Consider the following 57,671-nt stretch of genomic DNA (forward strand, 5'->3'; position numbering starts at 1 on the left):
GGTCACTTCCGCCAGCTTCAGCCCCGCGGGCAGGCGCTGCTGCAACTTGGCGGTGGCTTCGTCCAGCGCCTTGCCCAGATGGATCACGTCGCCACCCGGCTGCATGGTGATGCCCACGCCCAGCACCTGCTGCGACATGAAGCGCATCTGCTGGCCGGGCGGGTCGTCGTAGCCGCGGCGGATGGTGGCGATATCGCCGAGGCGGAAGGTCTGCCCGCCGGCGCGCAGCAAGGTGTTCTCCAGCGCGGCCATGTCGTTGAACTGGCCGCTGGGGCGCACATACACGCGGTCGTCCGCCGTGCTCATCACGCCGGCCGAAGCCACCGCGTTCTGCGCATTGATCGCCTCGGCAATCTGCTGCGGGCTGATGCCGAGCTTGGACAGGCGCGCGTTCGGCATCTCGATGGTGATGCGCTGGTTCTGGTCGCCGAGGAAATCGACCTTGCCCACGCCCGGCACGCGCAGCAGTTCGGCGCGCAGCTGGTCCGCGTAATCGTGCAATTGCGCCGGCGTAAAGCCGTCGCCTTCCAGCGCGTAGATGTTGGTGTAGACGTCGCCGAATTCGTCGTTGAAGAACGGCCCCTGCACGCCCGGCGGCAGTTGCGCGCGGATATCGCCCACCTTCTTGCGCACCTGGTACCAGGTGTCGGGCACGCTGGAAGCCGGTGCGGAATCCTTGATGTTGAAGAAGATCAGCGATTCGCCCGGACGCGAATAACTGCGCAGGAAATCGATCGACGGCGTTTCCTGCAGCTTGCGCGAGATGCGGTCGGTAACCTGGTCCTGCACCTGCTTGGCGTCGGCGCCGGGCCAGAAGCTCTGGATCACCATCACCTTGAAGGTGAACGGCGGGTCCTCCGACTGCGACAGCCGGCTGTACGAGAGCATGCCGAAGACTGTGATCATCACCATCAAGAAGATCACGAAGGACTGATGGCGCAGCGCCCACGCGGAGAGATTGAAGCGGCCTTCTTCGTGGCCGCTTTCCTGGCTGGACGGCTGCGTCATAGCGGGCTGTCCTCGGCATGCGGCGGCGCCATCGGGGCCACCTTCTCGCCCGCGCTCACCGCATGCACGCCCTGCATCACCACGCGCTCGCCGGCTTCCAGGCCGCTGCCGACCAGCACGTCGCGCTCGCCGTAGCGCAGCACGGTGACCGGGCGCAGTTCGAGCGTGGCATCCGCGGCGCGCACCACCCAGACCGCGGGGCGCTCGCCTTCGTGGAACAGCGCGGTGGCGGGCAGGCGCACGGCTTTGGCCGTGGGCGCATCGCCCGCGAGCGCAACGTCGGCGGTCATCCCAAGCCGCACGTGCGGATCCGGTGCATCCAGGCCGAGCTTCACGCGATAGGTGCGCGTCTGCGGATCGGCCGCCGGCGCCACCTCGCGCACGTGCGCAGCCAGCGGCTGGCCCTGCACCGACAGCAGGCTCACCTTGGCCGGCTGCCCCGGCTGGATCTTGGCGACGCGGTCTTCCGGTACGTCCACGTACACATCGCGCTCGCCGGACCACGCAAACCCGAACACCGCCTGCCCCGCCGCCAGCACCTGGCCCACTTCGGCGTGCTCGCTGGTAATGGCGCCGTCGCGGTCGGCGATCAGCGCGTTGTAGCGGCTCTGGTTGCGTGCCAGTTCGTACTGCTGCTTGGCCTGCGTCTGCGCGGCCAGCGCGGAGGCGTAGGCATCGCGCGTCTGGTCCAGCTGCAGCTGGCTGATCAGGTTTTCCTTGGCCTGCGCCTCGTCGCGGTCGCGCTGCTGGGTGGCGAAGCTCAGGCGGTGTTCGGCCGCGTCCAGCGCGGCGCGGGCGGCGGCTTCGTTCTTGCCGGCGTCGGCATCGTCGAGGCGGGCCAGCACCTCGCCCTTCTTCACCGTGTCGCCCAGGCGCGCTTCGCGGGAGATCAGCTGGCCGGGTACGCGGAAGGCCAGCGGCATTTCGTAGCGGGCGTGGATTTCGCCGGGGAAGCGCAGGGTCTGCGCGCCGTCGGCGGCAGGCGCCGGCAGCGCGATCACCGGCCGCGCGGCCTCGGCGTCCGGGGCCTTGTGGCCGCAGCCGGCCAGCAGGGCCAGCGCCGCGGCGGCAGCCAGCCACGCCGCGGGGCGGCGGGCGCCCGCTGTGGATAGGGGGTAGGTCACGAGCCAACTCCTGGTAAGGCGGGGACGGGGGTGCCGGCGCCGGGCCATGCCGCTGCCGGCGCCTTGATACGTCGCCGCACTCTAATACAGTGTTGTATTTGAATTCAAGAAAGCATCCAAATGGTGACTTTCGGCCTACGTGCTAGGATCGCCCCATGGCACGTAAACGACTGACCCGCGAAGAAAGCCGCGACCAGACCAACCAGCGTCTGCTCGAAGCGGCCGCCCATGTGATCGCCAGGAAAGGCTTCGCCGCCGCCAGCGTCGAGGACATCGCCGCGCACGCCGGCTATACCCGCGGCGCGTTCTATTCCAACTTCAAGAGCAAGGCCGAGCTGTTCATCGCCCTGCTCAGCCAGGACCACCAGTGCGTGCAGCAGGATCTGCAGAAGATCCTCGACGCCCCGCTGTCCATCGCGGACATGCAGGCGCAGATCTCGCAGTACTACCTGCAGGTCTACCGCGACGAAAAGAATTTCATCCTGTGGGCCGAAGCCCGCGTGCTGGCCCTGCGCGACGCCAAGTTCCGCGCGCGCCTCAATGCCTATTGCCTGGAAAAGCGCGACGATATCGCTTCGATCATCGAGCAGTTCTACAAGATGATGGGCACGGAGCCACCCGCTCCGCCGAAGGACCTTGCGTTCGGCACCATGGCCTTGATCGACGGCATGCGCTTCTTCAACGAGACGATCCCGAAGGAGCTGACGGACGAGGCGGCGATGCATGTGCTTGGGGTGATGTTTAATTCGACGTTCTTTAAGTAATCGCCGTGACGGCGATGCCTGCCGTAGTGGTGATGGGCGTGGCCGGTTGCGGCAAGTCCACGGTTGGCATTGCGCTGTGCGAACGTGTTGGCGCGCGCATGATCGAGGGCGACGCGTTTCATCCGGAAAGCAATATTCGCAAGATGAGTGCGGGTGTTCCGCTGGACGATGCGGACCGCGCGGGGTGGTTGGCGCGGCTTGGCGAGGAGTTGGCCAAGGCGGTGGCCGGTGGCGAAACCGTGGTGCTGGCCTGCTCGGCGTTGAAGCGGCGCTATCGGGATATGCTGCGTGCGGCGGTGCCTGAGCTGGGCTTTGTGTATCTGGAGTTGACGCCGGATGAGGCCAGGGAGCGGGTGGCGCATCGTCGTGGGCATTTCATGCCGGCGACGTTGATCGAGAGTCAGTTTCGGGATCTGGAATCACCGCACAACGAGCAGCATGTGTTGTCGGTGCGCGCGACTGCTCCTTTGGAAGCGATCGTCGAAGATATCGCCGCCTGGTGGTGCTGACGACTCCATAGAAAGAACCCCTTCTCCCCTCCGGGGAGCACGCGGGGAGCGCACAGGGATGTGCGCGGTTTTGAGGAGCGAGGAAGGTGGCGGCAGCCGGATGAGGGGCCGCTCTAGCCACGGCCTTGCTACGAAGTGAGGAAAAAGCTCTTAGGCTTTTTTGAGCCTCGGCTCACCGCTCCGCCCGGCCCCTCACCCCAGCCCTCTCCCCGGAGGGGAGAGGGAGCAAAGGCGGCCGGGTCGCGAGAATTCTTGATGCGGTCTTGATATCCGCCGCCAAAATCCACCGCCGTCTTTAGACGGCCATTCCTAGCATCCGCAGCAGTTTCCACTCGGTGCGCAAGCCCGCTCGCGCACCGCTTCCTGCGGATGATCACGATGAACCACGTTTCTTCTCTCGCGCTGGCCGTGCTGCTAGTCGGTGCCGTCACGCAAACCCATGCGCAAGACGCCAGCGCATGGCAGGCCACCTTCAACGCCGGCGCGCAATCCGATTATGTTTTCCGCGGCATCAGCCAGACCAACGAGCGCCCCTCCGGCTTCGCCGGCGCCGACGTCACCTACGACAAGCAGTGGTATCTGGGCGCGTGGACGTCGAACGTCGACTTCTCGCCTTCCGGCGACACCCGCACCAGCCAGGAGATCGATCTCTACGGCGGCTGGCGCCCTACCGTTGCGGGCATCAACTTCGACCTCGGCTACATCTACTACGGCTACCGCCACCAGCCCCGCGGCCTGCGCGAGTCGTACGCGGAAACCTATCTGCGCGCTTCGCGCGTCTTCGGCCCGCTCACGCTAGGCGTCGCCGCCTACCACTCGCCCAACTTCCCAGGCATCTCCAGGCGCGCCACCTACGGCGAGGCCAACATCAGCTACGCCATCGACGCCACCTGGAGCGCCTCCGCCGCCTGGGGCCGCCAATCCATCGCCCACGCCACTGTCCACGAAGACGGCAGCGCCAGCCGCTTCGCCTACAACACCTGGAACCTCGGCCTGACCTGGGCCATCAACGACCACACTTCGCTCGATCTGCGCTACTGGGATACCAGCGCGCATGGCTCCGGCGATATCTACGGTTCACGCGTGGTGGCGGGCATCAAGGCGACGTTCTAGCGGTGACATGGCGGGCACGGTGTCTTCGCGCCGGATGCCCGCCAGCCGATAACCCACCTGCAACTCGGTAATCAGATGGCAAGGACGTGCGGGATCGTGTTCCAGCTTCTGGCGCAGATTGTTCATGTAGACGCGGACGTAGTGGGGCCGGTCGGCATAGCCCGGCCCCCATACGGCCAGCAGCAGCTGGCGATAGGTGAGCACCTTGCCCTGGCCGCGGATCAGCGCGGCGAGCAGACGGAATTCGATGGGCGTGAGGTGGACTGGTGTGCCGTGGCGTTGCACTTCGTAAGTGGCGAGATCAACTGCCACTTCGCCGAAGTGGATAGTCGACAGCTCCGCGCCATGCTGCGCAACGAGGCTCGCCCGGCGCAGATGGGCACGCACGCGTGCAATCAACTCCGCCACGCCGAATGGCTTCGACAGATAATCGTCGGCGCCGGCTTCCAGCGCCGCCACCTTCTCCTGCTCATGCTCACGCGCCGACAGCACCAGCACCGGTGCGCTGGACCAGCCGCGCAGGTCGAGAATGAAGTCCTTGCCGTCGCCATCAGGCAGGCCCAGGTCGAGAACGACGACTTGCGGTTGCCGAGTGGCAGCGGCGATCCGGGCATCCCACACATTGCCCGCTTCGAACACCGCCATCCCTTCGCGCTCCAAGGCCATGCGCACGAAGCGGCGAATATCCGGCTCGTCTTCCACCAGCAGGATGCGTGGCCGGTTCATCAGTCGCGTTCCCGTTCGATAGAGGGCGGGCACCGCAAAGGCAGGCGTATCTCGAAGCGGGCGCCGGCGGGAAGCCCCGGGACAGCATGCATCGCACCACCGTGGGCTTCCACGATGCGCCTGCATAGCGCCAGACCCAGCCCCGAGCCACCGATGGATGACTCGCGCACGCCACGCGTGAATGGCTGGAACAGCGCTTCAGGCGCCATGTCACGCGGCAGGCCGGGGCCGTCATCCTGCACATGCAGACACAAATCCCTACCCACCACGCGAGCGCCAATCTCGATCGTCGCGTCATGCGGCGTGTACTTGGCCGCGTTATCCAGCAGGTTGATCAGCACGCGCTCGAACAGGCAGGCATCGAGCTCCACCAACGGCAACATCGGTTGCATATCGACACGAACCTTTCGCTCGCCAAGCCCCACCACCGCCGCCAACGCACACTCGACCACCTCGCCGACCGCCTGCCACTCCAGCTGCAGCCGCACGCCGTGCTCCTGCATCCGCGCCATATCCAGCAGATTGCCCACCTGCCGATGCAGCGCATCCGCCTGCTGGCGGATGGAACGTGCCACTTCGGCTTGCCTTCGATCCGCCGATTCCAGCGTCTCGGCCAGGCCACGTATCGCGGTGAGCGGCGTCTTCAGATCATGCGAAACCGCAGCGAGCAAGGCATGCCGCAACCGCTCCCCCTCCACCCGCAACCGCGCTTCGCGCGCGAGCTCCGCACTGCGGCCGGTGACGAACGCCACCGCCACGGTGAGCGCGAAGGTGAACAGGTATTGCGCATCCGATACATGGAAGGAATAAACCGGCGGCACGAAGAAGAAATCGAAACTGAGCACGCCCACCAGCGCCGCCGCGGCACCGGCCAGCTTGCCCCAGTGCAATGCCACCAGCACGACGGTGAACAGGAACAGCGCGACCACGTTGGAGAGGTCGAACACTCGCAGCAGCAGGCCAGCCGCCGCGGTGGCGAGTGCGCAGGCGACCACGGCGGAAAGCAGGCCGCGCAACGATGAGCGGGGCGTCCGCGCGAGGATGGAATGCATGCCGCCATTGTGGCGGCGGCGCGCATAAAGAAGCGGTATGCGCTAAACCGAAGCGCGTATAGAAGGCATAAAGAAAGCCCTCCCTACTCGTCATCCCGGCGCAGGCCGGGATCCAGTAGCGAGGCGGCGCATCCAGGCGAATGCGTCCAACGTTTTTGCCCCTGAAGTTTTTCGCGACAATCTGGCCATGCCGCCACTGGATCCCGGCCTACGCCGGGATGACGATGGGGCGGTGTCGGCGCGACACAGCTTGCCGCGTCGCCCCCTCACCGCCCCTTCTGCAAAACCAACTCCTCCTCATGCCCCGCCCACAGCGGCCCACCGGCACGATCGAGTATCCCCACCGCCAACGCCAAGAATTCCTCGAAATCCCCAACCGCCGCCTTCGCATAAGCCTGCGCAACCTTCGCCGACATCTCCTGGACGATCGCCTCCCCATACCGCACCGCCCACTTCCCCCGATGCCGCCACGTCCGGCTCGACAAAAACAGCAACTGCAGCAATGACGGATACGCCCCGGTCGCCACCATCAAGGCCTCCGCCGGCACCAGCCCGCCGGAGAGATCCAGCAACTGCGTAGTGACGAAGTGGCGCAGCGTATCGATCAGCCTCGGATCGGCCGCCCGCGGCCCCGCTGCAAACGCCGCGGTAAAGCGGTGCTTGATCGTTTCCGCTTGCCCGTGCGAATCCACCAGCACCTCGCCATGCGCGATCGGCAACAGCACCGTCGCATTCCCGTGCCGGCGCGAGAAATGGATAATCGGGTCGATCCCGTCCACACCGAAGATATGCGCCTCGATCGGCACGCCGTCGAACATCAGGCAGCGGCTGCGCAGCGCCGTGCTTTCGGGGAGCACTACGACCAGGTCGAGGTCCGAGTGTGGGCGAAAGTTATCGCTGAAGGCGGAGCCGAATCCGTAGGCGGCGATGGCGTCGGGGTGGTGGTGCTGGATGAATTGGCGAGAGAGGGCCAGGGCTTCGGTGCGGGAAAGCTGCCCTTTTGCTACGGACTCGGATGCGGCGGGATAGGCAGCCTGGAGTAGACGGGAGCTTGTCGGCATGGGGTTTCTTGGATCAAAGGCTGGCGTAGTAAGCACGCATCGTGCAGTAACTTCAAAAGCCCCGCTACTGAACTCTTCTCCCCTCCGGGGAGAAGATGCCGGCAGGCAGATGAGGGGCGGGTGCTTGCGGTGGCGCTTCTACAAGGCGAGGAAAAGCTTTGGCGCCTGTAACGACCCTCCGCGCACCGCTCCGCCCGGCCCCTCACCCCAACCCTCTCCCCGGCGGGGAGAGGGAGTTGAGAGGGTGTCGCCAGCGGGTTTATGAGGCATCCGGATCGGCGTCGGTTGTCGCGCAAGCGGCATCGCGCTCCACCTCCAACCACTGCATCCGCAAATGCGCCTGCGCCGCACACCTTGCGCCCATATCGATAAACACCCCGATCCCCTCCAGCATCACGGGCAAGCGCTTCGTATCGATATCGCGGTCCTCTTGCACCAAATCCGCCAGAACCCGAATCGAGTGATAGGCGTACTGCAACCACTCCGTCGCATCGTTCAACAAAGCATCCGGCCCCGCTTCCGGGTCGGAATAATAAACAGCGTTACGCACGATCCACGGTTCGCCAAACATATCCATAAGCAACTCCTTGCTAAGCACCGCGCCCCGCCGCGTAAAACGGCGCGCCGCCAGACAGCACGACGCGCCGCCGACCTTACGGGCTCGGGGTTTACCGGCGGCCCCTGGAGGGGGCGCCGGGCGGCTTGATTGAGGAAGTGGGTTGCGGCGTCAGAGGTTTTCGCCGTCGCGCAAGGCGACGTGCCGGGTAAGACGGCTCGGATTCTTTCCTACGAAAACTCTTAAACCGCGGTTCTTCAACCGCGTCCGCGCAGTCGTCGGACGGCCCGGATGGCCGGTGGGTGTGTCGCCCTGGGGATCGGCGAGCGTGCGAATCCCGTATGATCTGGCACAGCCATGATCAACTCCTGGTTAGTTGGTGATGGTCAGCGGGTCGTAGGAGTTGCACCTCCTGCGACCCGCGCTTCTCACAGCAATTGCTGCCATGGCTGCTCGCGACGCGCCTTGAAAACACACCGCGAGCAGCGCCTGCGAAACTATCAAATCGATTTTGGGTTGTCTGTAGGGGCACCCATGCGTTGTGCCCAATTGGCACCATTTACAGACATATCCGATGGCATTGCAGGGTTGACGTGAAGCAGGAACGCATGTCCTGCACCGCCTTGAACGACCTCACAGATGAAGAGCCACAAGGAAGCCAGCGATACCGCCAGCAGCAATGGCGACGTATCTCGTGGCGCCAGCAAAGAGATAGACGCCGTCCAGGCTCATGGGGATAGCTATCAAGCCGAGCGGGGCGACCAGGCCCATATAAATCGCCGTCAGTTACATCGTCTCGATCTGTTCGTCAGGCTTCGTAGCAACGGTCACAATCCCCTTGATGCGCGCAGCTTTTGGAAAAGCGGTGGCGCCATCCCAACTACCTTCGGCCCCTTAGGGAAAGCGTCAATGCGGAGCACGCGCGGAGTGATGCGCCAGCCAGTCGCGCGCCGCCGATTCGCCTTCCGCCACCTGCGCGGGCGTGGCGTGCTGGTGAGCCGTTTCGAGGTGATCGGAGCATTGCTGGTCGCCGCCGGCCAGGCAGATCGAAAACCACTGAAGAGCCTTGGCATAGTCGGCGGGAACCTCGACATTCTGCTCATAGATCAACCCAAGGCTGTACTGCGCCGGCGCCAGCCCCGCTTCTGCCGCCTTCTCGAACAGCGGAATCGCCGCCCGGCGATTTGGCAGCACACTCTGTCCCTTGACGTACATCAAGCCCAGGTTGAACGACGCCACCGGCTGCCCCTGCCGCGCCGCCTGCTGGAACCAGTCGAAAGCGGCCTTCTCGTCGGCAGGCACGCCCAGTCCCTGCTGGTACAAATAGCCGAGGCTCGTCTGCGCATTCGGATTACCCGCAGCCGCGGACTTCCGGTACCAGGAAAGAGCCTCCTGATAATCCTGCGCGACCACGATGCCGTGCTCATAGAACCGCCCGACCGCATGCTGTGCGGCAGCCATGTTCTGCCTGGCCGCCTTCATGTAGAGCTCGAACGCCTGCTTCGGGTCTTTCGAAACATGCCACCCGCTTTCGTAAAGCAGCCCGAGCTTGTATTGCCCTACCGGATTGCCGGCATCAGCGGATTTGCGGAACCAATCGACCGCGGCGGTAGGATCCTTGTCGACCCCATAACCGGTCTCGTAAATGGCTCCAACCAGATACTGGGCAAGCGTGTCGCCATGCGACGCGCGCTCGATCAGCGCAGCGCGCTGATCCGGCTGCTGCTTGGACAGGACGAACAGCTTGCCGTCCTCCAGCGCGGGCAGCTTGGCGGCATCGATATGGTCCAGGCGTTGCTTTGCCTCATCGTCACCCGCGACCGCCGCCAGCAGCAGGCGATTGGCTTCAAAGCGATCCGCCTGATCACCACCGCCGGCCTGCGCGCTGCTGCCGGCGGCAGCAGGCGCATTGGCATGAAAGTCCACCGGCACCCGCGCCCAGCCGGCCACCGGCACGCCGTCCTTCGCAGCGGGTATGAAGCGCCAATGCTTCGCCACGCTCACCGCGCTGGCATCGAGGTCGGCATAGCCACTGCTGAGTTCCACTGCGACATCGCCGGTACTGCCATCGGCCCGAACCAGAACCATCAGCAGCACTTTCCCGAAGTGCCCGGCCTGGGCGGCACCCGGCGGGAAACGCGGCGGAAACTGCGCGTTGTAAGTGAGGTCCTGCGCCACGGCATGCGTTGGCGGCAGGCCGTTCTGCGCATTGGTCAGTACCGGCGCGCAAAGCGCGAGCCATAGAACAACCGCCCTCAATGCCGGGCCGCTCCGATGCATGGTTTCCCCTTGAGAATCCACAGACATCCCATCTGTTCGACATGATTCGCGGGAAGTGCGGCGGCGATGCACTGCCTTCGTACTCCCGATCCCTGGTCATGCCGGACCTTGCGTCCGGCTGTCGATTTTCTATCGAGGGGTATCGGGGCTGTCAAGGAAGGGCGTGGGTTCGCAAGCTATTGCGGGGTTGGATGCAGCGACATGGCATGTGCTCGGTGCAGCGGTAATCATCTAGCTCTGAGGCATTAGATCCCGGCCCTTTCGAAAGAACCAGCCCCACAGAAACATCTGGACAAGAAGCGACACAGCAGATGTGACGAGCCAGAAGTTTGCAAGAAAAGCGAAGAAGAAAAATAGGCCGGTCAGGAAGTATAAAAAGTATTCTACGCCTCGCGCCTTATCGCTTACAAAGGACGCATATCGCTGCCTTGCGTACAATGACATTGCAAAAGACGGGACAAGAAAAAACACTGCGACAGCAACTCCCACGCCGCCGCAAGAATCCCGTTCGGCAGCGCAGAGTCCCAAGTCATCAATCCATGACATAAAGCCGTGCCCGGCAGCCAAGAATGCCAGGACGCTCGCCAATGTATAGAGAGACATCGCCAGATGCATAGCGGTCCAACATGCCGCCCGCAAGCTTCGATCAGACACATTGCCGTGCACGCCGAAACGAGAGTTCCACAGAAAGAACCAGCCTGCCCCGGCGACTACACGATCAAAGAAGCGGATCACACGAATGCCCCAAGTTATTGACCACCATTTCTATACGTCCACCATCCGATAAGAAACGGGCGGTAGAACAACCGGCCTTACTGGCATTGTCCTCCGTATCCCCTCATCGCTTTAGCGCGATGCTCCTTGTCGAATAATCTTGCGGGTTAGCTCTTACTGACTCAGCCAAGTCATCCAGGAACTCACCGTCGGCTTGCGCTCTCTGAGCATCCTCGACAGAAAGGGGAATGTTCAATTCATACATCCCAGCCCGCCCACAAAGAACTGACAGGATGAACGCATCATGCTCATCTCGATAGCAGGTGTACGAAAACCTCTTCTGTGCCACCACTGTTAGAACCATATCCCCAAAAAAAGGGCCGGAGGTAGTTAAACGAAAAGACGGCTCTTTAACTACCTCCGGCCCTTTATCGGACCTTATCGAATGCCCCCTTAAAGATGCCTCCTCCATAATCCCTTCTAGCTGCGACTTATCTTCTGGATGTAAGAGCACATACTTGTCGCAAGCCTCATGAAGAAATTTTGACAGATCCTCCTCTGTTAGCAATTTCTCGCTATCCATCAACCCAACCTTCACTCCACTGAAGTGGTACTCAGGACTCGGATCGGAATCGTCAGGGAAAAAACAGTAATCCTCATTAACACCACAACCCTTCCTTTCCAAAATCAACGGAAGAGCCCAAAGGAAACGACCTTGGAAATAAATTGAGTTGAAGAACTCTTTAACGATCCAATCTGGATCCGTCCTTGAGTCGACTTTTTCAAAGATGTCGCCGCCCATACCGCTCACCGTGGATGAAAATTAGTTATGAGTCCCCAAAAATGGCCGGAGGTAGTTAAATGAGCAGACGGCTCTTTAACTACCTCCAGCCCTTTATCGGCCTGTCGTCGGTGGCGTAGCTCATCAACCTCTCCGTGCGTGACATCGGTAGCAGATCATCGCGCTACCGATGTCACGTGCTCGTCGTGGGCCGCCGATTCAGCCGACATAGCCAGATTCGACCGAGGCCAGGAACCCAACAGGTCCTCGGTGCGGCCTTCGGCGACCAGCTCTAGTGCAGTCTTGCCGCCAAACGTCGCGATCGGCTCCTGCAGCCAGGCAACAGCTCGATCGTGGTCGCGCGATATCCCCTCGATTACAGCGAGAACATCAATCAGCTGATGCCTTAGAGACATCAATATCCAGTAGCCTTAGTAGTCGGACCTCCGCTCTCCAACCTGTCCAAATTTGTCGATTCGCGCCACTCGTAAGCCCGATGGGAGAAGCCTCTCTCGGACTAGCTTTTCAATGAGCTCATCGCCCAAGTCCATGCCATTTCCCCGGGCACTTATTCGGACCCAGAACGGCCGGTCCGAATGATCCTGGTCATCGGAAAGCATGACCTTAACCTCAACCTGATCGGTTTCGCCAAGAAAATAGCGCTCTTCCACATAATGGCTACCAAAACGCTCTTCATAAGACGCAACACCAAGCAGCGGAAATATCTTCGCTGCCAGCGTAGCCATCGTCTCTTCCGGCACCGAGGCCATTAACAGATTCACATGCTTCATTGCGGCTTAACCAAAATAGCAGGAGTTGACGGAAGCGCGCCCGGTTTCCAGGCGGCGGGGGATACTGGCCTACCAAGTATCTCACTCCATTTTTGACTCCATGCGTCAAGATTGGGATAGGCATCGATCATGCGATCAGGGTGTATGAAGTTCGGCTGGTTCTTGAATGCAGACACCACATCCGAACTTTCGACAAAAAGATCAATGTCGCTTGATGGACCAAATGGCTGTCCAAACGTCGGGCTTCGCGGATTGCTGCCAAAGCCGGTGACTGAGCTTCCTCGCACACCAACAGTCGCATCGTTAAATCCATTCTCAGCCATCGCATCTATAAGCTCTTGCGAAGCAGCGTGGAATTGGGTCTCAGATTCAAACCCAAGCGGAACGCTCCTAGTGGCCCCATTGATCGGCACGCCAGTAAGTCCCGTGTTTGGAACTGGAGGTGTACTGTTTGGAACAGCTTCCGGTGCCTCAGGCATCTCGCCTGGGGCTTCTGGGCCCGGGAGAGTATCGACGCTGCCAGCCGAACCACGCAAGTTATCGAGCAAGCCTCCTACCGACTTGCCCACATCTCCGGCCAGGCTACCAACATCACGTCCTAGGATTGGCGCAATGGAAACCGCTCCCTTGGCGAGATAGCCGATACCAGCGCCAGCCACTTTGCCTCCTACTATTCCGACAACCCCCTGCTCGACGCTGTCGGGCATAAAGGTCTGATAGAAGGAGTATTTAATGCCCCCCCAAACAAAAGCGGCCTGATTGCCGTCATGAAGATCTTGGGCTCCTTCGTCCGCCAGTTCGTTGCGAACGATTTCATTGAATCCATGAATTTGATCGTCCGCCTGGCTGAGCCAGGATGGATTGCCCTGTGAAAATACGTTCGACGGGTTGAGATTGACCACCGTTGCGGGCGATTCGTCTTGTGACGCAAACGTTTCTGCCGACTGATAGGCAGGCAATGTGTAGTCGAGCGGATGCAAAGAGTAAACGGGACCACCTTGATAGTCCGCTGGCCCAACACCGAGTAAATCTCCCTGATAGCCGCCGTAAGGAATTGCGCTCATAGCGGTACTACCGACGCTGTTATTGCCTGGCGCTATGAAATTGCTCAGCTCCGAGCCACCAGACTGGCTAGATGACTCCAAAGCCGCTGCGGCCCACACATCCTGCTGACTCTGCAGATTGATATGGCTAACGTCAGGATCTGACCACGAATTCATGGCCCCAACGGTCATAGCGCTTGCCAATGTACTCCCAAGCTGCGTCGCCTCTGCCTGCGCCTGCTGCGCCTCCTGCACCGCCTGCTGATACTGCCCCTGATACTGCGCATACTCCGCATTAGCCTGCGCCTGCGCATCGTTCGCCTGCGTCACCTGCTCATTCGACACCGCAATCTGCTGCACCGACGCCGCTATCTGCTGCTCCGAATCCGCAATCTGCTGGTCATCCAGCGCAATCTGCTGCTCATACGGCGAGGGATCGTCCGACGTGGTGTCACCGCTGTTATCGGCAGCGTCATTGCTGCCGGTTTCATCGGTGCTACCCGTATCGCCCGAACCCCAATCATCGGCGCCCCAATCGTTGCCGTAAGAACCATAGTCATACGACGACCCGGTGTCGTAATTGCCGCCGAAGTAATTGCCGAAACCGCCCCAGCCATCGTCGGAGCTGCCCCAGCCATCATCGCCGCCCGAGCTGTCGTCGAAGTTCAGGTCGCCGCTGATATCGATGCCGTCGTCGGCAGGAATCGGCGGGATATACGAGGAGTTGAACGGGTTGGTGACGGTATTGCCACCCCCGCCGGATCCGAACAGCCCGGCAATCGCATTGCCAGGATTCGCCGCATCCGCTGCAGCCTGGTCCGCCTGCTGCTCGGCCTCCTTCTGCCTCGCATCGTCCTCCGCCTGCTGCGCAGCCTGCTTCGCCGCCAACGCCACCTGCACCGCGGCTTGCGCCGACGCCGCCTGCGCCGCCGCCATCTGCGCCGCCGCGGCCGCCTTCGCCGCGGCCTGCTGCGCCGCCAGCGCCGCCGCCTGCTGCGCGGCCCACTGCTGCGCGGCCTGCTCGATCTGCGCCACCGTCTTGGCCAAGGCCGACTGCTGGCTCAGCTGCGCCTCGATCGACAAAGCCACCGCCTGCCCGGCCGTATCGAACGCCGCCGCGCCGCCGCCCAGCAAGGTGCCCTGCGAGTACGGCTGGAAGTTGTCGTAGGCATTGGTGCTGGTGGTGACCTGCGGAATGCGCAGCACCATGCCCAGCGGCAGGGTGCTGTCGATCGACAGGCCATTGGCTTCGGCCAGGATGTAGTCGTAGTTGCTGTTGCCGTACACCGCCATGGCGATGGAGCGCAGCGTGTCACCCGCACGCACGGTGTAGTTCTGCGCACCCTGTGTGCTGTTGCTGTAGCCGCCGGTGGTGCTGAGCACGTTGATGGCGCCGGCCGTATCCACGCTGCCCAGCTGCTGTTCGTTCACCGACTCGTAAGTGGTGGTGACGGTGCCGCTGCTGGTGGTGGTGCTCTGCTGCGCCATCTGGCCGCCGGCGGTGTAGGCCATCACCTGGGTCTGGCTGGTGCCGTTGACGGTGCCGGTGGTTTTGCTCAGTTCGCCCAGGTCGTTATAGGTGTTCACCGTGGGCTGGTTGACGGTGCCGCCGCCGCTGATCAGCGTGGGCGTGGTGCTGGCGAGCAGCAGGCCGTTCTGCTTAATGTAGGCGTTCTGGTAGCCGATGGTGCCGCTCACCGGGCTGCCGTTGACCACCGTGGAGACGCTGCCGGTGGTGACGCGGTAGCCGAGCGCATTGCCGTCGGCGTCGTAGCCATAGCCGGCGCCGGCCGCCGCGTAGTTCTTCTCGGTGGCCAGGTACAGCGAGCCTGCCGTGGCGCCGCTGGGTGCGCTCGGCGCGGTGGTGTCCTGGTAGCTCGTGGCGACGTTGTTGCCGTACTGGTTGATCAGCGCCTGCGCGCCTTCCTCGGCGTATTCGCTCTGGTCGACCAGTTCGCCGTCGGCGTTGTAGCTGTAGAAGGTGTCGGTGGCGACCCAGCCGGCGTCGTTGAAGGTGACCACGTTGCCGTTGAGCGTGCCTGCGCCCTGGTGGCCCGGCAGGTTCCAGGTGACGTCGCTGCTGAGGCGGCCGTCCAGGTCGTAGCTGCGCGTTTCGTAGGTGGCGAAGGTGGAGCTGCCCGGCGCCTCGTTCTGGATCATGGTCAGCTGATTCAGCGCGTCGTAGCTGTTGCGCTGGGTGGTGTACTGGCCGGCGCTCTGCTCCGTCGTATAGGTCACCACGTTGCCCGCCGCGTCGTAGGCGTTGGACGCGGAGTTGGTGGCCGTGGTCATCAGGATCTGGCCGTTCTGCAGCGCGCCGTTCGCCACCACCACGCGGTTGTCGGCGTCGTAGGTGTACCAGTCGGCGACGACGTTGGGCGTGGTGGCCTGGGTGGCTTGCGCGGTCTGGACCGACATCATTTCCGGCGCCGGGCTGGATGCGCCCGCGCTCATGGTCTGCGCGGACAAGGTGCCGATGCCGGTCAGGATCTGGATGCGCAGAGGCACGCTCACAGACAGACTGTCTGCAGGGTCCCAAGCCACGACGCTGCACGAGTAGGCCTGCTTCAACGCGCTTGCCGGCACATTGGCGGTGATCACGCCGGAAGGGCTCATTTCAACGCCGGGCGGTTTGTTGCCCTGGAGGTTGTAAGAAAGCGGACGCCCCATAGGATTGCTGAAAGCGCCGGCGGGTACGGTCCAGGTTTCCGAATCACCCGCGTTGAAGGTGATGCCGGTGGGCATGCCTCCGTTGTATACCGGCGCCGAAGCCGCGACCACGGTGATGGTAAACGTCGTCGACGCCACCGTATTCGCCGTCGACGTGGCGGTATACGTCACCGTCCACGTCCCTGCCGTCGTCGGCGTACCGCTGAAGATGCGCGACGAAGGATCGAAGCTGATCCCCGGCGGCAGATTGCTCGCGCTGTAGCTGATGGCATAGCCGTTGGCGTCAGTGGCGGTCGGCGCCTGGTACGAATTCATCACCACGCTGGCCGTGCCACTGAGATTGCTCACGCCACCGGTGAACACCGGCGTCACCGCCGGCACCGTGATGGTGAACGTCTGCGACGCCGTGGTCCCCGCGCTCGACGTCGCCGTATACGTCACCGTATACGTGCCCGCCGTGGTCAGCGAACCGCTGAAGGTACGCGTGGACGCATTGAAGCTGATCCCCGACGGCAGACCGCTGGCGCTGTAGCTCACCGTATAGCCATTGGCATCCGTCGCCGTCGGTGCCTGGTAGCTGAGCGAGCCGCCAGGCTGCACCGTCTGGTTGGTCATGCCACCGGTGAACGCCGGCGCCACCGCCGGCACGGTGATGTTGAAGCTGGTGCTGACGCTGGTGCCGGAAGTCGACGTCGCCTTGTAGGTGATGGCATACGTGGCCGCCGCGATGGAACTGATAGTGCCGCTGATCGTCCGCGTCGAAGCATTGAAGGTCAGGCCCGCCGGCAAACCCGTGGCGGTATAGGTGACGGCTTCGCCGTTGTTATCCGTGGCCGCTGGCGCCGTATAGCTCATCCCCGCGCCCGGCTGCACCGTCTGGTTGCTGACGGCACCGCTGAACACCGGCGCCACCGCCTGCACCGCCACTGCAACCGTCGTGCTGACCGTATGCCCCAGCGCATCCGTCGCCACCACCGTGATGGTGCTGCTGCCCACCGCGGTCGGCACCGGCGGCGTACCGGTAAAGGTCTGCGACGTCGCGTTGAAGCTCAGCCAGCTCGGCATGCCGCTCACGGCATAGCTCAGGCCCATGCCCAGCGCATCGTTGAAATTGCCGCCGATGGCGTAGTTCAGCGCCGTACCGGGCGGCACGCTCTGCGCCGTGAGCGCCGTCGTCAGCGTCGGCCCGCCGGTGGTGAGCGGAATCGGCGTCGCCGCCGCGCCATTGGGGCCCGCAGCATTCGCCGTGAACACCGCGCGGCGATTGCCCGCGGCGTCGTAGACATACACGCTGCGCATGGTCGCCACCGTGCCGGCGGCGTTCTCGACGGTCACTTCCTGCACGCGGTTGTGGCTGTCGTAGCCGATAAGCGTCTGATTGCCGACCGCCGTGCCGCCGCCATCCTGCGTGGCGACCGTGGCACGCGCCACGTTGCCGTTGGCGTCGTAGCTGTAGGTGTAGTTGGAGGTTGCACCGTTGACCACTTCATTGAGGCTGGCCACCTGGCCGTCCGCCTCGTAGGTAAAGGTCAGCGTGGAGGTGGTGCTGCCGGCCGGCCCCGTCGGCGACCAGTTGCTGGTCTCGGTCGCGAGCAAGCCGGTGGTGGCGTTGTAGGTGTAGTTGTAGGTGGCGCCGCTTTCGTCGACGTGGCTCTGCACGCGGCCGAAGGCGTCGTAGACCCAGCTCTGGCTGTTGCCGTTGGCATCCACCTGGTGGATCAGATAGCCGTTGACGTCGTAGCCGTAGGTCTTGGACTGGCTGTTGGCATGCTGCAGGGCCGTCTGGCTGCTCAGCACGCGCTTCTGGCCGTCGTAGGTGTAGTAGCTGCTGTTGCCCAGCGCGTCGGTGACCTGGATGCGGTCGCCGTTGGCATCGAGCACCAGCGTCTGCTGGGTAACCATGCTGCGCGCGGTGCCCGCACCGTTGAGCTGGAAGTAGCCCTGCCCCGTCACCTGGTTGAGATTGTCGTAGCTGGTGAAGGTGATCTGCGCCACCGTGCCGGTGGCGGTCTGCGCCGGCGGCGTCTGCTGAGCCACGGCGCGGCCCAGTGCGTCGTAGGCGGTGTAGGTGCGGTTGCCCACGCCATCCTGCGCCATGGTCAGGTGGCCGGCGCTGTCGTAGGTCTTCCACAGCCACACGCCGTTCTCGTCCTTGCTGCCCATCAGCTCGCCGTTGGCGTTGTAGGCGCTGACGGTGGTGGAGCTGGCGTTGGCGTAGTTGCCCTGCGCGGACACCACCAGGGTGCTGGCCTCGGTGGTCTGGAACAGGCGGTCCTGGTCGTCGTAAGTGTAGGTAGTGGTATTGCCGTTGGCATCGGTGCTGCTGATGACATTGCCCCAGCGGTCGTAGCCATAGCTGCTGTGCGCGGTATTGGCGCCGCTGGTGGCATTGGTGGCCGGCAACAGGCGAGTGACGACGCGGCCGCTCAGGTCCAGCGTGCTGGTGGTGGCCTGGCCCGATGCGCTATCGGAAATCAGGTGACCGGCCAGGTCGTAGCTCATGGTGTGGACGACGCCGGTCTTGCTGTCCGTGGACGTCAGCAGCTGGCCGGCGGCGTTGTAGGTGTAGCTCAGCTCGTAGCCGTTGTTGTCGCCCTTGGCCGAGATCTCGCCGAAGGCATTGCGCTGCTGCTGCGTGTAGCTGTCGTAGGTTGCCGTGCCGCTGCGCTGCACGGTGGTGCTGAGCAGCTGGTCGTTGCCGTCGTAGGTGTTGGTGGTGGTGACGGTGGTGGAACCGGTCAGCGTGTAGCTGTCGGTGCGCAGGTTGCCATTGGCATCGTAGGTCTTGCTGTGGCGCGTGCCGTCGGCATCGGTGGACGAGGTCATCCGGCCCGCCGCGTCGAAGACGGCCAGGCTCTGCTGCGACAGTCCGCCGGCGGCCACGGTGGTGCTCAGCGCATGGCCCTGCGCGTCGTACACGTAGCTGGTGACGGGGCTGACCGAGGTATACAGCGAGGCGGTGGTGAGATCCCAGCCGGGGTTGCTCTGCAGCAGCGCCGCCCAGTTGCTGACCAGCGCCTGGCGCGCCGGATCGGTCACCGTCGCCACGCGGCCCAGCGCGTCGTAGGTGGTGGTGGTGACAATGCCGTTGACCGACTTGCTCAGCACGCGGCCTTCGCCGTCGTAGGTATAGCTGGTGACGCTGGCGCTGATCGCGTCGGTCGGGTTGCCGCTGCTGAGCGCACCCTGGGTCGCACCGTTGCTGGTGACATAGCCCACGTCGCCGGTCAGCGTCTGACTCAGCACGCGGCCGATCGCATCGTAGGCGTAGGTGGTGACGCGGTTGTCGCCGGTGGTCTGGTTGCCCGCCGGCGGCAGCGCCGGCATGGTCGACGTGCTTAGGCCGCTCGCACTGATCGCCTGCGCATAGTCCGTACGCGTGGCGACTTCGCCGAACGCGTCGTAGGCGGTGGTGGTGACATAGCCCTGCGGGCTCGTATAGCTGCCGGTGGGCGTCACCACCATCACCACACGGTGCAGTGCGTCGTAATAGGTGTTGGTGGTCGCCCATACCGCTGGCGAGCTGGTGCCGCCCACCGTCAAGGCCGGCTGCAGCAGCACCGCGCTGGTGACCAGGTTGCCGTAGGCGTCGTAGGTATAGACGGTGGTTGGCGCGGCAGTGGCGCTCTGCCCCGCCAGCGGCCCCATGCCCAGCGTCATCGAAATGGCGGCTTGCGCTACCTGGGTCTTCTGGTTCCACTGGTCGTAGGTGGTGCTGGTGATGCGGTCGCCGCTGGAAGTGCTTGAGTTGAATTGATCCGGCGTGACCGGCTGCCCGGCCGTCCAGCTGCCGCCCAGCCCGGCGAAGGGCGCGGCGTGCTGCGCGGCGCTGACCGCATTGCCGTAAGCGTCGTAGCTCCACGAGGTGATGCCGCCCGCGCCATCGATGGCGCCGATCAGGCGGCCGTCGTTGTCGTAGACGCGGTAGTCGTAGTTGCCGTTCGCGTCCTTGCTCACCACCTGATCGCCGAAGGCATCGTAGGTGGCGGTGCTGACGCCGCTCATCGCGTCCGTGGTCTGCACCCTGTGCCCCGCGGCATCGTAGGCGTAATGCACGGTGCTGACCGCGGTGATCGCGGTCGGTGCGGTGCCATAGCCTTGGGTAACGCTGGTCGCTTCGCCGAACGTGTCGTAAGCGGTGGTGGTGTAGAGATACTGGTTCGCGGCGCTCTGCAGGGCGCCGCCGGTGTTGTAACTGCCCACGGTCACCGCGGGGCTGCCGGTCTGCACCAGGCGGCCTGTGGTGTCGTAGCTGTAGGTCCACGCCGCGCCGTCGCGGTTGGTGGCGCCGGTCTTCAGCCCGCGGCCGTCGTAACTGTAGGTGGCATTGACGCCCAGCGCATCACCGGTGCTGAGCACGTTGCCGCGCGTGTCGTAGGTGGTGGTGCTGACGCGGGCACCGGTGGCGCCGCCCGCGGCTGCCACGGCGGCGGCAATGGTTGCCGCGGTGATGCTCGCCGGCACCGTGATCGCATGCGCGTACTGCTGCACCGAAACCGTGCGGCCAAAGGCGTCGTAACCGTTCTGGGTGACGTCGCCGAGCGCGTCGACGTGATAGATCTCGCGGCTGTCCGCGTCGTAGACCGAACTGGTGATCTGCATGCCCGCAGCCGGCGTGCCCGCCACCGCGCTGGCCACACTCGCCGTGTTCAACTGCGCGCTGAGCGGCTGGCTGGTGCTCAACGCCAACGTGTTGGCATAAGCGATCCGCGCAACTATGTTGCCGTTGGCGTCGTAGCGCTGCTCGGTGACGGCGCCCACCGTGCCGCCCTGGTTCTGGCGCACGGTGAAGCGCTGGCGGCCGGCGCTGTCGTAGAGATAGAGCGTGGCCTGGGCGTTGGCATCGGTATTGCCCGCGGCGCTTACCGCGCTGGCCACCTGCGCGAGCGTTCCCGGCACGCCCGCCACCGCATTCGCATAGCCCAGCACTTCGGTGACGCGGCCGGCCGCGTCGTAGCGGGTTTCCTTGACGTTGCCCATCGCGTCGATGGCGTAGCGCTGCTCGCCGGCCGCGTCGTACACCGCGTAGCTGTGGCGATCGTAGTTGCTGGCGGTAAGCAGGCCATGGATCTGCGTATCGGTCGGCGCATTGCCCAGGCCGGCGAGCTGTGCTGGCGTCAGCGCGTTGATATAGGCCGTGGTCGCGGTCACGCGGCCATTGGCGTCGTAGCTGGTCTGCGTCACTGCGCCCGTGGCGCCGACGGCGTACAGCTGCCGCCCGAGCCCGTCATATGCCGCATAGCTGCTGCGATCGGCGGCACTGGTGGTCACCACCGCCGCGACCTGCGCCGCCGTCGGCGCACTGCCGAGCGCGGCCAGCTGCGCAGCGGTCAAGGCTGTTGCGTAAGCGATGCTGCGCGTGACATTGCCGTTGGCATCGAACACGCGCTGGGTAACGCCGCCCGTGCCGTCGATCTGGTAGACCGCCTCGCCATTGGCATCGTAGGCGCTCCAGCTCTGCAGGTCGCTGCTGCCGGCCGTGATGTATGAAGCAACGGCAGTCGAGGTCGCCGTGGGGCTGATGCTGCCGGTCGACAGCGGCGCGGCATAGCGGCGCACCTGGCTGACTTGGCCGTCCGCGTTGTAGCTGTACTGCGTAGCGTTGAGCGTGGTGCCGGACAGCGCGTAGGCCACCTGGCCGTCGGCGTTGTAGACGCTCTGCTGATAGCTGTCGCTGGCGGTATTGGTGACATCGGCCGCCACGGCGGCCAGGGTCGGCGCCGCACCTAGCGCGCTGAGCTGGTTCGCCGTCAGCAGCGTGGCGTAGCCGCGCGTGGTGGTGAGGCGGCCGTCGGCGTCGTACCACATGCGAGTGACGGCGCCGGTGGGATCGATGGTGAAGACCTTCTCGCCCGCCTCGTCGTAGACGTAGCGCGTCACGTTGCCGACGGCGTCGGTGGCGCTGAGCAGATGGTTATCGCCGTCGTAGGTGTAGCGCGTGCTCAGGGCGAGGTTCGACGGATCGTCGATCTTCTGCGTCAGGCGGCCGAGGTTGTCGTAGACGTATTGCGTGGCAGCGGCGGCGGACGTGCCCGCGCCGTGCGTCACCGTCAGCACGTTGCCGGCGCCGTCGTAGCTGTAGGTGGTGGTGATGTTGAGCTTGCCGCTGCCGGCGTCCTGCACCTGGGTGAGGGTGTTGCCGTCGGCGTCGTAGCTGTAAGTGGTGACCGTGCCCAGCGGGTCGGTGACGCTGAGGCGGCGGCCTTCGCCGTCATAGGCATAGGTGGTGACCGCGCTGCCCGGGTCGACGGTCTGCGTCAGCACCCGCCCGGCGGCATCGTAGGTGTAGCTCACATCCTTGTAGGAGAAATTGCTGCCGACGGCGTAGGCGGTCTGGCTCAGGTTGCCGTCGAGGTCGTAGTGGTTGGTGCGGACATTGCCCAGCGCGTCCGTGGTGGTGAGCAGGCGGCCGTCGGCGTCGTAGGTCGAGGTGGTGACGTTGCCGGCGCCATCGGTCACGGTGAGCGTGTCGCCGAACGGATCCTTGGTCACCACGGTGTGGATGCCGCCCGGGGTGATGATGGTGGTGGTCAGCCCGGTCGGGTCGTACTGGTAGGTGGTGGTGTTGCCCACCCCATCCACCGCGGTGAGCACGCGGCCGATGGCGTCGTACGTAGTCTGCGTGGTGCGCACCTGGCCCTGCACCGTCTGGCTGCTGCCGACCTGGCGGCCCAGCGGGTCGTAGCTGTAGGTGACCACGTTGTTGTTGGCGTCGGTGCGGCTGGTGACGCGGCCGAAGGCATCGTAGGTGGCCGAGCTGGCCTGGGTCGCGGCGCCGCCCACGCCATCGGTTTCCTGTACGCGCTCGCCGCGCGCATCGTAGACGTACTGCGTGACCGTGCTGTTGGAACCGCTGAGCGCGCTGCCGGCGCCGCTCAGCTGGCGGGTGACCTGGCTGACGTCGCCGAACGCGTCGTAAGCGGTGGCGGTGTGGTAGCCGTCGCCGCTGGTGACTATCACCACGTTGCCATCGGCGTCGTAAGTGGTGCTCACCTGCTGGTTGGGATCGGCCGCGCTGGCGGGCAGCGCCGCGACCGCCGCCGCCACGTCCGCCGTGCTGGCGGCATTGGCATTGAGTGTGGTGCCGCTGCTGCTGCCGCTGGTGACCAGGCTCAGCAGACTTGCGTAGGCCGTGCTCGCGGTGACCTGGCCGAAGGCGTTGTAGGTGTAAGCCGTGACGCTGGCCAGCGCATTGAGCGTGCTGCCGCTGGATTGCCCCTGCACGGTGTAGGCGAGGCGCTCGTCGCTACCGTAGTAGTACCAGGTGATATTGCCAGCGGCGTCCCTGGACTGGGTCTTCTGGCCCAGCGTGTTGTAGGTGTAGCCGGCGAAGGCATTGACCGGATCCGTGGTGCTGACCAGGTCGCCGTAGCCGTCGTACACGGTGATGGTCGAACGCTCCGCCGTCAGCGCCGCGCCCGAGGTGGTCAGCTTGATCCGCGCCTGGCGGCCGGCGCTGTCGTAGGAGTACTGCGTGTAGGTGGTTTCCGCGCCGTTGATGGCATCGACTTCCGCCAGGCGGCCGTCGGCATCGTAGAAGCGCTGCACCTGCTGCAGGGCGGAACCCGCGGACTGGCCCGCCGCGGCGGCAGCGGCGACCAGGTCGCTATAGCCCGGATGGGCGGGCAGCACGGCAATCTGCGCCGCAGTCAGCGGCTGCGCATAGCGCATGTCGCTTTCCATGCGCACGGCGGTGGGATAGGACGCCGTGGTCAGCTCCTGATAGCTGCGCACCGTCAGATAGCCGGCCGGGTCGATGCTGCCGACCAGCTGGTTCTCGCGGTCGTAGTAATTGCGGGTGATCTGGTCCGTACTGCTGCTCGTCACCACGGCCTGCAGCGAAGCTAGCGTTGGCGCCGTACCCAGGCCGCTGCGCTGGCTCGGCGTGAGCGCGGTGGCGTATGCGGTGACCAGCACCGCATTGCCGCTGTTGTCGTAGCTGGTGATGGTGACGTAGCCCGCTGCGTCGATGCTGGCAACTGTGCGGCCGTCGGCGTCGTAGACGGTCTGCGCGAGACGGTCGGCACTGTTGCTGGCCAGTACGGCGTTCAAGGCCGACAGCGTCGGCGGCGTGCCAAGACCCGCGCGCTGCGTGGCGGTGAGCGGCGTGGCATAGGCCAGGCTGCTCAGCGCGCGGCCGGCACCGTCGTAGCTGACGGTGACCACGTTGCCCAGGCCGTCGATGCTCGCCACCGCGCGGCCGGCGCTGTCGTACACGCTGTCGGCGATGCGGTCGTCCGCGCTGCCGCTCGGCACCGGCAAGGCCGCGGGCAGGCTTGCCGTCAATGCGCCGCCGCTGATCCAGCCGCTGGTGCTGACCGGCGTGGCGTAGTCGGTGGTGCGTACGACACGGCCATCGGCGTCGTAGGCGTAAGCCGTCACCGCGCCCGTGGCATCCACCGTGCCGGTGACGCGGCCATCCGCGTCATAGAAGGTGAAGCTGCCGTTGCCGGCCGGGTCGATGGTGGCGACGGACTGCCCCGCCGCGTTGTACAGGTAACTGGTGACGCGGCTGGGCTGCCCCGTCACCGCCTGCGTGCGGCTGACCAGCTGGCCCGCGCTGTTGCGCACTTCGGTAGTGACCAGGCCATTCGCCTGGTGGATGGCCAGCGTGTTCTGGCTGTCGCTGTAGGTGTAGCTGGTGACGTAGCCCAGAGCATCGGTGCTACCGATCAGCCGGCCCATGCCGTCGTAGGCGTAGCTGGTGGTGGCCAGGGACGAGCGATCGGTACCGCTGCGACGGATCGTCTGCAGCAGGCGGCCGCTGGCGTCGTAGGTGTAGCTGGTCTGCACCGCGTCGTAGGCGATATTGCCGCCCTGCATGGCGCCGGTGCCATCCGCGGCCAGCGTGCCCCAGACCGTGCTGGAGGCCAGCTGGCCGCGCACGTCGTAGCTGTAGTCGGTGCGCGTGGCCTGCGCCAGCGTGTTCTGCACCGGGCTGCTCGCCACCCAGGCCTGCAGGTTCGCCAGGCTGGGCGGGTTGGCGGGCGTGGCGGCGCTGGTGTCGTAGGAAGCGCCGAGGTACGTCCGCGTCGTGCTCAGCTCGCTGAGGCCGGCGGCCGACACGGTGTAGTCGTGTTCCGTCACGGCGCCCAGCGGATCGACGGTGAAGTTGAGACGGTCGCCGGCGTCGTAGACGTAATAGGTGGTCTGCGCGCCCGAAGGCGCCACGTAGCCGCCCTGCCCCGGCGTGCCTTGCGCGGCGACGGCGTAGACGGTCTTGCTGGTGACCTGGTTGTCGGCGTTGTAGGTGTAGCTCACCGCGTGGCCGGTGGCATCGGTGACGCTCAGCAGGTTGCCGTTCGCGTCGTAGCTGTACCGCGTGGCCGCGCCGTTCGCATCCACCGACTGCAGCAGATTGCCGCTGGCGTCGTAGCTGTAATGCGTGGCGGGACTGGCGCCGTTGACGCTGGGCGCGGTCACCTGCGTGAGCTGGCCGGCGGCGTTGTAGCCGTAAGTCCACGCCTGGCCGAGCGCATTGCTCACCGTGGTGGTGTCGCCGTTCAAGTCGTAGCTGAAGTTGACCGTCTGCGCGGCCGCGCCGGTACCGGTGGTCGCGCTGGCGACGCGGTACACGCCCTGGCTGTCCTGCGCATAGGTGTAGCTGGCCACCGTGCCGTCGCTCTGCGTCACCGACGCCACGCGGTCGCTGCTGCCGTCGTAGCCGTAGGTGGTGGTGTAGCTGGCGGAGCTGGAGCTGTTGGTGTCGGAGGCGAGCGTGGTGGTGACGGTGCCGAGGCGGCCCTGCGCGTCGTAGGTGTAGCTCACCTCCTGGCGCGTCACGGCCGCAGTCTGGCCGGGCGGCACTTCGGTGACGGAGATGCTGCCCAGTCGGCCGTTGCCGTCATAGCCGAGCGTCAGCACATCGCCATCGCTGGCGGTGATCGTGGTGAGCTGGTTGCCGTTGTAGCCGAAACTGTAGCTGGCGCCGCTCTCGGGGGAGCTCAGTCCGGTCAGCTGGCCGGCGGCGTTGTAGGTCTCCTGCTGGCGGCTGGCGCCATCGGTGCGGGTCCAGCTGGAGCTGGCGGCATTCCAGGTGAGCGTGTCGACGCTGCCGCTCTGTCCCGTGCTGAGGTAGGCGCCGGCGCTGGCGTTGTAGGCGTAGCTCACCATGGAGCCGTCATCCGCCACGCGCGACACCGTGCTGCCTGCCGTGTTCACCGTCCCGGCCAGCCCGCCGATGCTGCGGCTGAAACCGAACAGCCAGCCCTGGCTGCCGCCGCCGGGACTCAAGCTGTTGTAGGTGCGCAGCTGGTTCAGCGGCAGGTCGTCGAACAGCAGGCCCTGATCCTGCCCCTGCAGCACCAGGTTGCCGTTGGCGGCATTGACGTACTGGCGCGATTGCGCCTGCCCCAGATTCGATGCGCCTCCTTGCGCCTGGCCCAGCTGCGTCAGCGAGGTATTGCCCAGCCCCAGACCATTTCCTGCAATCACGGCAACCATGAAGTCTTCCTGGATGTTCGAACGAAGAATGCGCGGACCGTTTTTCAGTCCGTCCTTCTGTCTCAATCCAGGAATGCGGGGAAAAGTTTAGGGTGAATTTGCGTGATGACGCGAAGTATTTTCTTGCGTCGTTTTCTTGCGTGCCGCAAATAAAAACGCCGGATGCGTGGAGCGCAATCCGAACCTCTTACAGCAAGGCATTCGGCTTGAACAAAAGCCCAGGGATAACCACCAACGCACGGAGTAAAGCGGCAGCGATACGACAACGCGCTTGCAACGAGGGACAGGCGATCGCAGCAAAAGCAGAGCCACCGCTCAGCCAGGCTTCCTCAGCGCATCGTATTCCGGTTTGATGACGCCCCTGAGCGAGGCGACGTCCTCCGAAGCGAATCCATTTCTCAAGAACACGCCATTCAAATAGGTTCCTGTTACTTCCGCTCGATGGGACAAACGAGAGCAAAACCTCCTGCTTGAACATCGATCGATTGAATTCGCTCACGACAAGCGGCGAATACAATAACAAGGACGCCGGAAACCGCGGCCCATTCGACTGCCATTGGGTGTAGTAGGTCTGCCCTTTGTAGAAGAATGGATACCCCAAGGCGAACGAACCCTTCCCCCAATAAGGATCCAACTCCCCGTTGGCCGCTTACACGTAAACGGCCGGAGACACCGGATTCGAGGACCACTCAGGCTCGCAGATCGTATTGTCCACAACGTATATGTTTCGGACATGGCCGCTGTTATCGGGATCCAACCTGGTGGCGTAGATCCTCACCTCCGAAGAACGAATGATGTCATCCACACGCTGGCCGGCCTTGTCGCTCGCCATGGGTGCACCGGTGATCATCAGCATCTCGATGAGCAGCTGCCGATGATCCTGAAGATCGATCTTTCGTAAACTTGCGGACGACAGACCTTCTCGGTTGCCAGATATATCCATCCTTCTGCGGCACACAGGCGTTCGCACATCGACGATGGCGCCTTTATTGAGTGCCTTTGTCATCGCGACGCAGACCGGCTCGCGAGGATAATGCGGGTCAATCCTGTACTCCGCGCCCACTGCCATGGTCGCCACCGCGAACGAAAACAGTCCGAAGGCACCTCTCAACCGCATACTTCATCTCCCCGCAGCACGGGAAGCCAGAGCGTAAATCGCGTGCCGGCCTCTCCGGCTACCCATTCGACCCGCCCATTGATCACCTGCGCACGCCGCTGCTGATTATGCAAGCCGCGGCCACCACCACGCGACAACGCGGCCGCCACATCGAAGCCCTGCCCGTTGTCCTCGATGATCACCTGCACACCATCGCCTTCGACGGCGGTAGCAACACGGATAACCGTGGCCCGCGTATGGCGCAAGGTGTTGGCAACGCTCTCCTGCACGATGCGCAGGATATTCAACGCGCTCGATGGGTCCAGCCAATCCAGCGCAGGCAGTTCTTTTACGTCCCACACCAGCGCGACGTTGGCGCTTTCCATGCGAGGTTCCAGGCGGTAGCGCAACGTTGCCAACAACAAGAGCAAGTCCGCCTCCACCGGCTCCATCGAGTCGATCGCCAGCTTCAGGTCATCCATGCAGTCCTTGAGCAACTGCGAAACCTCGGCGTCGCGCATGCGGCCCTGCTCCACCGAGCGGATCGCGCTGATCAGCGTGGAGCCCAGGCCGTCATGCATGTCCTGCATCAGGCGTTGGCGTTCGTCGCTCAGCAACTGGCGCTGTTCGATCTCGCGCAGGCGCTGGTGGCTTGCTTCCAGTTCGGCCTCGCGCAAGCGCAAGCGTTCGGCCAGGCTCGCATTCACCCGCTCCACTTCTTCGATGGCTCGCACATAGCGCCGATACATCAGCAACCCGAAGAAAATGAATGTCACGCCATTGGTGTACGCGCCGAGGAACCAGCCCTCCGGCCCCACCACATTGTTGTGCAGCATCCAGTCGGACATGCCGAGCAGCTCGCAGATGGCCAGCGCCACCACCACCACCCGCCCCTCCCGCGATGCACGCCAGGTGGCGGCGCCGCCCACGATGCAGATCGCCAGCGCCATCAGCAGCTCGAGCGCGTAGATCGTCGCCAGCATCGGCGAGGAATTGGGCAAGGCCCATGGCAGCGGCATCGTCGCCAAGCCGATCAGTACCACGGTGGCCACCACCGCACGCCCCAGCCAGCGCAGCGGGCGGCCGTGCAGCAGCCGCAGGAAGAAATGCAGCGAGGTCAGCCCCCAGCACAGCGAGTTGATCACCAGCCAGCCGAACCAGTCGCGGGCGATCGGCAGGTCCACGTAGTAATGCAGATGGCCGGCGAAGGCGGTGGCGGCAAGGCAGAAGAACAGCAGATAGCTGGCATCCTCGCGGCGCCTGAACCACACGAACAGCGCGAAGATGCCTACCGCCAGGAACGCCGCGTTCAACATCGCCGGCAGTCCCGACTGCAGCCATTGGCGCACCTGGTAGCGGCCGCGCAAGGCATCGGCCGGCCCGAGCCAAAGCGAGGAAACGGCTACGGGATAGCTGGACGTGTGCTGCAGGCCAATCAGGATTTCATGCACCGGCGCATCGCTCGTGCCGGGTTCCAGGTTCATCCACAGCGGCATGAACAGGCTGTTCCACTGCTGGCCGCGCGGTTGCGCGCGATAGGCCAGCTTGCCGTTGATATAGATTGCGATGGGGCCGTCGGTTTTCAGGCGCACGCCGTACAAGGCGCGCGAGGCGGTGAGCGCTTGCGCTTCGTCGATCTTCAGCCTTACCCAAGTGGTGCGGTAAGCGGATGTCTCCGAAGCCTCGGCGCTCGCCGGCATAGCCAGCGGCAAGTTGGCGTTGCGCCAGTCGGACGGCAGGCTCCGGCTGTCCTGCGTAGCCGGCATCGCACTGAAGCCCGTGGCCGGCGCGTCCTGCCAGCTGCCCTGCGTCAGATGCAGGCATTCGCCCGAACGCTCGATGCCGCTGGCCGCCAGCGAAAGAAAGGCCCCCAGCGCGGCCAGCAAAGCCACCGAGAACAACAGCGCCGCTGCGGCGGGAACGCTTTTCAATGGCGAACGCGGCGCCCGCTCATCCACCACTTCCACTTTGCCGGTCGAGTCAGCCGTCCAGAATCCCCTGATTCCTGGCCTCATAAATCGCTTCCGCCTTGGATGTCACATTCAACTTGCTGTAGATACGCCGCACGAAGCTGCGCACGGTGAAGGGCGACAACGACATCAGCCGGGCGATTTCATTCGCCGTGAATCCCTTGGTGATGAGCTCCAGCACTTCCTTCTCGCGCGCGGACAGCAGTTGCGCTGCCTCGTCCGGTTTCTGGGCGCGGCTTGCACCCCCTGCCCCCAGCTGCCGGAACCGTGCCAGCACCTGGCGCGCAATGATAGGGCTGATCGGGCTGCCGCCGCTGGCCACGCTGCGGATCTCGTCGACGATGCGGGCGGGCGAGCTGTCCTTCAGCAGATAGCCGGAGGCGCCGGCCTCGATCGAGCGGATGACGTGGGTCTCGTCGCCGAAGTTGGTGCTGACCACCACGCTGCAGCTGCTCCACTGCTGCACCGCGGCCTTGATCACGTCGATGCCGGAACCGTCCGGCAGGCCCAGGTCCACCAGCAGCACGTCCACCGGCGCGCCCAGCAGCAACTGCAAGCCTTCGGCGCGCGTGCCGGCGACGCCGGCCAGGCGCAGGTCATGCGTGCTGTCGATGGCCTCGCTGAGGGCGCGCCTGAAACCCAGGTCGTCCTCGACGATCGCCACGTGGATCAGCGGCGGAGTCTGGCCGGCGGCCGGTGATTCCATAGTGGATCCCTGGGTTCCTTTAAGAAGCGCATTGTGCGCGGCGGCCGGCGGCGGCACCTGTAGCGTGTTTGTTCTACAGACAAGCCGGCGCCCCCTTCCCACGATACCGGACCACGGCAGGTCGCATCGACAGGGGCAGGAGCATGCACACCTTCTGGCAGGATCCGCTCCGCGGCGACACGGCGCGCACAGCCGCGTGGGCGCGGCACAAGGAACAGGGTTCCGCGGACACCGCGCTGAGCCGCCAGCGCTTCAGCGTGGCCGGCGAACCCAGGGAACGGCAACTGCCGGCCTGGCGCGACCGGCTGGCCGGCATGCTGGAGGTGCCGGTGGCGCCGGCGCAGATCGCCGGCGGCTTCCATGCCGAACTCGATACGTATGTGCTGCCGGACATCGTCTACCTGGACAGCCGTACCGGCCCGACCATGCTGCAACGCTCTGCGCAAAAGATCGCCGCCGACGACATGCGCGACTACTGCTTCCACGTGCTGATGGAAGGCATTGCCGAGACCGAAACCGGCACCGCGCAGCGACGCCCGATCACGCAGTTCGTACCGGGCATTCTCGCGCTGGACATGGGCCGGCCGATGACCATGCGGCGCCCCACGCGCACACGCACCCTGGCCTTCTTTCTTCCGCGCGCCGTGGTGGAAGCGGCGATTCCGCAGGCGGAGTCGCTGCATGGCAAGGTGGTGGGCTATGCCGCACCGTCGACACGGCAGTTGCGGGCGCATCTGCAGGACATGTGCGATGCCTTGCCGGCGATGAGCGATACCGAGGCGAGCCGCGCGCTGCACGTGGCGGCCGAACTGATACTCGCGGCCTTCCGCAAGGCGGCCAGCCAGAGCCACAGCCCCCGCGGCGCCGCGCGCGCGGCGATGCTTGGCCGTATCAAGCATTACATCGACGCCCATCTGCATTCGCAGGAGCTGGTGCCGGAAAACATCCTTGGCCGCTTTCCGCTGGCGCGGGCCACGCTGTATCGGCTGTTCGAAGCGGAAGGCGGGCTGCACGCGTATATCCGCAATTGCCGGCTGCGCCAGGCGGCGGATGAACTGGCGGGCTCGCGCTCCGGGGCGATCGGCGAGCTGGGCGGGCGGTTGGGTTTCAACTATGCGGCGGATTTCACTCGGGCGTTCCGGCGGGCGTATGGGGTGGCGCCGCAGGAGTTCAGAGCGTCGCAATCGCGGTGGCTGGAGCAGCGTTGCGAGTGAACTTGCAGGAGCAGATGTTCGGGCTTGACTCCGCGCCAATGGCGGCGGTCCAACCCGCCAATCCGGCAAAAGGAAGCGCCAGCCCTGGCGCATCAGCGGCAAACCCCTGGCGTGTCGTTAGTTATTACGACAAGATATTGCGCTCACAAGGGGAAATACATGGAAGCTCTGCGCGGTGCGGCAGCACCCGATCGTACGGTCATGGATGCATGGGCCAGGCCCTGCGCGATGGCGCTGGCAGTGGCCATGGCGCTGGGATTATCCGGTTGTGGTGGCGGTGGCGGTGGCAATAGCGGTGGCGGCAACGTCAGGCCCGCACCACCAGCCACGTCCAGTGACATTAGCGTCGAAGGCGGCCAGGTTACGGTGCGACCGGATACCTTTAGCGGCTCGACGAGCCTGGTCAAGAACGGCGCCGGCACGCTGACGCTTACCGGCGCAAGCAGTCACACCGGCGGCACCACCGTCAACCAGGGCATCCTGCAGATCGGCAATGGCGGCACCAGCGGATCGATCCAGGGCAATGTCACGAACAATGCGTCGCTGGTATTCAACCGCAGTGACGACATCAGCTTCGCCGGCGCCGTCAGCGGCAGCGGTTCGTTGACCCAGCAGGGCACGGGAACACTGATACTCACCGGCGCCAGCACGTACACCGGCGGCACCATGGTGAACGCCGGCACGTTGAAGCTTGCGGCGGGAGCCACGCTGGGCGCAGGCGACATCACCGTGGGTGATCGCAGGTCGTCATCGAATATCGACACCAGCCTGCAGGTAGGCCGAGGTGTGGCGCTATCCAACCGTATCCTGCTGCAGGGTCGAGCGACGCTGATCAATGCAGGGGCGCTTGGCGGCAACGTGGGTGTCGCCGTCAGCGGCGAGAACATCTTCGGCAGCAGCTATGCCGTCCTCAACCAGGACGGCGGCAGCATCCGCGGAAGCCACGCAGGCATCGCCTTCAACGGCTATCCGGGATCAATCGCCAACAACGGCGGCGGAACGATTCAGGGCGGAGATGTCGCTACCGATTTGAGCTACGGTGGATCGGTCAGCAACGAAGGCGTCGGCAGCACGATCAGCTCCGGCACGGGCCTCGCGGTGCAGGCGGCCCTGGCCACAAGCACGGTCCGGAACAGCGCGGGCGGCGTCATATCCGGCGGAGCAGGTGCGATCCGCCTGCAGTACGGCGGCAGCGTTACCAATGAAGGCGCCGGCAGTTCCATCTTGTCCAGCAACGGCATAGCCATCGAAGTGACCGGCCAGCCCGGCGCGGTCACGAACGGTGGAGGCGCCACGATCTCGGCGGCGGCCACGGCGGTCTACCTGCAGCACGGCGGCAGCGTGACCAACGATGCCGGCTCCACCATCGCAAGCACCGGTACGCGCGCCGGGGACTGCCCGAAGTCCGGCGGCTGCGCCATTTTCGTCGCTTCGGAATACCTACCCGCAGGCAATGCCGGTGGAGCGCTGGTGCTGACCAACGCGGGCACCATCATCGGTGATGTGAAATTGCGCGAGAACGCGAACAACGCCGTCCTGTTGTCGGCCGGCAGTTCCATCCGCGGCGACCTCGACGTCGGCGTAAGCTCGAATTCCACGCTGACCTTGACCGGCGCAGCAGGAAGCGTGCGCTCGTATGCGCAGACCGTCACCGGTAAAAGCCGCTTCTACGGTGACATGACGGTAGCGAACGGCGGCACCTGGGTCATCGACAACGACAATCTCATTCCGCGCAGCGTAACCATCGACGGCACCGGACCCGATGGCACCACGCTGCAGATCGGCGATGGCGGCTCCAAGGGCTCGCTTGGCCTGGGCGGCAATATCGCGATCCATTCCGGCACCTTGGTATTCAATCGCAGCGATGATGTCACTTTCGCGAGCAGCATTTCGTCCGTGGGAGATGGCGCGCTGATCCATGCCGGCAGCGGTAAGTTGACGCTGGTTCCATGGAATCAGGTGCTCCGTCCCTCGCGGATCACGATCGAGCGCGGAACGCTACAGATCGACAACAGCGGCGACATCCCAGGCAGCGCAACCGGCAATTTTTCGTTCGAGGCGCCGGTGCTGAATAAAGGCGCCCTGCTCTTCAATAGCGCGCGGAATGTTTTTGCCAGCGGCGCGATCTCCGGGCCGGGCTCCGTCACGCAGAACGGCCCGGGCGAGTTGATCCTGCAGTCACCGGACAATACGTACACCGGGGGGACGACGATCAACCAGGGTTCCATCAGGACTGCTTACGCATTGCCGGGCAATGTCAAGGTGAATGGCACAACCACGCTGGAAGGCTACGCGAACGGGGGAGCCGCCCAGCTTGCCGGTGTCACCGGCGACCTCTACAACTCCGGCAGGGTCGTCGTGCGCGGCGGCGACACCCACATCGGCGGCAGCTACACCAATACATTCACCGGCACCCTGGCCGTGAGCCTAGGCAGCAAGCTCGTGGTCGACGGCAACATTCTGGTGAGCGGAGGCACGCTGGAAATTATCGGTGCCGATCAAGGCTACGTCGCCAATTCCCACACCGAGGTCTTTACCACCACGAAAGGCATTTCGTTTGGTGGCAGCTTCACCCGACTGGCCAAAGCCGCAGGAGTGGTCTTCATCTCATCCAGGATTTACTACGACTCCCACAGCGCATGGCTGGATACCACCGGCCTCGATGTGACGACTGCGGCGGCGGGTGGTGGCGTGACGTATACGCCTTTGTCGCTCGGCAGCGCGCAGCGCGTACAAGGCGCCTTCACCCAGCTCAATAGCAAGATCGCCAGCGGCAACCTCTCCAGCGTGTCGAGCGATTTCGTGCAAGCCGCCGGCGAGTTCCAGCAGGCCCCCAACCTGGAGGCTGCACAGGCCTCGCTGCAAAGCCTCTCCGGCCAGCTGCACGCCGCCAGTGCGGCGATGACGTTCGAAGCGATCGACGCCTCCAGCCGTGCGCTGGCCGACCACTTCGACGACCTGCTCGGCCGCAACACCGGCTACGGCATGTGGACACAGAGCCTCAACGTCGGTGGCGGCATGGGCCGTTCCGGTTATGACGGCGTCGGCTTCCAGTTGAACGGATGGCTGGTAGGCAGCGACCGGAAGATCGGCAGCTCGGGCGTGGCGGGTTTTGCCTTCGGCCAGAACCAGGGGCAGCAGCAGCTCGACCAGGCCTACGACCGCAATCGCAGCCGCAGCACCGAGGGCATGCTCTACGCCGGCTGGGTCAATGGCAACTGGTACGCGCAGGGCCGCCTCGGCGTCGGTCATTTCCAGCAAAGCGTCAACCGCCGCTTGCTGCTGGGTACCAGCCTGCAAGGCGTCTCCACCGACTACAGCGGCAACTACAACGTGGCCTATGGCGAGACCGGCCTGCATCTGAACCTGGCGGGCAGCCGCATCACGCCGTTCGCCAGCGTGGAATACGCCAGCATCGACCGCGACGGTTTCGCCGAACAAGGCGCAGGCGGCTTCGGCCTGCGCACCAATGCGCAGATGCTGGATCGCTGGCGCGCCGGCCTTGGTTTGCGTGCAGCGCGGCGCTGGGATTTCGCGGGTGGCCGCGCCGTGGATTTCAGCGCCAGCGTGCAGCTTCGCCGTACGCTGGCTTCGCATGGCGATGCGTTCGACGCCAGCTTCGTCGGCTTGCAGCAATGGCAACCGCTGGTGGGCATCGGCCTGTCGCGCTATAGCGGCGTGTTGAACCTTGGGCTTAATGCGACGCTGTCGAAGCGCACGTCGTTGAGGTTCAACTACGACTACGAAAAGGGGCAGCGCGATCAGGCGCATACCTTGTCGACGAATCTGTTCGTGGTGTTTTGAGGCCAGTGGATCGAAGAGCAAAAACCCCGGGGAACCGGGGTTTTTCTTTGGATAAAGGCTGCTTTCCATCGCCGTGGAGCAAAACGTGGCGCGCCATCCGTCGTCCATAAGGCTCGCCACTCAGCGGAATAAAGTTGCGGCGCGCTGCGGAATAAAGTTGCGTCACGCCGTGGTGCTCGCACGACGCTCCTGAACTTCGTGCATCACCTCGTGTCGATGGAGGGCCTGCCCGGCGTACTGTCCGGGCCATCGAGGGGAGACACACCGTGAGCGGGATGTACCTGAAAGCGTGCGGCGTCCTTGTGCTGGCCGCGATGTTCGGCCAGGCCGTCGCCACCGATGCCAACCACGCATCCACACCGCAGCGCATGCCGGACAGCTATGCGGAAGCGGCGAAGCTGATCGACCTCGGTCATGGCCGCCAACTCAATCTGCGTTGTTCGGGAAGCGGGGCGCAGACTGTGCTGCTGGAAGCTGGCGCGCTCGCCGACTCCTCCACGTGGTTCAAGGTGCAACCACTTCTGGCCGCACACACACGCGTCTGCGCGTACGACCGGGCCGGCTTCGGCTTCAGCAGCGAGGGGCCGTTGCCGCGAGATCTCGACGCTGACGTGTCGGACCTGCACGCGCTGATCCAGCACGCCGGGCTGACGACTCCGCTGGTGATGGTCGGGCATTCGCTGGGCAGCAATATCGTGCGGCAGTATGCGAGCCGCTATCCGGCGGAGGTGAGCGCGATGGTCCTGCTCGATCCGCCCGCGCAGGATATCGGGCGGTTTGCTCCCGGCTGGCAGAAGGATGAGGACACGCTCTCGGTGCAGCGGTTCGCGTTTCTTCGCCAGTGTGCGGCTGCCGCTGAAAAGCACGCATTGCCGTCCACCGATAAGGACCTGAGCCAGTGTCTCGGCGAGGCCGATCCGAACGCCAGCGCGAAGGTCAACGCGGCGAACCTCGCGCTCATGTCGAAGCCTGCGTACTGGCACACGGTGCTGTCGGTACTGCAGAACAATGCCGCGGTGTTCAAGCCGCCCGTGTCGAAGCAGGAGACGCACGGTTCGACACCGCTGATCGTGCTGTCTGCGGCCAATACCTATGCTGATGCGTTGCCGCGGGATCGCAAAGGGTTGGAAGAGGCACGGGCGCGCACGCAGGCGCAGATCGTTGCCATGTCATCCGGCGGCGCTCTGGTGCATGTTGCGGATAGCTCGCATGACATCGAGATCGATCAGCCGGAGGCGGTGGCGAAGGCGGTCGTGCGCGCTATTGGAGAGGCCCAGCGCACATCGAAGATGCCGTAGGCCGCCTGCGGCCGCGAGGCGCGAAATGAGCCGCAAAATCCCTATCCCGGATGTCGGAGCGTAAGCCCCTCTCCGTGCCACCGATCTTCGGGTGACGGGAGATGCCCGCAGCGTCCGTGATCATTTCATTTTGCAATGGCAGAAATTCATTTCTGACGGATTCATTGGCACATGGCGGGAGGCTACGCTTGGCTCCCCCAGCCCAAAGGCATTCCCATGCACCGATGCAAAATAGCTCTCGCGCTGTTGATCTTGTCGCCAGCGCTAATGGCCGGCACAAGCGTCCCGGAGAAGGCGGCACAAAGCGCGGACGGGGCGCCCGCTTCGGGCAAAGCCATGTCGCCGCTCGCAGGCACCTGGACCTTAAAGTCTGCTTATGACCTACACAAGGACGGAACAAAGACCTTCGGCTTCGGATCGCAGCCCAAAGGCATCCTGGTCGTCGGCAAGGAGGGGGATTACTCCCTGCAAGTGTTTCGTAGCAACGAGCCGACGCTTGGAGTCGACGAGCGTGGCATGCGCAAGGAATTCAAGCCCGGTGAGTTGGCCAGTACGCATTATGGCCATGTCGATCTCGACGCCGTGGCGCATACGGTGACGTTCCACATTGATCTTTCATACATCCAGCGATGGAACGGCACGGTGCAGGTTCGCCCTTATACCTTGTCCGACGATGAACTGAGCTACCAGGTTCCCGCCCAGCCTGGCAGTGACAGCGTCGCCGTGTCGGTATGGAAGCGCATCGGCAAATAGAGGTCACAGACTGCGGCATCCTTTTCTAACTCTGGAAAAAAGAAAGCCCCGCATAAGCGGGGCTTCTATCTCTAATTTTCTCACCACCTAGGAACGGGGTGATCGTCAGAACGGAATATCGTCATCATCAAAACTGTTGTTCTCCACCGGCGGCGGAGAAGACTGGCGCGAGCCGTAGTCGTTGCCGCCGCGGTTGCTGCCGCCGCTGGCGCCGCCACCGAAGTCGCTGCCGCCGCGATTGCCGTAATCGCCGCCACCGCCGCCACCGCTGCGGTTGCCATAGCCACCACCGCCGCCCCCCTGGCGCTGACCGCCACCACCGCCGCCCTGCGAACGCTGGTAACCGCCGCCACCACCACCCGCGCCGCCGCCTTCACCGCCGCCACCGCCCAGCATCTGCATCTCGTTGGCGATGATGTCGGTGCTGTAGCGCTCGACGCCGTCCTTGTCGGTGTACTTGTCGGTGCGCAGGGAGCCTTCGATATAGACCTGGCGGCCCTTCTTCAGGTATTCGCCGGAGATCTCGGCCAGCTTGCCGAACAGCTTCACGCGGTGCCACTCGGTGCGCTCCTGGCGCTCGCCGCTCTGCTTGTCGGTCCACTGCTCGGAGGTGGCGATGCGCAGGCTGGTGATCGCGGTGCCGCTGCTGGTGTAGCGCGTCTCGGGGTCGGCGCCCAGGTTGCCGACGATGATGACTTTATTGATGCCACGGGCCATGGAATGGGTTTCCTCGATTGGCCGGCCGTAAATAGGGAGGAGTACGGCCGGGGTTGATATGGCCGGTCATGATACTGGTCCCGGGGTCTCAAGAGCAGCGACGTTGCGCCCCGCCCCGGGTAAGCCTCAGGCCGCGTGCTGCGTAGGCAGGTGCCCGTCCTCGGCGTCGGCGCCTTCCGGCGGCAGGCGCAGGATGGCGAAGCCGGCCGCTTCCCAGGCGTCCAGGCCGCCCAGCAGCGGGCGCACGCGGCGATATCCCTGCTGCATCAGGTTCTTGGCGGCGACGGCGGCGGAGGCCTCGTTGGGGCAGCTGCAGTAGATGACCAGCTCGGCGTCCAGCGGCACGTCGTGCACGGCGCGGTCGATGCCGGCCACGTCGGCCAGCAGGGCGCCGGGAATCACGCGGGTGTCGACCATGCGGGCGGCCGGCGAGCGCACGTCCACCAGCACCGGCTCCAGGCCTTCGTCGATGGCGCGCTTGAGTTCGTCCACGGTGATGCGCGCCATGCGCAGGGTGGCGATCAGGCGGTGGCGCTGCCACCACTTCATCAGGATGTACAGCGCCAGCAGGCTGCCGACCACTTCCAGCGCGATGGTGCCGGCATTGCCCAGCGCCACCAGCACCTGGTCGATCTGCGGCGCCAGCACATAGCCCAGGCCCACGGCCAGGCCCAGCCACAGCAGGGAACCCAGGCCGTCCATCAGCACGAACATGGCCGGGCGCAGGCCCAGCGCGCCGACCAGGGGCGGGGCCACGGTGGACAGGCCGGGCACGAACTTGGCCACCAGCAGCACCTGCCCGCGCCAGCGCTGGAAGCGCAGCTCGGATTGCTTGACGCAGGAATCGGGGGACAAGGAAATGCGGCACAGGGTGCGCATCACCCCCGCGCCGTAGCGGCGGCCGGCCCAGTACCAGACCAGGTCGCTCAGCAGGCAGGCCAGCAGGGCCAGCCCCACCACGCCCATCAGCGGCAGCTGGCCGTTGGCGGCCAGGGCGCCGGCCACGACCAGGGTGGGTACCGCCGGCACCGGCGCGCCGGCCTGCTCGACCAGCACGTTGAAGAACACCAGCACCAGGCCGTATTCGGCCAGCAGGGCAATGATTTCATGGGCCATCGTCGGCACCCCGGGATAGCCGGCGCGAGGCCGGATCGAATGCGCTGATGATTGGGGCGCGGCGGCCGGTTTGCAAACGTTCCGGCAGGGAAACAGGCTGTGTCTCCGGGCGCACCATGACCTTCCGGCGGCGAAATGGCGCGCCCTCCCCCTATAATCGTTCGCTACGAAGCCGCGACCCCGCCATGACCACGATGCCCGCCACCGCCATCCGCCCGACCGATTTCGCCGACGTGCGCGCGCTGGCCGACGACGACATGAAGCGGGTGGACGGCCTGATCCGCCGCCGGCTCTCCTCCGACGTGGTGCTGATCAACCAGATCGCGGACCACATCATCGCCGGCGGCGGCAAGCGCCTGCGCCCGATGCTGCACGTGCTGGCGGCCGGCGCCGCCGGCTACGGCGGCGAGCAGCACATCAAGCTGGCCGCGGTGATCGAGTTCATCCACACCTCCACCCTGCTGCACGACGACGTGGTCGACGAGTCCGACCTGCGCCGCGGCCGCAAGACCGCCAACGCGGTGTGGGGCAATGCGGCCAGCGTGCTGGTGGGCGACTTCCTGTATTCGCGCTCGTTCCAGCTGATGGTGGAACTGGACGACATGCGCGTGATGCGCATCCTGGCCGACACCACCAACACCATCGCCGAGGGCGAGGTGCTGCAGCTGCTCAATATCGGCAATGCCGACGTGGACGAAGCCGCCTACCTGGCGGTGATCGAACGCAAGACGGCCGTGCTGTTCGCCGCCGCCACGGAACTGGGCGGCGTGCTGGGCGGCCTGCCGGAAGACCAGATCGCCGCGCTGCGCCGCTACGGCATGGAACTGGGCTATGCCTTCCAGATCGCCGACGACCTGCTCGACTACGTCAGCGACGCCGACACCCTGGGCAAGAACATCGGCGACGACCTCGCCGAGGGCAAGCCGACCCTGCCGCTGATCTACGCCATGCAGAAGGCCGACCCGGAGCAGGTGCAGTCGCTGCGCCACGCCATCGAGCACGGCGGGCTGGATTCGCTGGAGCGGATCATCGCGGCGATCCGCGATTCCGGCGCGCTGGACCGCACGCACGAGCGCGCCGTGTTCCATGCGCATGCGGCGCGGGATGCGCTGGAAGCGCTGCCGCCGTCGCGGTATCGCGATGCGCTGGCGGCATTGGCTGATTATTCGGTGCAGCGGAGCTATTGATCCGCGCATCGCACCGCTGGCGTAGGTTGGGGTGAGCCAAAGGCGAACCCCAACATCGCGGCCTTCATGCGTCTGGCAACTGACGCTCTTGCCCCCTCTCCCCTGCGGGGAGAGGGTTGGGGTGAGGGGGGCCTACGGAGCGGTGAAGCGGACGCTGCAAAGCGAGCGGTACTTCGTCGATCTTTTACCGCGAGCACCCGCCCCTCATCTGCCTGCCGGCATCTTCTCCCCGGAGGGGAGAAGAGTGCTTCGTATGCAGGTTACGGCGTGTTGCTAAAAGCCCCGCGCAACCAGTCCCCCATCATCCGATAGCTCCGCTTCGCCGCCCGCTCGTCATACGCGCAGCCTACGCGGTGCTGATCCGTCTCGGTGAAGCAATGCACCGCATTGCCCAGCACCACGAACTGCCAGTCGGCCTTGCTGCCGCGCATCTCGTCCATGAACTTGTCGGCGTCGGGCATGGTGCCCTTGTCGTCGGCGCCGTTGAACACCAGCACGCGGGCCTTGATCTGCCTAGCCAGTTCCGGGTTGTCGGTGGCCAGTCCGCCGTGGAAGGAAACCACCGCGGCCACGTCGGCGCCGGCGCGGGCCAGATCCAGCACGGCGGAGCCGCCGAAGCAGAAGCCGATCGCGGCCAGTTTCGACACGTCGATCGGCGCGTCCTTGGCCTGCGCCTTCAGCTGGTCCAGCGCGTAGGACACGCGCTTGCGCATCAGCGCGCGGTCGCCGTACAGCGGCTTTACCGCGGCCTGCGCTTCCTGGTCGCTCTTCGGGCGGACGGTGGCGCCGTACATGTCGGTGACCAGGATGACGTAGTCCTTGCCGGCGATGCCTTCGGCCTTGGTCAGCGCCAGGTCGTTCACGCCGTACCAGTTCGGCACCATCACCAGCGCGGGGCGCTTGGCGGATACCGCGTCGTCGTAGACCAGCACGCTGTGGAAGCGGGTGCCGTCCAGCGTCCACTCCACCGGCTTGTGCACCATCTTCGCCTGCGCGGCGAAGGCCAGACCGGACAGCAACAGCAGACAACCGAGTCGTGCGATACGCATGATCCACTCCTTGACGGTGTGCGAAGAAAGCTTGCGGTGACGGCGGCTCAGCGCCCGGCGGCATGCTCCGCGAGGCGGCGCTTCAGCGGCGACAGCTGGTCGACCAGGCGCACGCCCAGGCCGCGCGCGGCGACCAGCGGCGAAGCGCGCCAGCTGTAGATGCGTGCCAGTGCGTCGAAGCCCAGCGCGTCCAGCGTGTCGGCGCTGCGCCGGCGGCGCGCGTAGCGGCGCAGTACGTGGGCGGCGGCGATATCGCGGTGGGATTCGCGCGCGGCGAGCAAGGTGTCGCGCAGTTCCAGCACGTCGCGCAGGCCCAGATTCACACCCTGCCCCGCCAGCGGATGCACCGCATGCGCGGCGTCGCCGAGCAGCACGAAGCGTTCGGCCTGGTAGGTTTCGGCCAGCTGCAGCTTGAGCGGGAAGGCCGCGCGCTTCGTGGCGCCGACGATGCGGCCCAGGCGGAAATCGCTGGCGGTGCCGAGTTCGGCGAGGAAGGCTGCGTCGTCCAGCGCGAGCACGCGCTTGGCTTCGTCTTCCGGCAGCGACCACACGATGGAGCTGCGCCCGTCGGCCAGCGGCAGCAGCGCCAGCGGGCCGTCGGGAAGAAAGCGCTGCCACGCGGTGCCTTCATGCGGCCGCTCGGTGCGCACGTGGGCCACCACCGCGCGCTGCGCGTAATCGCGGCCGCGCGTGCCGATGCCGGCGAGCTTGCGCAGCGGCGAGCCGGCGCCGTCGGCGGCGACCAGCAGGCGGGCGGCGATGGATCGGCCGTCGGCCAGATCGAGCTGGATACGGTCCTCCTGCGCTTCGAAGCCCTTCACTTCCGCCGGGCACAGCCGCTGCACGCCGGCGGCATCCAGCGCCAGCCACAGGCGCCACTGCACCAGGCTGTTCTCGACGATATGGCCGAGCAGGTCGCGGCCTTCGTTGGCCGCGTCGAAATGGATGGCGGCGCCGCTTTCGGCGTCCCACACATGCATATGCGCGTAGGGGCTGGAACGCGAGTCGCGGATGGACGCCCACACGCCGAGTTCGTCGAGCAAGGCGATGGACGAAGGCGCCAGGCCCACCACGCGCAGATCGACTTCCTGCTCGGCCGACCACGGCGCCGGTTCGCGCGCCTCGATCAAGGCGGTGGCGAAACCGGCACGCGCCAGCGCAAGCGCCGCAGCCGCGCCGACCATGCCGCCGCCGACCACCGCCACATCCAGCGCCGGGCCGCGGCGACGCGCGTCACCACGTGCAGTCGTCTGAGTCATGGCAGGCGCTCCAGCACCGCCTGCGGCGGCTCGGCGCGGAAGCCCATGCCCTTGCGCGCCAGCAGGCTGCGCAGCGGCGGCACGCGGTCGCAGGCCAGCAGGGCCAGCGAGCGCAGCGGGCCGAGCAGCGGTTGTTCCAGGCAGGCCAGCTGCACCAGGCCGTGGCTCATGCCCATGGTGCCTTCGCGGTCCGGCGCGCGGCGCGCGGCGTAGTGCTGCAGCAGCGCGGGCGCGCCGGGGTCGGCGGCCGCGGCGACCAGTTCCGCCAGGGTCAGCGCGTCGCGCAGGCCGAGATTGAAACCCTGCGCGCCGATCGGATGCACCGTCTGCGCCGCATTGCCCACCAGCACGGCACGCGGGCCGGTAAGCCGCCCCGCCGCCACGCGCTTGATCGCATACGGATGCCGCTTGCCCGGCCGCGCGAGGCGGCCCAGCCGCCAGCCGAAGCGCTGCTGCGCGAAGGCGAGAAAACCTTCGTCGTCCAGCGCCGTCACCTCGGCGGCCTGTTCGGTCGGCACGGTCAGCACCAGGCCGCAGCGGCGCTCGGCCAGCGGCAGCAGGGCCACGGGGCCGTGGTCGGCGAAGCGCTCGTAGGCGCGGTTGGCGTGCGGGCGTTCGGGAGTGACGGTGCAGACGAACAAGGTCTGGCCGTAGTCGTACGTTTCGGCGTCGATGCCGAGGCGGTCGCGCACCGACGAGGCGGTGCCGTCGGCGCCGACCAGCAGGGCCGCGTCGATCTCCTGCGTGCCTGCCGCCGTGCTCACCCGCGCGCGCCAGCCTTCGGCCAGCGGCTCCAGCGCTTCCAGCCGGGCCGGAGCGAGGCGGCGCAGGCGCTGGCATTCGTCCAGGCGGCGCAGCAGGGCGTTGCCGAGTTCGCGGGCGGGCAAGGTCCAGCCCAGGGCGTCGACGCCTTCGCGTTGCGCGTCCAGGCGCACGCTGCCGAAATCGCCGGCGCGGCTGACGTGGATATGCCGGATCGGCGTAGCCAGCGCAGCGGCATGCCGCCACACGCCGATCGCCTGCAGGCCGTTGACCGTGGCGCGGGACAGCGCGAGGTTGCGCTCGTCGTAGCTGGGCTGCGCATCCGCGCGCGGCGCGGCGGCCTCGACCATGACGGCATCGACCCCGGCCGCATCCAGCGCGATGGCCAGGCTGGCACCGACCAGGCCGCCGCCGACGATGAGCACGGGGGAGCGGGTGGAAGAAGGCGGGGACGAAGTCATCGCTGGCGGGGCACCGGGGGAAGGGTCCCGGGATGATACGCGCTCGGCCGGCCTCTCTTGGCTCAGTCCTCAAGAGCTAGCCCTTCTCCCTCCGGGAGCACGCGGGGAGGGCACAGGGATGTGCCCGGCTTTGAGGAGCGAGGAAGGTGGCGGCAGCCGGATGAGGGTTCGGGCGGAGCGGTGCATATCACTCTTGCGCTCCGCCCGTACCCTCACCCCAACCCCTCTCCCAGCGGGAGAGGGGCTAACCGCCAGCCTCGCCCAATCAAGCCCGCACCCACTTGCGATAGACTTCGCGTCTGCATTTTCTCGCGACACTTTCTTCTGGAGCAGCTCATGGCTACGACGCAATCCCAGCGCCTCGGCATCTTCGCGGCCCTCGCCCTGGTCATGGCCGCCACCCGCGTACATATCTCGATCCTGCACCACGACGTGTGGGACGCCTCCTGGGGCGTGTTCTTCCTGGCCGGCTTCTGGCTGCGCGGCTCGGCGCGCTGGGCCTTCCCGCTGCTGATGGCGCTGGCGGTGCTGGCCGACTACTTCGTGATCACTGGCCAGGGCATCAATTTCTGGGAGCACTACTGCGTCTCGGCGGCCTACTGGTTCCTGGTGCCCTCGTATTTCGCGCTGTGGATGGGCGGCAGCTGGCTGGCCGCGCGCAAGCCGGGCCTGAACCTGCGCGGCCTGGGCCTGGCGGTGGGCGCCCTGCTGGTGAGCTGGGCGGCCTGCTATGTGGTCTCCAACGGCAGCTACTACTGGCTGAGCGCCACCGTGCCGCAGCCGCGCAGCGTGGCGGCCTGGTTCGCCAACATGGCCGACTGGTACCTGTTCTTCCTGGAAACCACCGCGCTGTGGGCGGGCCTGGGCCTGGTGGTGCATGCGCTGGCCACCCAGCTCTCGCGCACGCTCGGCCATGCCGACCATTCCAAGCTGACGCGCTGAGTTCCGGCGTGGGCAATCGTCTTTCCAAGATCTACACGCGCACCGGCGACGACGGCAGCACCGGCCTCGGCGACGGTTCGCGCGTGGCCAAGGATTCGCTGCGCGTCGGCGCCTACGGCACGGTGGACGAGCTCAACAGCACCATCGGCATGGTGCTGGCCAGCGACGGCGTGGACGACGCCGTGCGCGAGGCGCTCACCCAGGTGCAGCACGACCTGTTCGATCTGGGCGGCGAGCTGTGCATTCCCGGCATGGCGATGATCGACGACAGCGACATCGACCGCCTGGAACAGGTGCTCGACGGCTTCAACGAACCGCTGCCGCCGCTGAAGGATTTCATCCTGCCGGGCGGCGGCATGGCCGCTTCGTGCTGCCACCTGGCACGCACCGTGTGCCGCCGCGCCGAGCGCGAAGTGATCGCGCTGGCCCGCGTGGAAGCGGTGCGTCCGCAGGCGCAGCGCTATCTGAACCGGCTGTCCGATCTTTTGTTCGTGATCTGCCGCGTGCTGGCGCGCGCCGGCGGCCACGGCGAAGTGCTGTGGCAGCACGAGCGCCGCCGCAAGCCCGCCGCGGGCTGAGCCGCCGCATGCTGCGGCTCTACACCCATCCGGCCTGCCTGCAGCACGATCCCGGCGAAGGCCATCCCGAATCGCCCTCGCGCCTGCGCGCCGTGCTGCGCGCGCTGGACCACGACCGCTACGCCGGACTGGACCGCATCGAGGCGCCGCGCGCCACGCGCGAGCAGCTGCTGCGCGTGCACGCGGCGGAACACGTGGAGCGCATCCTCGCCATCGCGCCGGCCGACGGCACCGTGCGGCTGGACGAGGACACCCTGATGTCGCCCGGTTCCGCCGAGGCCGCCCTGCGCGCGGCCGGCGCCGTGGTGGCGGCGGTGGACATGGCCATGGCCGGCGGCGGACGCGCGTTCTGCGCGGTGCGCCCGCCGGGCCATCACGCCACGCCGGATCGCGCGATGGGCTTCTGCCTGTTCAACAACGTGGCCGTGGCCGCCGCGCATGCCATCGCCGAGCATGGCCTCAAGCGCGTGGCCATCGTCGATTTCGACGTGCACCACGGCAACGGCACACAGGACATCTTCGAGCGCGACAGCCGCGTGATGTACGTCTCCAGCCACCAGTCGCCGCTGTATCCGCAGACCGGGCGCGCGGACGAGCGCGGCGTCGGCAATATCGTCAATGCGCCGCTGGCCGCGGGCGAGGGTTCCGAGGAATTCCGCGGACTGTGGGAAGGCGCGCTGCTGCCGAAGCTGTTCGCCTTCAAGCCGCAGCTGGTGCTGGTCTCGGCCGGCTTCGACGCCCACCGCGCCGACCCGCTGGCCCAGCTGCAGCTGGGCACCGAGGACTACACCTGGATCACCGGACGCCTGCTCGACCTGGCCCGCGCGCACGCCGCCGACCGCCTGGTCTCGACCCTGGAGGGCGGCTACGACCTCCAGGCCCTGGCCGCCAGCGTCGGCGCGCACGTCGCCGAGCTGATGGACTGAGTTCTTACGAACCGGCCGGCTTGAAATCCAGCGCCGCCGAATTGATGCAGTAGCGCAGGCCGGTCGGCTGCGGGCCGTCCGGAAAGACGTGGCCCAGGTGCGAATCGCAGTGAGCGCAGCGCACCTCGATACGGCTCATGCCGTGGCTGTCGTCGGCATGCTCGGTGACCGTGCCCGGTTCGATCGGCTGGTAGTAGCTGGGCCAGCCGGAGCCGGAGTCGTACTTGGCGTCGGAGCCGAACAGGCGGCTGTGGCAGGCGGCGCAGACGTAGGTTCCCGCGTCGTGGTGCTGGTACCACTTGCCGCTGAACGGGCGCTCGGTGGCGGAACAGCGGCAGACGGCGTACTGCTCGGGGGTGAGCTCGGCGCGCCACTCGGCATCGGTCTTGGTCAGCTTGGTCTCGCTCATGCTGAATCCTCAGGCTGGGGATGGGGGTGTTGCCTGCCGTATATGGGGTCTTTCTGCTAGCTTAACGACCTTTCCGAAACCAGCAGACCGCCATCGTGACGCCCAAGCCGACCTCGCGCCACCTGCCCCCGCGCCGCCTGCTGGCGGTTGCCGCGGCCCTCGCCCTGATGGGCGGCCAGGCCGAAGCCCAGTCGACCTCCGACGGGACCCAGGGCGCCGAGAACCAGGCCCCCGACACGCCGTCCTGCCCGCTCGGTTCGTTCCACTGCAAGCCGCGCCCGCTGAACTACACCATGTGCCGCCCGAACGCGCTGCTGGAGTTCTACGACCCGGCACTGCCCAAGGACACCACGCTGCGCGACACCGCCAACACCGAGGTGTACGCCGAGCAGGTCGACAGCTCCGACCAGACCGTCTACCACCTGCAGGGCCGCGTGCTGATCGAGCGCGCGGACCAGAAGCTGCAGTCGGACACCGCCGACTACAACAGCGACAGCACCGACTACGACGCACGCGGCAATGTGCGCTACCAGGAAGCCGGCCAGCTGTTGAACGCCGAGCACATCCGCGGCAACACCGACTCCAGCACCGGCATCGCCGACACGGTGCGCTACCAGATGCTCGCCTCGCGCGGCAACGGCACGGCCCAGCAGGGCCAGATGCTGGACGCGCAGCGCACCCACTACACCCGCGTCAGCTATTCCACCTGCGACGTGGGCCACCACCTGTGGGAAGTGCGCTCGAAGGACCTGCGCATCGACAAGGAAACCGGCGTGGGCACGGCGCACGGCGCCACCATGCGCTTCGCCAACGTGCCGTTCCTGTACCTGCCCTACTTCACGTTCCCGATCGACGACCGGCGCAAGAGCGGCTTCCTGTATCCGACCTTCAGCAACTCCAACCGCTCCGGCTTCATGCTGGGCGCGCCGTACTACCTCAACCTGGCGCCGAACTACGACGCCACGCTGGAGCCGCGCATCTACACCTCGCGCGGCCTGATGCTGGCCGGCGAGTTCCGCTATCTGAACCTGATCCCGGGCACCACCGGCCAGCTGAATATCGAATACCTGCACAACGACCGCGGCGCCAACGACCCGGACAGCGTGGAGCAGACCAAGGGCGACGACCGCTACCTGGTGAAGTTCAACGACCAGTCGCACCTGATCGGCCCGTGGACCTTCACCACTAGCATCAACCGCGCCTCGGACCGCAACTACCTGCGCGACTTCGGCAACGACCTGTACACCTCGGCGATCGGCACGCTGACCTCCAGCGCCTATGTCGTGGGCGGCGGCAACTGGTGGACCGCGACGTTCGGCGCGGACAGCTACCAGAACGTCGACCCGACCCTGCCGGACAGCGCCGTGCAGTACAAGCGCTGGCCGCGGGCGACCTTCAACGTCAACCTGCCGCTGCAGAAGTGGCTGGAATTCGGCGCCAGCACCGAAGCGGTGGCGTTCCGCAAGGACGACGTGGTCGAAGGCAACCGCCTGGACCTGTACCCCTACCTGGCGGCGGATTTCCGCGGCGCGGCGTGGTTCATCCGGCCGAAGGTGGCCTACCGCTACACCACCTACGAGCTGAGCGGCGGCTACGACCGCTACGGCTACTACACGCCGCTGAGCACGGGCCAGACTTCGCCGTTCACCAACCGCTCGCCCAGCCGCTCGGTGCCGATCACCAGCCTGGATACCGGCCTGGTGTTCGACCGCCTCACCACGCTGTTCGGCAAGGGCTATACGCAGACCCTGGAGCCGCGGCTGTACTACCTGTACGTGCCATACCGCAACCAGAACAACCTGCCGCTGTTCGACACCAACCTGATGTCGTTCGACTACTGGCAGCTGTTCTCGCCGAACCAGTATTCCGGCGCGGACCGGCAGATGAATGCGAACAACCTGACCGCGGCGCTGACCACGCGCCTGCTGGACGACAACGGCGTGGAACGCCTGTCGGCCAGCTTCGGCCAGATCCGCTACTTCAACCAGCAGCGCGTGCAGCTGCCGAACAGCAACAACACCACCGGCGCGCCGACCGACTGGTCCGGCTCCAACTACGTGGCCCAGCTGAACATGCAGCTGGACGACGACTGGCGCCTGAGCACGCAGTACCAGTGGGACCCGCACAAGCGCCAGCAGGGCGGCGTCGACATCACCGGCAAGGCGTACTTCATCGGCCGCAGCACCGACCTGGCCGCGTTCAGCGTGCAGCGCCGGATCGGTACGGACGGCATCCTCAACTTCTCCTACCGCTACCGCCGCGGCCTGCTGGAACAATACGACGCCTCCGCGGTCTACCCCGTTTCCGAACGCTGGCGCCTGGTCGGCCGCTGGACATACTCGGTGATGGAGAAGCGGACGGTGGAAGCGCTGGCCGGCGTGGAATACGACAGTTGCTGCGTCGCGGTGCGCGTGGTGGGCCGCCACTACGTCAACACCTACAACTTCGCCACCGCCAACGCCCGCGCCAACAACGCCATCATGTTCGAGCTGCAGTTCAAGGGTCTGGGCGCCTTCAACGGCCAGACGGAAGGGGTGCTGCGCCGTGGTATCCTTGGCTATCAATAACTTCCCGGTCGCCGCCTGAGGCGATTGAAGGTCCCAAACGTAATGAAACAGCCTTTCGCGTTGTTCCTGCTCGCGGTTGCCGCAGCCGTCGTCGTTCCCGCCCACGCCCAGCTGCTGCCCGGCGCCCAGGCCAACCAGCCGCTGGACCGCATCGTGGCCGTGGTGGACGACGGCGTGATCCTGCAGAGCGAACTCAATGACGCCGTCCGCTCGGTGCAGCAGCAGTACGCCAGCCAGCCGGGCCAGCTGCCGCCGATGGACGTGCTGCAGCGCCAGGTGCTCGACCGCCTCGTGCTGATGAAGCTGCAGGTGCAGAAGGCCGACGACCAGGGCATCCGCGTGTCCGACGCCGACGTCGACCAGGCCGTGGGCGCCGTGGCCCAGCAGAACAAGATGTCCGCCGACCAGCTGCGCGCCGCGGTGGAACAGGAAGGTTCCAGCTTCGCCGCGTTCCGCCAGCAGCTGCGCGAGCAGCTGATCGCCCAGCGCCTGCACGAGAGCGTGGTGCGCGATTCGGTCAATGTCACCGACAGCGAGATCAACAACCTGCTGGCCAGCCCCACCTACAAGGCCGGCGAGATCCACCTCGCGCACATCCAGATCGGCGTGCCCTCCGGCGGCGACGCCGCGGCGATCGCCGCGGCGCAGAAGAAGGCCGAGGAAGCCATCAACGCGGTGCACGGCGGCATGGATTTCAAGGCCGCGGCGATCCGCTACTCCGACGCCCAGGACGCCCTCGAAGGCGGCGACCTCGGCTGGCGCCGCATGGACGAAGTGCCGCCGGCCTTCGCCGACGCCGTCGCCGGCATGAAGGTGGGCGACGTCAGCCCGGCCCTGCGCGGCCCCACCGGCTTCCACATCATCAAGCTGATGGAACAGCGCGCGCCGACCCGCCAGGTGGTGCCGGAATTCCACGCCCGCCAGATCCTGATCAAGCCCAGCGAAATCGTGACGCCGGAGCAGGCCCGCCAGAAGGCCGAGAACCTGTACAACCGCATCGTCAACAAGAAGGAAGACTTCGCCAAGCTGGCCAAGGACGAGTCCAAGGACAACACCACCGCCAACAACGGCGGCGACATGGGCTGGTTCCCGCAGCAGGCCTGGGGCACCACCATCGCCCAGCAGATCGGCGACCTGAAGGACAACGAGGTCTCCAAGCCGTTCCAGAGCGAAGCCGGCTGGCACATCATGCAGCGCCTGGGCATGCGCCAGAGCGACCTGACCGACCAGATCGCGCGCGACCAGGCCCGCCAGGCCATCGGCAACCGCAAGGCCGAGCAGGCTTACGAGGACTTCCTGCGCGACATGCGCTCCAGCGCCTACGTCAACATCCTGGTGCCGGAACTGCGCGACCCGGCGCCGGGCAAGTCCTCCTGAGGGATGCCTTGAACGCGGTCGCGCTGCCCCGGCTCGCCGTCACCGCTGGCGAACCGGCGGGCGTCGGCCCCGAGCTGCTGATCCGATTGGCCGCCACTTCGCTGGCGGCCAATTTCATTGCGGTCACCGATCGCGGCCTGCTCGAGCGCGCCGCACGGCGCTGCGGCAGCAGGATCGAACTGATCGACGACGATGGCGCGCCACTCAGCGAGCGCCCCGCCGGCACGCTGCGCGTGCGGCATATCCCGCTGGCCGCCGAGGAACGCCCCGGCCAGCCGGATCCGCGCAACGCCACCCACGTGCTGACCACCCTGGCCGAAGCCGCCGACGGCTGCATGAGCGGCCGCTACGAGGCCGTGGTCACCGCGCCGCTGCAGAAGGCCTCGATCAACGATGCCGGCATCCGCTTCAGCGGCCACACCGAATTCTTCGCCGAGCGCAGCCGCAGCGACGTGGTGATGATGCTGGCCAGCCCGGAACTGCGCGTGGCGCTGGCCACCACGCACCTGCCGCTGGCCGCGGTGTCCGCCGCGATCACCGCCGCAGGCCTGACCCGCACGCTGCGCATCGTGCACGCGGAGCTGCGCGACAAGTTCGGCTTCGCCGCGCCGCGCATTGCGGTGCTGGGCCTGAATCCGCATGCCGGCGAGGCCGGGCACCTGGGCCGCGAGGAGCTCGACACGATCGCGCCGGTGATGGAAGCGCTGCGCGCCGAAGGCATGCAGCTGCTTGGCCCGCTGCCGGCCGACACCGCCTTCGTACCCGCGCAGCGCGCCGGCTACGACGCGGTGGTGGCGATGTACCACGACCAGGCGCTGCCGGTGCTCAAGAGCGAAGCCTTCGACCGCACCGTCAATCTCACGCTCGGCCTGCCCTTTATCCGCACCTCGGTGGACCACGGCACGGCGCTGGACCTGGCCGGCAGCGGCCGCGCCGATCCGTCCAGCCTGATCGCCGCCGCGCGCATGGCGCTCGACCTGTCCGCCCGCCGCGCCGCACGCGGCTGAGCCCGCTTTCCGGAATGCCATGAACGCCCGCCCCAAGAAAAGCTTCGGCCAACACTTCCTCCACGAGAAGCGCTACATCGAGCGCATCGTCAGCTCGATCGCGCCCAGGCCTGCGGACGTGGTGGTGGAGATCGGCCCCGGCGAGGGCGCGCTCACCCTGCCCCTGCTGGCCGCGGCCGGCAAGCTCACCGCGATCGAGCTGGACACCGACCTGATCCCCGGCCTGCAGGCACGCGCGGATGCGGTGGGCGAGCTGCGCATCGTGCACTCCGACGTGCTGAAGGTGGATTTCACCGCGCTGGCGCGCGAGCTCGGCGTGGAGCGCGTGCGCATCGCGGGCAACCTGCCGTACTACATCTCCAGCCCCATCCTGTTCCATTGCGTGGACCACGCCGCGGCGATCCAGGACATGCACTTCATGCTGCAGAAGGAAGTGGTCGACCGCATGGCGGCCGAGCCCGGCAGCAAGGTGTATGGACGTCTATCCGTGATGCTGCAGCTGGCCTGCCGGGTGGAGCCGCTGTTCACCGTGCCGCCCGGCGCGTTCCGCCCACCGCCGAAGGTGGACTCGGCCGTGGTGCGCGTGGTGCCGCTGCCGCCGGAACAGCGCCACGACGCGGATCCCGAGCGCGTCTACGCCATCGTCAAGGCCGCCTTCGCGCAGCGGCGCAAGACCCTGAGCAACGGCCTGAAACAGTTGATGGACGCGGCCGCGATCGAAGCGGCCGGCATCGACCCCAAGGCGCGCGCCGAAACCCTGGCGCCGCTGGATTTCGTCCGGCTGGCCAAGGTGCCAACCGCGACGTGACAAGCGCGCCGCGGGCATGCCCGGTTCAGGCGTGCGCGGTCAGGCTTGCTCCATGCGTGTCGGCAAGCCTTACAATCCCGTCATGACCGAGAAAGCCTCCTACACGATCGACGTGCAGGTCGAAACACGCTTCGTCCCCGACCAATCCAAGCCCGGCGACAACCGCTATGTGTTCGCCTACACCGTCACGCTGCACAACGCCGGCGACGTGCCCGCGCGCCTGATCGCCCGCCACTGGGTGATCACCGATGCCAACGGCAAGGTGGAGGAAGTGCGCGGCGAAGGCGTGGTCGGCGAGCAGCCGTGGATGCGTCCCGGCGACGACTACGAATACACCTCCGGCGCGGTGCTGGAGACCGCGGTAGGCATCATGCAGGGCAGCTACCAGATGCTGGCCGACGACGGCACCCATTTCGAGGCACCGATCGCGCCGTTCACCCTGTCCATCCCGCGTACGCTGCACTGATGGCTACGTATGCGATCGGCGACGTGCAGGGCTGCCTCCCCGAACTGCAACGCCTGCTGGAAAAACTGCGCTTCGACCCGGCCGCCGACCGGCTGTGGTTCTGCGGCGACCTGGTCAACCGCGGCGGGCAGTCGCTGGAAACCCTGCGCCTCATCCACAGCCTGCGCGAGCAGGTGGTGCTCACCCTGGGCAACCACGACCTGAGCCTGCTGGCCATCGCGCAGCGGCGGCCGGAGGCGCAGTCCAAGGTCAATCCCGAGCTGCGCGAAGTGCTGTTCGCGGACGACGCGCCGGTGCTGTTCGAATGGATGCGCTCGCAGAAGCTGATGCACCACGACGAAGCCCTGGGCTGGACCATGGTGCACGCCGGCCTGGCGCCGATCTGGACCCTGCGCCAGGCGCTGCGCTCGGCGCAGGAAGTGGAGCGCGAGCTGTCCAGCCCGCGCCACGGCCGCATCCTCAAGAACCTGTTCGGCAACCGCCCGGCGGCCTGGACCAGCCGCCTGCAGGGCATCGAGCGCATGCGCGCCTCGATCAACACCTTCACGCGGATGCGCTACTGCGACATCCACGGCCGCATCGATTTCGAGAGCAAGGACATCCCCGGCACGCAGAAGCCGGGCATGTATCCGTGGTTCGAGGTGCCGGGCATGAAGCGGCGCGAGAGCCGCATCGTGTGCGGGCACTGGTCGGCGCTGGGCCGCTTCGCGGGCTTGGGTGTTTATGCCATCGACACCGGCTGCGTGTGGGGCGGCAAGCTCACCGCGCTGCGCCTGGACAGCGAGGAGCCGCAGTACATCACCGTGGATGCCGAACCGCACCGCAAGCGGATGCCGGGCGAGGACTGAGCTCCAGCGCCCGATGAGGTAAAAGAAAAAGGCGGCCGATGGCCGCCTTTTTCGTGCGCGATGCCGGCTGGCGTCAGCTCAACTGGCCATGGCAATGCTTGAACTTCTTGCCCGAGCCGCAGGGACAGGGATCGTTGCGGCCGACTTTCGGGCCTTCGTTGCCCGCGGCCACGGCGGCGCTGAGGCTGCCGGCGGCCACGGCTTCCGGATCGGCGCCCAGCGCACCGACCGGGGCGCCGCCACCGGTGGCCTGCATCTGGCGCGACAGGCGCTCGGCCATGCGCTGCTGCTCGGCTTCCATCGCGGCGACTTCTTCCTCGCTGCGGATGCGGATGCGCGCCAGCATCTGGATCACTTCGGTCTTGATGCGGTCGAGCATGTTGGAGAACAGCTCGAACGACTCGCGCTTGAACTCCTGCTTGGGCTGCTTCTGCGCATAGCCGCGCAGATAGATGCCCTGGCGCAGGTAATCCATGCTGGCCAGGTGCTCCTTCCAGGCGTTGTCCAGCACGCTGAGCATGATGTGCTTCTCGAGCTGGCGCATGGTGTCGGCGCCGATCTGCTCTTCCTTGGCCTTGAACAGGTTCTCGACCGCCTCGCGCACGTGCTCGAGGATCATGCCGGCGTCGACGTCGTCCTGCTTCTCGACCCAGTGCTTCACGTCGAGCGGCAGGCCGAATTCGCTTTCCAGCTCCCGGTCCAGCGCGGGCAGGTCCCACTGGTCGTCGATGCTGTCGGCCGGCACGTGGCGGCGCACCACGCCGCTGACCACGTCGTCGCGGATGTCGGCGATGGTGTCGGCGATGCTGTCGGTTTCCAGCAGTTCGTCGCGCTGCGCGTAGATGACCTTGCGCTGGTCGTTGGCGACGTCGTCGAATTCCAGCAGGTGCTTGCGGATGTCGAAGTTGTGCTGCTCGACCTTGCGCTGCGCCTTTTCGATCTGGCGGCTGACCATGCGGTCTTCCAGCGCCTCGTTTTCCTTCATGCCGAACATGCGCATCCAGCGGCCGACCCAGTCTCCGGCGAAGATGCGCAGGAGGTTGTCCTCCAGCGACAGGTAGAAGCGCGAAGAGCCCGGGTCGCCCTGGCGGCCCGAACGGCCGCGCAGCTGGTTGTCGATGCGGCGCGATTCGTGCCGCTCGGTGCCGACGATGTGCAGGCCGCCGGCTTCCAGCACCTGCTCGTGCTTCTTCTTCCACTCGGTCTTGATCTTGGCGCGTTCGGCGTCGGTGGCGGTTTCCGGCAGCGCGGCCAGGGCCGCCTCCAGGCTGCCGCCCAGCACGATGTCGGTACCGCGGCCGGCCATGTTGGTGGCGATGGTGACCGAACCCGGCGCACCGGCCTGGGCCACGATGTGCGCCTCGCGCTCGTGCTGCTTGGCGTTGAGCACTTCGTGCGGAATCCTGGCCTTGTTGAGCAGCTTGGACAAAAGCTCCGACACCTCGATCGAGGTGGTGCCCACCAGCACCGGCTGGCCGCGCTTGTGGCAGTCGGTGATGTCCTCGACCACGGCGTCGTACTTGGCCTGCTGGCCGAGGAAGACCATGTCGGCGTTGTCCTTGCGGATCATCGGCTTGTGGGTGGGGATGACCACCACTTCCAGGCCGTAGATCTGCTGGAACTCGTACGCTTCGGTGTCGGCCGTACCGGTCATGCCGGCCAGCTTCTTGTACATGCGGAACAGGTTCTGGAAGGTGATGGTCGCCAGCGTCTGGTTCTCGCGCTGGATCGGCACGCCTTCCTTCGCTTCCACTGCCTGGTGCAGGCCGTCGGACCAGCGGCGACCCACCAGGGTGCGGCCGGTGAATTCGTCGACGATCACCACCTCGCCGTCGCGGACGATGTAGTCCACGTCGCGGTGGTAGATGGCATTGGCTCGCAATGCGGCATTCAGGTGATGCACCACGGCCAGGTTCTTGGAGTCGTACAGGCCGGTCTCGCTTTCGATCACGCCGGCGCGCTGCAGCAGTTCTTCTGCGTGCGACATGCCCTCTTCGGACAGGTGCACCTGCTTCTGCTTCTCGTCGACGAAGTAATCGCCCGGGGAGTCTTCCTTCTCCTGGCGGATCATCTTCGGCACGATCTTGTTCACCGCGATGTACAGCTGCGGGGAGTCCTCGGCGGGGCCGGAGATGATCAGCGGGGTGCGCGCTTCGTCGATCAGGATCGAGTCAACCTCGTCGACGATGGCGTAGTGCAGGCCGCGCTGGTAGCGCTGGTCCTTGCTCGAGGCCATGTTGTCGCGCAGGTAGTCGAAGCCGAATTCGTTGTTGGTGCCGTAGGTGATGTCGGCGGCGTAGGCCTCGCCCTTGTCGGCGTGGTTCATGCCGGGCCACACCACGCCCACGGTCAGGCCGAGGAAGTTGTACAGCTTGCCCATCTGGGCGGAGTCGCGGCGGGCCAGGTAGTCGTTCACGGTGACCACGTGCACGCCCTTGCCTTCCAGCGCATTGAGGTACACCGGCAGGGTGCCGACCAGGGTCTTGCCCTCGCCCGTGCGCATTTCGGCGATGCGGCCCGAATGCAGCACCATGCCGCCGATCATCTGCACGTCGTAATGGCGCATGCCGAGCACGCGCTTGGCGCCTTCGCGCACCACGGCGAAGGCTTCGGGCAGCAGCTTGTCCAGCGCTTCGCCGCCGGCGATGCGCTCCTTGAACTCGTCGGTCTTCGCGCGCAGCTGGGCGTCGCTCAACTTTTCGAACTCGGGCTCGAGCGCGTTGATGCGGGCGACAGACTTGGAAAGCTGCCGCAGCACGCGGTCGTTGCGGCTACCGAAAAGGCTGGTCAGGGCGCGATTGAGCATCGATCTTCCGGATCTGCATGAGTCGTAGACGCCCGCCGCCGGAGAAGGGGCGGGACGAAAGGATTGATGATACTAGGGTCGCCGGGCGATCCCAAACGAACGCCGGGCCGGGGCTTGCCCCAGCCGGTGGCCCGTATCGGCCGCAACCTCTTGCGGCAGACCCCGTCATCCTTCCCGGTGGAGTGTTTGGCGGCGCTGGAGGGGTGTTTCAAGAGGCCCCGGCGCGCGGGGCCCTGGGCTTCCGCGAGATCAGCGATGGTTGCGCACGTAGGCGAGCGGGTTGACCACGTTGCCCTTGTACCAGACCTCGAAATGCACGTGCGATCCGGTGGAACGGCCGGTGGAGCCGGCCTTGGCGATCACGTCGCCCACGTGCACGCGCTGGCCCGGACGCACGATCAGCGAGCTGTTGTGGGCGTAGCGGGTCATGTAGCCGTTGCCGTGGTCGATCTCGATCACGTCGCCGTAGCCGCTGCGCAGCCCCGCGAAGGTGACCATGCCTTCGGCCACCGCATGCACCGGCGTGCCGGTGGGGGCGGAGATGTCCAGGCCCGTGTGGTAGGCCGCGTGTCCGCTGAACGGATCGGGGCGGCCGCCGAAATACGAGGAGATATAGCCTTCGACCGGCATGCCGGTGGGCTTGAGATTGGATTCGATCTTGGCGTCGAGCAGCAGGCTCTGCAGCGCGTAGAGCTGGGCCTGCTGGCTGTCGAAGCGGCTGGCCAGCTGGTCGATACCGGCATCCAGCGCCTGCGGCAGCGCGTAGGCGCTGTCGTTGACGTCCTCGACGCCGCCGACCGGGGGCTGTTCGTCGAAATTGAATTCGGTGCTGTCGAGCTTGCCCATCTGCGCCAGGCGCTCGCCCAGGGCGTTGAGGCGGGTGGACTGCGCCTGCAGCTGGCCGAGCTTG

40 protein-coding genes (2 of these 40 only partly in view) are annotated in these 57,671 nt (G+C 65.9%); 17 read left to right on the forward strand and 23 right to left on the reverse strand.

Translation table 11 applies throughout. The features are described 5' to 3' along the window. Positions 1 to 1,008, reverse strand: partial view of an efflux RND transporter permease subunit gene (locus tag FHW84_RS01990; RefSeq protein WP_167252437.1) — the start only. It extends 2,190 nt beyond the left edge of the window; only the first 1,008 of its 3,198 coding nucleotides appear in the window; it begins with the start codon at positions 1,006 to 1,008; its stop codon lies beyond the left edge, outside the window. Further along, positions 1,005 to 2,132 carry an efflux RND transporter periplasmic adaptor subunit gene (locus FHW84_RS01995; protein WP_343203551.1) on the reverse strand — a complete coding sequence of 376 codons (1,128 nt, stop codon included), beginning with the start codon at positions 2,130 to 2,132 and terminating at the stop codon, positions 1,005 to 1,007. The genes FHW84_RS01990 and FHW84_RS01995 overlap by 4 nt, the downstream gene beginning before the upstream one ends. Before the next feature lie 155 nt (positions 2,133 to 2,287). Here FHW84_RS01995 and FHW84_RS02000 point away from each other — a divergent pair, with 155 nt between their 5' ends. The 3 genes from FHW84_RS02000 to FHW84_RS02010 all read left to right on the forward strand — a co-directional run bounded on the left by FHW84_RS02000 (position 2,288) and on the right by FHW84_RS02010 (position 4,518). Further along, complete coding sequence (locus tag FHW84_RS02000) at positions 2,288 to 2,896, forward strand: TetR/AcrR family transcriptional regulator (protein WP_167252439.1); 609 nt, start codon at positions 2,288 to 2,290, stop codon at positions 2,894 to 2,896. A gap of 14 nt (positions 2,897 to 2,910) precedes the next feature. Then, positions 2,911 to 3,405 carry a gluconokinase gene (locus tag FHW84_RS02005; RefSeq protein WP_167252744.1) on the forward strand — a complete coding sequence of 165 codons (495 nt, stop codon included), beginning with the start codon at positions 2,911 to 2,913 and terminating at the stop codon, positions 3,403 to 3,405. A gap of 378 nt (positions 3,406 to 3,783) precedes the next feature. Then, the gene (locus tag FHW84_RS02010; protein ID WP_167252440.1) at positions 3,784 to 4,518 is read left to right on the forward strand and encodes a TorF family putative porin; all 735 of its coding nucleotides are present in this window, start codon (positions 3,784 to 3,786) and stop codon (positions 4,516 to 4,518) included. Here FHW84_RS02010 and FHW84_RS02015 read toward each other — a convergent pair. The 13 genes from FHW84_RS02015 to FHW84_RS02080 form a co-directional block, all read right to left on the reverse strand. Next, the gene (locus FHW84_RS02015) at positions 4,483 to 5,244 is read right to left on the reverse strand and encodes a response regulator (protein WP_167252441.1); all 762 of its coding nucleotides are present in this window, start codon (positions 5,242 to 5,244) and stop codon (positions 4,483 to 4,485) included. The two genes, FHW84_RS02010 and FHW84_RS02015, sit on opposite strands and share 36 nt — an antisense overlap. Beyond that, positions 5,244 to 6,296 (reverse strand): ATP-binding protein, encoded by a 1,053-nt coding sequence (locus FHW84_RS02020; protein WP_167252442.1) that lies wholly within the window; start codon positions 6,294 to 6,296, stop codon positions 5,244 to 5,246. The genes FHW84_RS02015 and FHW84_RS02020 overlap by 1 nt, the downstream gene beginning before the upstream one ends. 266 nt (positions 6,297 to 6,562) lie before the next feature. Beyond that, positions 6,563 to 7,357, reverse strand: coding sequence for a nucleotidyltransferase domain-containing protein (locus FHW84_RS02025; RefSeq protein ID WP_167252443.1), 795 nt, complete (start codon positions 7,355 to 7,357; stop codon positions 6,563 to 6,565). A gap of 259 nt (positions 7,358 to 7,616) precedes the next feature. Next, on the reverse strand, positions 7,617 to 7,934 hold the full coding sequence (locus FHW84_RS02030) for a hypothetical protein (RefSeq protein ID WP_167252444.1): 318 nt from the start codon (positions 7,932 to 7,934) through the stop codon (positions 7,617 to 7,619). Positions 7,935 to 8,546: 612 nt separating this feature from the next. Beyond that, on the reverse strand, positions 8,547 to 8,684 hold the full coding sequence (locus tag FHW84_RS02035) for a hypothetical protein (protein ID WP_167252445.1): 138 nt from the start codon (positions 8,682 to 8,684) through the stop codon (positions 8,547 to 8,549). A 135-nt stretch (positions 8,685 to 8,819) separates the two neighbouring features. Then, positions 8,820 to 10,193, reverse strand: coding sequence for a TonB family protein (locus FHW84_RS02040; RefSeq protein ID WP_167252446.1), 1,374 nt, complete (start codon positions 10,191 to 10,193; stop codon positions 8,820 to 8,822). A gap of 231 nt (positions 10,194 to 10,424) precedes the next feature. Then, positions 10,425 to 10,928 (reverse strand): hypothetical protein, encoded by a 504-nt coding sequence (locus FHW84_RS02045; RefSeq protein ID WP_167252447.1) that lies wholly within the window; start codon positions 10,926 to 10,928, stop codon positions 10,425 to 10,427. A gap of 103 nt (positions 10,929 to 11,031) precedes the next feature. Further along, a complete protein-coding gene (gene cdiI, locus FHW84_RS02050) occupies positions 11,032 to 11,709 on the reverse strand; it encodes a ribonuclease toxin immunity protein CdiI (protein WP_167252448.1) in 678 nt (225 codons plus the stop codon). Between the two features lie 410 nt (positions 11,710 to 12,119). After that, positions 12,120 to 12,479, reverse strand: a complete 360-nt coding sequence (locus FHW84_RS02060) for a hypothetical protein (RefSeq protein ID WP_167252450.1) — start codon at positions 12,477 to 12,479, stop codon at positions 12,120 to 12,122. Further along, on the reverse strand, positions 12,476 to 26,635 hold the full coding sequence (locus FHW84_RS02065) for a putative Ig domain-containing protein (protein WP_167252451.1): 14,160 nt from the start codon (positions 26,633 to 26,635) through the stop codon (positions 12,476 to 12,478). The genes FHW84_RS02060 and FHW84_RS02065 overlap by 4 nt, the downstream gene beginning before the upstream one ends. A gap of 649 nt (positions 26,636 to 27,284) precedes the next feature. Beyond that, the gene (locus FHW84_RS02070; protein ID WP_167252452.1) at positions 27,285 to 27,704 is read right to left on the reverse strand and encodes a hypothetical protein; all 420 of its coding nucleotides are present in this window, start codon (positions 27,702 to 27,704) and stop codon (positions 27,285 to 27,287) included. Between the two features lie 38 nt (positions 27,705 to 27,742). Continuing rightward, the gene (locus FHW84_RS02075; RefSeq protein WP_167252453.1) at positions 27,743 to 29,746 is read right to left on the reverse strand and encodes a sensor histidine kinase; all 2,004 of its coding nucleotides are present in this window, start codon (positions 29,744 to 29,746) and stop codon (positions 27,743 to 27,745) included. Beyond that, positions 29,712 to 30,407: a response regulator transcription factor gene (locus tag FHW84_RS02080; RefSeq protein WP_167252454.1), complete on the reverse strand. Its 696-nt coding sequence runs from the start codon at positions 30,405 to 30,407 to the stop codon at positions 29,712 to 29,714. The genes FHW84_RS02075 and FHW84_RS02080 overlap by 35 nt, the downstream gene beginning before the upstream one ends. A 143-nt stretch (positions 30,408 to 30,550) precedes the next feature. Here FHW84_RS02080 and FHW84_RS02085 point away from each other — a divergent pair, with 143 nt between their 5' ends. The 4 genes from FHW84_RS02085 (at position 30,551) to FHW84_RS02100 (ending at position 37,476) form a co-directional block, all read left to right on the forward strand. Continuing rightward, a complete protein-coding gene (locus FHW84_RS02085) occupies positions 30,551 to 31,621 on the forward strand; it encodes a helix-turn-helix domain-containing protein (RefSeq protein WP_167252455.1) in 1,071 nt (356 codons plus the stop codon). A gap of 159 nt (positions 31,622 to 31,780) precedes the next feature. Further along, positions 31,781 to 35,425, forward strand: coding sequence for an autotransporter domain-containing protein (locus FHW84_RS02090; protein ID WP_167252456.1), 3,645 nt, complete (start codon positions 31,781 to 31,783; stop codon positions 35,423 to 35,425). A gap of 275 nt (positions 35,426 to 35,700) precedes the next feature. After that, complete coding sequence (locus FHW84_RS02095) at positions 35,701 to 36,723, forward strand: alpha/beta hydrolase (protein WP_208399598.1); 1,023 nt, start codon at positions 35,701 to 35,703, stop codon at positions 36,721 to 36,723. Positions 36,724 to 36,894: 171 nt separating this feature from the next. Beyond that, a complete protein-coding gene (locus FHW84_RS02100; protein WP_167252458.1) occupies positions 36,895 to 37,476 on the forward strand; it encodes a lipocalin-like domain-containing protein in 582 nt (193 codons plus the stop codon). 105 nt (positions 37,477 to 37,581) lie between these two features. On the opposite strand, the gene ssb is transcribed toward FHW84_RS02100, so the two are convergent. Both ssb and FHW84_RS02110 read right to left on the reverse strand, forming a co-directional pair. After that, positions 37,582 to 38,193, reverse strand: coding sequence for a single-stranded DNA-binding protein (gene ssb / locus FHW84_RS02105; RefSeq protein WP_167252459.1), 612 nt, complete (start codon positions 38,191 to 38,193; stop codon positions 37,582 to 37,584). Between the two features lie 126 nt (positions 38,194 to 38,319). Further along, the gene (locus tag FHW84_RS02110; RefSeq protein ID WP_167252460.1) at positions 38,320 to 39,309 is read right to left on the reverse strand and encodes a DedA family protein/thiosulfate sulfurtransferase GlpE; all 990 of its coding nucleotides are present in this window, start codon (positions 39,307 to 39,309) and stop codon (positions 38,320 to 38,322) included. Between the two features lie 185 nt (positions 39,310 to 39,494). On the opposite strand from FHW84_RS02110, the gene FHW84_RS02115 reads away from it, so the two are divergent. Continuing rightward, complete coding sequence (locus FHW84_RS02115; protein ID WP_167252461.1) at positions 39,495 to 40,496, forward strand: polyprenyl synthetase family protein; 1,002 nt, start codon at positions 39,495 to 39,497, stop codon at positions 40,494 to 40,496. A gap of 260 nt (positions 40,497 to 40,756) precedes the next feature. On the opposite strand, the gene FHW84_RS02120 is transcribed toward FHW84_RS02115, so the two are convergent. Genes FHW84_RS02120 through ubiH form a run of 3 tightly spaced genes read right to left on the reverse strand, consistent with a single transcriptional unit; the run spans position 40,757 to position 44,027 of the window. Continuing rightward, entirely contained in the window at positions 40,757 to 41,545 is a 789-nt protein-coding gene (locus FHW84_RS02120) for a dienelactone hydrolase family protein (protein WP_167252462.1), read from the reverse strand. 47 nt (positions 41,546 to 41,592) lie between these two features. Next, positions 41,593 to 42,804 (reverse strand): UbiH/UbiF/VisC/COQ6 family ubiquinone biosynthesis hydroxylase, encoded by a 1,212-nt coding sequence (locus FHW84_RS02125; RefSeq protein ID WP_167252463.1) that lies wholly within the window; start codon positions 42,802 to 42,804, stop codon positions 41,593 to 41,595. After that, entirely contained in the window at positions 42,801 to 44,027 is a 1,227-nt protein-coding gene (ubiH, locus tag FHW84_RS02130; RefSeq protein WP_167252464.1) for a 2-octaprenyl-6-methoxyphenyl hydroxylase, read from the reverse strand. Before ubiH ends, FHW84_RS02125 begins: the two co-directional genes overlap by 4 nt. Before the next feature lie 336 nt (positions 44,028 to 44,363). Here ubiH and FHW84_RS02135 point away from each other — a divergent pair, with 336 nt between their 5' ends. From FHW84_RS02135 to FHW84_RS02145, 3 genes are read left to right on the forward strand one after another with little or no spacing between them, the layout of a single operon-like run. Next, positions 44,364 to 44,969 carry a hypothetical protein gene (locus tag FHW84_RS02135; protein ID WP_167252465.1) on the forward strand — a complete coding sequence of 202 codons (606 nt, stop codon included), beginning with the start codon at positions 44,364 to 44,366 and terminating at the stop codon, positions 44,967 to 44,969. 8 nt (positions 44,970 to 44,977) lie between these two features. After that, positions 44,978 to 45,547: a cob(I)yrinic acid a,c-diamide adenosyltransferase gene (locus FHW84_RS02140; protein ID WP_167252466.1), complete on the forward strand. Its 570-nt coding sequence runs from the start codon at positions 44,978 to 44,980 to the stop codon at positions 45,545 to 45,547. 11 nt (positions 45,548 to 45,558) lie between these two features. Continuing rightward, the gene (locus FHW84_RS02145; RefSeq protein WP_208399600.1) at positions 45,559 to 46,473 is read left to right on the forward strand and encodes a histone deacetylase family protein; all 915 of its coding nucleotides are present in this window, start codon (positions 45,559 to 45,561) and stop codon (positions 46,471 to 46,473) included. Between the two features lie 4 nt (positions 46,474 to 46,477). Here FHW84_RS02145 and msrB read toward each other — a convergent pair whose 3' ends face one another. After that, complete coding sequence (msrB, locus tag FHW84_RS02150; RefSeq protein ID WP_167252468.1) at positions 46,478 to 46,882, reverse strand: peptide-methionine (R)-S-oxide reductase MsrB; 405 nt, start codon at positions 46,880 to 46,882, stop codon at positions 46,478 to 46,480. A gap of 95 nt (positions 46,883 to 46,977) precedes the next feature. On the opposite strand from msrB, the gene lptD reads away from it, so the two are divergent. The 6 genes from lptD to FHW84_RS02180 all read left to right on the forward strand — a co-directional run bounded on the left by lptD (position 46,978) and on the right by FHW84_RS02180 (position 53,955). Then, positions 46,978 to 49,449 (forward strand): LPS assembly protein LptD, encoded by a 2,472-nt coding sequence (lptD, locus tag FHW84_RS02155; protein ID WP_343203552.1) that lies wholly within the window; start codon positions 46,978 to 46,980, stop codon positions 49,447 to 49,449. A 42-nt stretch (positions 49,450 to 49,491) separates the two neighbouring features. Further along, a complete protein-coding gene (locus tag FHW84_RS02160; protein ID WP_167252469.1) occupies positions 49,492 to 50,826 on the forward strand; it encodes a peptidylprolyl isomerase in 1,335 nt (444 codons plus the stop codon). 8 nt (positions 50,827 to 50,834) lie between these two features. Then, positions 50,835 to 51,833 (forward strand): 4-hydroxythreonine-4-phosphate dehydrogenase PdxA, encoded by a 999-nt coding sequence (gene pdxA / locus FHW84_RS02165; RefSeq protein ID WP_167252470.1) that lies wholly within the window; start codon positions 50,835 to 50,837, stop codon positions 51,831 to 51,833. Between the two features lie 19 nt (positions 51,834 to 51,852). After that, on the forward strand, positions 51,853 to 52,641 hold the full coding sequence (gene rsmA, locus FHW84_RS02170; protein WP_167252471.1) for a 16S rRNA (adenine(1518)-N(6)/adenine(1519)-N(6))-dimethyltransferase RsmA: 789 nt from the start codon (positions 51,853 to 51,855) through the stop codon (positions 52,639 to 52,641). 82 nt (positions 52,642 to 52,723) lie between these two features. Next, on the forward strand, positions 52,724 to 53,107 hold the full coding sequence (apaG, locus tag FHW84_RS02175) for a Co2+/Mg2+ efflux protein ApaG (RefSeq protein ID WP_167252472.1): 384 nt from the start codon (positions 52,724 to 52,726) through the stop codon (positions 53,105 to 53,107). Beyond that, a complete protein-coding gene (locus tag FHW84_RS02180; protein ID WP_167252473.1) occupies positions 53,107 to 53,955 on the forward strand; it encodes a symmetrical bis(5'-nucleosyl)-tetraphosphatase in 849 nt (282 codons plus the stop codon). Before apaG ends, FHW84_RS02180 begins: the two co-directional genes overlap by 1 nt. A 73-nt stretch (positions 53,956 to 54,028) precedes the next feature. On the opposite strand, the gene secA is transcribed toward FHW84_RS02180, so the two are convergent. Beyond that, positions 54,029 to 56,761 carry a preprotein translocase subunit SecA gene (gene secA / locus FHW84_RS02185; RefSeq protein WP_167252474.1) on the reverse strand — a complete coding sequence of 911 codons (2,733 nt, stop codon included), beginning with the start codon at positions 56,759 to 56,761 and terminating at the stop codon, positions 54,029 to 54,031. Between the two features lie 249 nt (positions 56,762 to 57,010). Then, positions 57,011 to 57,671, reverse strand: partial view of a M23 family metallopeptidase gene (locus FHW84_RS02190; RefSeq protein WP_167252475.1) — the 3' portion only. The gene runs 269 nt beyond the window's last position; 661 of the gene's 930 nt are visible here — the last part of the coding sequence; the start codon falls outside the window, past its right edge — the gene reads right to left on this strand; it ends in the stop codon at positions 57,011 to 57,013.

The organism is Dyella sp. SG562, assembly GCF_011759495.1.
GTDB lineage: Bacteria > Pseudomonadota > Gammaproteobacteria > Xanthomonadales > Rhodanobacteraceae > Dyella_D > Dyella_D marensis.

Excerpts from the sequence above, each read along its gene's own strand:
- FHW84_RS02000 (WP_167252439.1), top strand. The coding sequence starts at position 2,288 with ATGGCACGTAAACGACTGACCCGCGAAGAAAGCCGCGACCAGACCAAC.
- FHW84_RS02005 (WP_167252744.1), top strand. The coding sequence starts at position 2,911 with ATGCCTGCCGTAGTGGTGATGGGCGTGGCCGGTTGCGGCAAGTCCACG.
- FHW84_RS02010 (WP_167252440.1), top strand. The coding sequence starts at position 3,784 with ATGAACCACGTTTCTTCTCTCGCGCTGGCCGTGCTGCTAGTCGGTGCC.
- FHW84_RS02015 (WP_167252441.1), bottom strand. The coding sequence starts at position 5,244 with ATGAACCGGCCACGCATCCTGCTGGTGGAAGACGAGCCGGATATTCGC.
- FHW84_RS02020 (WP_167252442.1), bottom strand. The coding sequence starts at position 6,296 with ATGCATTCCATCCTCGCGCGGACGCCCCGCTCATCGTTGCGCGGCCTG.
- FHW84_RS02025 (WP_167252443.1), bottom strand. The coding sequence starts at position 7,357 with ATGCCGACAAGCTCCCGTCTACTCCAGGCTGCCTATCCCGCCGCATCC.
- FHW84_RS02030 (WP_167252444.1), bottom strand. The coding sequence starts at position 7,934 with ATGGATATGTTTGGCGAACCGTGGATCGTGCGTAACGCTGTTTATTAT.
- FHW84_RS02035 (WP_167252445.1), bottom strand. The coding sequence starts at position 8,684 with ATGGGCCTGGTCGCCCCGCTCGGCTTGATAGCTATCCCCATGAGCCTG.
- FHW84_RS02040 (WP_167252446.1), bottom strand. The coding sequence starts at position 10,193 with ATGCATCGGAGCGGCCCGGCATTGAGGGCGGTTGTTCTATGGCTCGCG.
- cdiI (WP_167252448.1), bottom strand. The coding sequence starts at position 11,709 with ATGGGCGGCGACATCTTTGAAAAAGTCGACTCAAGGACGGATCCAGAT.
- FHW84_RS02060 (WP_167252450.1), bottom strand. The coding sequence starts at position 12,479 with ATGAAGCATGTGAATCTGTTAATGGCCTCGGTGCCGGAAGAGACGATG.
- FHW84_RS02065 (WP_167252451.1), bottom strand. The coding sequence starts at position 26,635 with ATGGTTGCCGTGATTGCAGGAAATGGTCTGGGGCTGGGCAATACCTCG.
- FHW84_RS02070 (WP_167252452.1), bottom strand. The coding sequence starts at position 27,704 with ATGGCAGTGGGCGCGGAGTACAGGATTGACCCGCATTATCCTCGCGAG.
- FHW84_RS02075 (WP_167252453.1), bottom strand. The coding sequence starts at position 29,746 with ATGAGGCCAGGAATCAGGGGATTCTGGACGGCTGACTCGACCGGCAAA.
- FHW84_RS02080 (WP_167252454.1), bottom strand. The coding sequence starts at position 30,407 with ATGGAATCACCGGCCGCCGGCCAGACTCCGCCGCTGATCCACGTGGCG.
- FHW84_RS02085 (WP_167252455.1), top strand. The coding sequence starts at position 30,551 with ATGCACACCTTCTGGCAGGATCCGCTCCGCGGCGACACGGCGCGCACA.
- FHW84_RS02090 (WP_167252456.1), top strand. The coding sequence starts at position 31,781 with ATGGAAGCTCTGCGCGGTGCGGCAGCACCCGATCGTACGGTCATGGAT.
- FHW84_RS02095 (WP_208399598.1), top strand. The coding sequence starts at position 35,701 with ATGTACCTGAAAGCGTGCGGCGTCCTTGTGCTGGCCGCGATGTTCGGC.
- FHW84_RS02100 (WP_167252458.1), top strand. The coding sequence starts at position 36,895 with ATGGCGGGAGGCTACGCTTGGCTCCCCCAGCCCAAAGGCATTCCCATG.
- ssb (WP_167252459.1), bottom strand. The coding sequence starts at position 38,193 with ATGGCCCGTGGCATCAATAAAGTCATCATCGTCGGCAACCTGGGCGCC.
- FHW84_RS02110 (WP_167252460.1), bottom strand. The coding sequence starts at position 39,309 with ATGGCCCATGAAATCATTGCCCTGCTGGCCGAATACGGCCTGGTGCTG.
- FHW84_RS02115 (WP_167252461.1), top strand. The coding sequence starts at position 39,495 with ATGACCACGATGCCCGCCACCGCCATCCGCCCGACCGATTTCGCCGAC.
- FHW84_RS02120 (WP_167252462.1), bottom strand. The coding sequence starts at position 41,545 with ATGCGTATCGCACGACTCGGTTGTCTGCTGTTGCTGTCCGGTCTGGCC.
- FHW84_RS02125 (WP_167252463.1), bottom strand. The coding sequence starts at position 42,804 with ATGACTCAGACGACTGCACGTGGTGACGCGCGTCGCCGCGGCCCGGCG.
- ubiH (WP_167252464.1), bottom strand. The coding sequence starts at position 44,027 with ATGACTTCGTCCCCGCCTTCTTCCACCCGCTCCCCCGTGCTCATCGTC.
- FHW84_RS02135 (WP_167252465.1), top strand. The coding sequence starts at position 44,364 with ATGGCTACGACGCAATCCCAGCGCCTCGGCATCTTCGCGGCCCTCGCC.
- msrB (WP_167252468.1), bottom strand. The coding sequence starts at position 46,882 with ATGAGCGAGACCAAGCTGACCAAGACCGATGCCGAGTGGCGCGCCGAG.
- FHW84_RS02160 (WP_167252469.1), top strand. The coding sequence starts at position 49,492 with ATGAAACAGCCTTTCGCGTTGTTCCTGCTCGCGGTTGCCGCAGCCGTC.
- rsmA (WP_167252471.1), top strand. The coding sequence starts at position 51,853 with ATGAACGCCCGCCCCAAGAAAAGCTTCGGCCAACACTTCCTCCACGAG.
- apaG (WP_167252472.1), top strand. The coding sequence starts at position 52,724 with ATGACCGAGAAAGCCTCCTACACGATCGACGTGCAGGTCGAAACACGC.
- FHW84_RS02180 (WP_167252473.1), top strand. The coding sequence starts at position 53,107 with ATGGCTACGTATGCGATCGGCGACGTGCAGGGCTGCCTCCCCGAACTG.
- secA (WP_167252474.1), bottom strand. The coding sequence starts at position 56,761 with ATGCTCAATCGCGCCCTGACCAGCCTTTTCGGTAGCCGCAACGACCGC.